Source organism: Mesorhizobium sp. WSM4844, assembly GCF_055811775.1.
On sequence record NZ_JBVVQB010000050.1, the window covers coordinates 1 to 49518 of the forward strand.

Genomic DNA, 49518 nt, shown 5'->3' on the forward strand with positions numbered 1-49518 from the left:
GGGTCTGCGCGGCGTCGCTTCGCTCCTTGCTTCGCCCCAGGATGACGAAGGCATGGGACCCTGCGGCTAATCTCAAATCTTGGAGATTGGCGGCTGTGGCCCGGCGGCGATCGCGGACGGCCAGATTGCGAACGGCGAGATTGCGAACGGCGGAGAAAGCTCGAGATGAAGCGCTGCAGTGGTCCGGCGCGCTTTTTCAGCGCGACTTGATGACGCTATCTGTATTGGCCAACAGCTTGCGCACCGCGTTGCGTGCCGCATCCGGCCGCTGCAGGCGGATGTTCCTTTCGATCGCCTCGTGCAGCTTCTGCGCGTGCTGCAGATCGTCCAGTTCCCGCGTCGTATAGGCGAACAGATGATCGAACGCCGATTCGATCAGCACGCCGAGCGGCACCAGGAGGTCGTTGCCGGAGGCGCGCAGGATCGCCAGATGAAAACGCGTATCGGCGCGCGTGCGCTCCTGCAGCGTCGCCGCCGCGCCCATCTCCCGGCAGGCCCGGCTGATCTCGGCCATCTGCTCGTCTGTGCGCCGCATCGCGGCAAAGGCGGTCGCTTCCGGCTCGATGATGTGGCGGAACTCCTGCACCGTCTTCAGGAACACCTCGCGGTCGGGCGAGGTCGCGTACCAGGCCAGCACGTCGCGGTCGAGCAGGTTCCAGCGCTCTTTCGGCTCGACCCAGCTGCCGATCTTTGGACGCGACGCCAAAAGGCTCTTGGCCATCAGCATTTTGATCGCTTCGCGCACCGCCGAGCGGCTGACGTCGAAAGTCTCGGACCATTTGGCCTCATTGGGCAGGATGGTTCCCGGCGGATAGTCGCCGCGCACGATCCTGAGACCGATTTCGTTGGCCAGCGACGCATGCACGCTCGCCCCAGGCATACGCGCCGTATCGGCACGGCGAACGACAGCCGGGTGCTCGGCCGACGCCGCCCTGGCCGGTGTTTTTGGCTTATTCGGCTTGCCGTCCCGCATGCGTTCACAAAGTCCGGATTCCGAAAGCTGTCAAGCACCGCAACAGCCTCGGGCGGCAAAGCCTGCTTCTGTGCACAGATCAGCCGGGATGCGTCGGCCTCGTCACGCCGTCCTGACGTATTTCCGCCAGCTGTGTTCCGGGCGGAAGCCGAGCATATCCCGCGCCTTGCGGTTCGAAAGCAGCGTCTCGTATTCGCCGAGCTCAACCTTGACCGGCACGCCGGGATAAAACCGCTTCAACAGTTCGGCCGTCGGCAGGTCGGACGAGGTGTCGTCATTGGCGGCGTTGAACACCTGATAGCCGAGCCCGTCCGTCTCGATGGCGCGCAGCGTGATCTGGCCGAGGTCGCGCGCGTCGATATAGCTCCAGGCGATCCGCTTGCGGAAACCTGGATCGGCGAACCATTTCGGGAACAGCGAATATTCATGCGGCTCGATGACGTTGCCGATGCGCAAGGCGTAGATGTCGATGCCGCTGCGCAGCGCGAAGGCGCGCGCCGTCTTCTCGTTGACGATCTTCGACAGCGCATAACTGTCCATTGGATCGACGTCATAGTCCTCGTCGAGCGGGAAATGTGTCGGGTCGCGCGGCTCGTTGGCGAAAACCAGCCCATAGGTCGTCTCGCTGGAGGCGATCACCACCTTGCGGATGCCGAGTTTCACCGCCGCCTCGATGACATTGTAGGTGCCGAGCGCGTTGATGCGGAACACCTCGTTGTCGGGCGTGATCATGATGCGCGGGATCGCCGCGAAGTGCACCACGGCGTCGACCGGCTGCGCGCGCAGCGACGGGTCGAATTCATGCAGGCCCATATAGCTCGATAGCGCATTGAACACCTGCCCGCTGTCGGTGATATCGGTGATCAAGGTGCGCACCTTGGGGTTGTCGAGCGGCTTGGTATCGATGTTGAGCACCTGGCAGCCCTGCTCGACCAGATACTGCACGACATGACGCCCGGCCTTGCCGCTGCCGCCGGTGAACATGATCCGCTTCGTCATTTTGCTCTCCACATTCTCCAGGATTCATGTGTATTGTCAGACAATATCGAACTCTGCAATCATCTGCCAACCGCTTGCGGCAAAAACCCGCTTCAACAATTCGCCTGCCGAAGTGCGGCGCTGCCATCGAGACCGCAACACAGGATTACACGACATGAACACCACCGCCGCGAGCGAAAAGATCGGCTTCATCGGCCTTGGCCTGATGGGACATGGGATCGCCAAGAACATCGTCGACAAGGGCTATTCCCTGACGTTTCTCGGCCGCAAGAACCGCGCGCCGGCGCAAGACCTGCTTGGCCGCGGTGCGAAGGAAGCCGCGACCTCGCGCGAGGTGGCAGCGGCATCCGATATCGTCTTTATCTGCGTCACCGGCTCGCGCGAGGTCGAGGCCATCATCCGCGGGCCGGGCGGCCTCAAGGAGGGCCTGAACAAGGGTTCGGTGATCGTCGATTGCTCGACCTCCGACCCGACCTCGACGGTGGCGCTTGCCGCCGAACTCAAGGCGATCGGCGTCGACTATGTCGATGCCCCGCTCAGCCGCACCCCGAAGGAGGCCTGGGAAGGCACGCTCGACGCCATGGTCGGTGCATCCGACGCGGTCTTTGCCCGGCTGAAGCCAGTGCTCGACACCTGGGCCGGACGTATCGTCCATATCGGTGACACCGGCGACGGCCACCGTATGAAGCTGCTCAATAATTTCATCTCGCTGGGCTATGCGGCGATCTATTCCGAGGCGCTGGCGCTGGCCGAAAAGGTCGGCATCTCGCCGCCGCGCTTCGACAGCGTCATCCGCAACGGCCGCATGGATTGCGGCTTCTACCAGACCTTCATGCGCTGGACCCTGGAAGGCGACCGCGACGCGCACAAATTCACCATCGCCAACGCCTTCAAGGACCTCACCTATCTCGAATCGATGGCCGGTGCCGCCGGCATCGCCAACCCGCTCGGCAATGCCACCAAGAACGCTTTCGCCGGCGCATTCGCCGCTGGGCCCGCCGATCAATATGTGCCGATGCTGGCGACACATATCGGCAAGGTCAACGGCGTCGATTTGACGCCGACGAAGGATGGGAAGAAACAGACGATCTGAGGCGATCGCCGTCCCTTCTCCCCTTGTGGGAGAAGGTGGCCTGGCGAAGCGAGGTCGGATGAGGGGTGTTCCAGGGAACGCCAACGCCTCATTTCTTCCAATACCCCTCAACCGTCTTGGCGCTACGCGCCAATCCACCTTCTCCCACAAGGAGAAGGAAAGGCGTATGAATCACCGCCGCGACCGGCCGATAACCTCGTCGGTATTGGCGAGCAGCCTGTGCACGGCACTTCTTGCAGCCGCCGGCCGCCGGAGGCGGATGTTCTTCTCGATCGCCTCATGCAGCGCCTGTGCCCGAGGCTGGTCGCTGGTTTCGCGCGTGACGAAAACGAAGAGATGATCGAGCGCCGATTCGATCAGCACGCCCAGCGGCACCAGCAGGTCGTTGCCCGAGGCGCGCAGGATAGCCAGGTGAAAACGCGTGTCGGCGCGGGTGCGCTCCGGCAGCGTCGCCGCCTCGCCCATCTCCCGGCAGGCCTGGCCGATCTCGGCCGTTGCGGACAGATTTGCCACTGATTGAAAGCACACATCGCGGCGACCACACTGGGCGTCGCTCGCGACTCAGCGCGATCAAAGCCATCACGATCGAGACGAGAGTCGCAACCGTACGCCCGATTTGGATTGTGCGTCAGAGCATTGGCAGGATGTTCTGGTTGAGGCGGAACAGATTGTCCGGATCGTATCTGTGCTTGATCTTGGCGAGCCGCGCGTAGACCTCGGCTCCGAAGGCGTCGCGCACGAGATCCGCACCTTCGCCATGGCCTGGGAAGTTCAGGTAGAGGCGGCCGGTCGAGTAGCGCTGCATGTCCTGCCAGAAGCTGCGAACCCAGCCGATGTTCGCATCGTCATCGTCAGTGCCTGGCCAGATGGCGTCAAGGCTGAGCATGAAGGGCATGGAGCGGTCGCCGAAGGCAGTCGCATCGGCTGCGACGCGCTGGACGAAACCGCCGAACTTCCAGATCGAGGCAAAGGTCATTTCGGAGGGCCGCTTCGCCATCCGCGCGGTGATCTCCCCGATGACCTCGTCATCGAGGCGCGAGAGGTAGGTGGATTTCCAGTAGCAGCGGTCGCGGCCTTTCGGGAACAGGCCGTCATAGAGCGACTGGATGGTGCGATACGGCATGCGGCCGCTGAAATCGACGAGCGATCCGCCAAAGCTGCGCAGCGGAGCCGCGACGCGCTCGCCCTCGTCCGCCGGTCCGTCATAGACATGCGCAAGCGCCAGGACGCGGCGGCCCCAGGCGTGTTCGGGAACGGAGGGATCCTCCGGAATGGTGGAGAACTCGGCCAGCCCGCTCAGGCGGTCGGGGGCGGTTTGCATGAAGTCGCGCCAAAGCGGAATGATCTCGTTGGCGCGCTCTTCCGGATAGGCAGGACCGCAGAACATCAGCTCCGGTTCGATCGGGTGCAGCTTGAACTCGAAGCTCGTCACCACGCCGAAATTGCCGCCGCCGCCGCGCAACGCCCAGAAGAGATCCGGGTTCTGCGTCGCATCGACATGGATGAGGCGTCCATCGGCGGTCACCAGATCGGCGGCCAGCAGATTGTCGATGCTGAGGCCGTGGCTGCCGCGCAGCCAGCCGATGCCTCCTGAGAGTGTCAGGCCGGCGACGCCGGTCGCCGAGATCAGGCCACCCGGGGTGGCGCGGCCAAGCGGGGTGGTGGCCGCATCGACATCGGCCCACGTAGCGCCGCCCTCTACGAAAGCACGATCAAGGCCGGCGACCCGCACGCCATTCATCAGCGACATGTCGATCATCAGGCCGCCGTCGCAGACGGCATAGCCTGCGACATTATGGCCGCCCGAGCGGATCGCGATCGCCAGCCGCTCTTCGCGCGCGAAATTCACCGATGCCGCGACATCGGCAGCATTCCGGCAGCGCGCGATGACGGCGGGACGGCGGTCGATCATGCCGTTCCAGACGACCCGCGTCGCATCGTAGGACGGGCTAGACGGCTCCAGCACGTCGCCACGCATCGCTGAACGGAAGCTTTCGATGCTCGATGGTGCAAGGGTGGCGGCGGTGGCCATGTGGCGGTCTCCTCGTTTCACGCACGCTAGCGCAGCACCGGCACGACCGCTAAAGTCAAAAGTGCTGGAAGGTGGTCATTTCTGTCATGGTTGAACAGACCGGCCCATTGAATGTGGCGATCCTTGCCGTTCCGGAGGCTACCGCCTCCACGATCTACGGCATGTTCGACCTGTTTTCCTCGCCCGGCAGGGATTTCCTGTTCATCACCAGCGGTGCGGCGGGCACGCCGCGCATGCGGCCCTATGTGGTTGCTGGGGACGGCAGCGCGTTTCGCGCCGCAAACGGCGTCTGGGTACGCCCGGACCACGCGCTTTCCGACTGCCCGCGACCCGACATCGTCTGCATCCCCGATTTCTTCGTCAATCCGGGCGAAAGCGTCGCCGGGCAGTATGATGCCGAGGCCGGCTGGCTGCGGCAGGCGCATGCGGACGGCGCCATGTTGGCCAGCGCCTGTTCCGGCGCGGTCCTGCTCGGCGAAGCCGGGTTGCTGGAAAATCGCGAGGCCACAATCCATTGGGGCTATGTCGAGACACTCACGAACAACTATCCCGGCGTGCAGGTGAAGCCGGGCCAGTCGCTGGTGCTGAGCGGCGAGGCCCAGCGCATCGTCATGGCCGGGGGCGGCTCGAGCTGGCAGGATCTCGCCCTCTATCTCATCGCGCGCTTCGTCGGCCTCAAGGAGGCGATGGAGGTCGCCAAGGTCTACATGCTGCAGTGGCACGACATGGGCCAGCAGCCCTTCGCCGCGCTGATGCGTTTCCGCCAGACCGACGACGCGGTGATCAACCGCTGCCAGAAATGGGCGGAGCTCAACTACCGGACGCCCTCGCCCGTCGCCGCCATGACCAAGCTGTCAGGCCTTTCCGAGCGCTCCTTTGTGCGCCGCTTCGCAAGGGCCACGGACATGAAGGCAATCGACTACATCCACGCGCTCAGGCTCGAAGCGGCCAAGGAACTACTCGAGATGGGCGACCTGCAGGTCGAGGCGGTGGCCAATGAAGTGGGCTATGAGGATGCGAGTTTTTTCGGGCGCCTGTTCCGGCGCAAGATCGGACTGACGCCCCAGCAATATCGCATTCGTTTCAGTGCTCTCCGGCGAGCGCTGAGCCGCGATTAAATGTACAGTCGCGGCGCGATGCCCATATTCCGCTCTGCGCCGCGATGTCGGCCATAGAGGCCAGCTTTGCCATTTCTCGTAAGCCGACATTGCCGGCATCCGCAACCCTTCACAGAAGCGGAAGTTGCGGCAGCACCGGGTAATGTCCGCAAGCAATCGCGTACTCGACATTCGCAATGACGAGGTCAGAGGTTCGGTTCTCCTCAGCTCCTCCAGCTAGCAAGCAGATAAAAAGCGCGGGTGCCGAACATGGAAAGAGTGGCTTGAGCCGCCGCCCACCAGGAGAGGCACAGCGCGGCAAATCAGCTTCTGTATTCGCTTTACTGGGCGCGGCAGGAAAGCAAGACAGCCGCTCACTAAGTTGATGGCGGCAACCTGCACCCATATCGGTCGTCGACGATGACGATGCAGACTACCTCTTTTTGAGGAGTTTCCCGAACGCCGTCTCACTGTCATCGTTCGAGCAGAAGGTGCGGGAATAAACAAGAACTTTGAGGCGACCCATGACGCAAGAGCGTGAACCTACGCTTGACGATCTCCTGAGCGAGCCGATCATCCTGACGGTCATGGCAATCTACGGTCATACTGCAGATGACATCCGACATCTAATGCACCAAGTGGGCGCTCGGAAAACGCCATCAATGCTTCAGAAGCCCTCTACGATGGCTCACGCGCCCCAGCGGATTTCCAGTCCCGCCTTGACGGCCACTTGATGGCGGATCGGTTGGTGACAGTGGCTTTTCCACGGGACGTCGTTGAGAACCGCGATCCGTGTCAGTCGGCGTTTAGGCGTGACATCTGCCGACAGCAGATCGCCCAGGAAACGCAGACAGGTCAGGTTTCTCTATCCCAGACCCAGTCCGCCGGCAGCCAGCGAAAGCCATCGCCCTCCTTCACGACATGGCCGATGGGGTCGGATTGTGCGAGGTTCAGACTTCGCTAGTCTCAAAGAGCATTAGCTCCACTCCGCCATCTGCAAAATTGCCAAGATCAGCCGCCGTGGCCCGACCCTCGGGGGACGCTAAGGCCGCTTGAATATCCGCAACGGAATCGAAGTAGAGCGTAGCAACAAGATGATAGCCTGAGGTCCCACCCGGCGAATGGACGCCGCCATCGCTGATTTCGTATTTCCTCAAGCCGGGAATGGCTTTGGCCAGAGGAATGTGGGTCGAAACATAGTAACGGTCGAAGGCGGCCACGTCTTTCGGAGTCTTGTAGAGTGCGACAAGTCTGGCCATGCTCCCCCTTTCAACCGACACTCACCGCCAGCTTTGCGCAAAAGGATACTCCTCAGCAAGAGTGCTGGCAAATGGGTTCGTTCCTCGCTCTGAGGAGGTCAACGAAGCATATGGGGTTTCAGGCCCGACGTGAGTCTTCCAAGTCGCCGCTCCCTGGCCGTTCAGAGCTGATTGCGTTTGACCTTACCGCCGCGACCGCCCGATAACCTCGTCGGTGTTGGCGAGCAGTCGGTGCACCGCGGTGCGGGCTGCCGCCGGCCGCCGGAGGCGGATGTTCTTCTCGATCGCCTCATGCAGCGCCTGCGCCCGAGGCTGGTCGCTGGTTTCGCGCGTGACGAAAACGAAGAGATGATCGAGCGCCGATTCGATCAGCACGCCGAGCGGCACCAGGAGGTCATTGCCCGAGGCGCGCAGGATGGCCAGGTGAAAACGCGTATCGGCGCGGGTGCGCTCCGGCAGCGTCGCCGCCTCGCCCATCTCCCGGCAGGCCTGGCTGATCTCGGCCATCTGCTCGTCGCTGCGCCGGATCGCCGCAAAGGCGCTGGCTTCCGGCTCGATGATGTGACGGAACTCCTGGACCGTGCGCAGGAACATTTCGCGATCTGGCGCCGTCGCATACCAGGCCAGCACGTCGCGATCGAGCAGGTTCCAGCGCTCTTTCGGCTCGACCCAGCTGCCGATCTTGGGGCGTGAGGCCAGCAGGCTCTTGGCCATCAGCATCTTGATCGCTTCGCGCACCGCCGAGCGGCTGACGTCGAAAGTCTCGGACCATTTGGCTTCGTTGGGCAGGATGGTTCCCGGCGGATAGTCGCCGCGCACGATCCTGAGGCCGATCTCGTTGGCCAGCGACGCATGCACGCTCGATCCGGGGATCAGCGCCGCGTCGGTCCGGCGGGCGCCGGCCGGACGGCCGACCGGCGCCTTGACCTTGGCCCGTGCCTTGACCTTGGCCCGTGCCTTGACCGTAGCCCGTGCCTTGACCGTGGTAAGTCGCTTTTTCGATCTGGCGTCCGACATCCATGTTCCCCGGCACCGGCTGAACTCAAGGCGCGGCAAAGCAGGAGCGGTTCGCCCCAGCCACGTCACCTCGTAGATTTTCGTGAACCGGCGTGACGGGGCGTCCGTCGAGCGGACGCCCCGAAAACTGCGAACCTACTTCTGGATGCAGGTATCGACCGTATCCTTGGTGCACTCGTCGAGACCGGTGAAGACCGGATCGGCGACAGGCTTGCCTTCGACCAGGTCGATCATCACCGAGGGCGCCTTGTAGCCCATCTCGAACGGCCGCTGGCCGACCAGCGCGGTCACCAGGCCCTCCTTGGCAATGGCCACTTCGTCGCCGATCGTATCGGCAGCGCCGATGACGAACTCGTTCTTGGCGATCTTTTCGGCCATCGGCTTGAACAGGTCGCGATAGGGCTGCGGCGCGCCGAACAGCGGCCAGCCGCCCATGATGCCGAAGGCATCGAGGTCGGGATTGGCGGCGAGGATATCGGTCATCGCCTGCACGCCCTTGGCGCCGTCGTCATTGGTGAACACCGGGCAGCCGGCGACCTCTGTCCAGCCGCCCTCGCCCTTGAGCGCCGGGAGATCCTTCTGGCCTGAAAGCGCGTCGCGCATGCCCTGGGCGCGGCGCAGGATGTTGTCAGCCGCCGGATTGCCTTCAATGGTGCAGATCTTGCCACCATCCGGCTTGCCCTTCTTGATGTACTCGCCGATCTTGTAGCCCATCAGGTAGTTGTCGGTGCCGAGATAGGTCTTGCGCAGCGCCGCATCTTCCTTGCTGAGGTCGGCGTCGAGCGTCATGATCGGGATCGACGGATTGGCGCTTTTGATCGTCTGGGCGATCAGCGGTGCGTTGGACGGCGAAATCGCCATCGCCACCGTGTCCGGCTTGCTCAGCATGTCCTGGACGATCTGGGCTTCGCCGGCTTCGTCCGAGGTCGATGCCGGGCCGGTGTAGAAGCACTCATACTCCGAGTCGGCGTTTTCCTTGTTCCATTTCTGGCAACCCTGGTTGATGGCCTCGAAGAACGGATTGTCGAGCCCCTTGACCACGATGACGAGCTGTTTCTTGGCCAAAGCCGGCCCGGCGCCCAGCGCCAGCATGGCGACGGCAGCGAGCAATAGTGACTTCCTCATTTCAGTCCTCCCTTGAAACAGACGGACACGGCGTGCCCGCCACACAGACCAGCCCGGATGCGCGATGACAGAGGTTCGTTTCGCGAGCGCTCGTGTCGTCAAGCCGGGCCGATAAGAATTTCCAGATGCGGTTGCAGACCAGCGCGATAGGGACGCTGCCGGATCCTCGACCGATAAACCTCCGCCTGCTCAGCCCCGGCGAACCGGGGCAGGAGATCGGCATAATCTCCTCCGACGCCTAGCTAATATCGGCTTGCGACGGACGTCAATTGCTATTTGTCCTACAAAACGGATTTTTCGAAAGAAGCCGCTGTTGACGGCAAGGGGGCATATGCGTAAATGGGCGAAAGCGCGGTTCCCGGGAGGAGCTGGGAAGAGCGAGGCCGCGGCAGGATCGCAGGCCGAAAGCACGGAGGAAGCAGACTGGTGCCGGTTCTCGAACTCGCCAACATCTCAAAACATTTCGGCGCCATCCAGGCCGTCAACGACGTTTCGCTGTCGATCGAGGCCGGACAGGTGGTCGGGCTGATGGGCGACAACGGCGCCGGCAAGTCGACGCTGGTCAAGATGATCGCCGGCAATTTCCGCCCGAGCCATGGCACGATGCAGATGGACGGCAAGGAGCTGATCCTGCACAAGCCGGTGGAGGCGCGCCAGCACGGCATCGAGATCGTCCATCAGGATCTGGCGTTGTGCAACAATCTGACGGCCGCCGCCAATGTCTATCTCGGCCGCGAGCTGCGCCGCGGCGTCGGGCCGTTTCGCATCCTCGACTACGCCGCGATGTACAAGCGCGCCGGCCAGATCTTTGCCGTGCTGAAATCCGAAACCCGCCCGCGCGATCTGGTCAAGCAGATGTCGGGCGGCCAGCGCCAGGCGGTGGCGATCGCCCGCACCATGCTTTCGCAGGCCAAGATCGTGCTGATGGACGAGCCGACGGCGGCGATCTCGGTCCGGCAGGTCGCCGAGGTGCTGAACCTGATCCGCCATCTGCGCGACCAGGGCATTGCCGTCGTGCTGATCAGCCACCGCATGCCCGACGTCTTTGACGTTGCCGACCGCGTCATCGTCATGCGACGCGGCCGCAAGGTCGCCGACAAGACGATCGCGTCGAGTTCGCCCGAGGAAGTCACCGGGCTCATCACCGGCGCCATCGAACAGGTTTGATGCCAGCCGGTTTCACCACGCAAGCAGATAAAGGTCGACGATGGCAGTAACTCTTGACCAGACGATCGCACAGAAACAGCACACTTTGCTGACCAGGGTGTTTGCCAGCCAGACCTTCTGGGTGGTGATCGCGGTCATCCTCGCCTGCCTGTTCCTGTCCGTCGCCACCGATTCCTTCGCAACGACGAAGAACCTCTACAACATCACCCGCAACATCACCTTCGTCGCCATCGTCGCGCTCGGAATGACCTTCGTCATCATCACCGGCGGCATCGACCTGTCGGTCGGCTCGGTGCTTTGCCTGTGTTCGATGGTGCTCGCCGTGACCATGCATGCCGGCTACGGCATCGAGGTCGGCATTGCCGCTGCGATCGCGACGGCGCTGATCATCGGCGCCTTCAACGGCATCCTGATCGCCTATCTCGGGTTTCCTCCCTTCGTGGTGACGCTCGGCATGCTGTCGATCGCGCGCAGCCTGGCCATGGTCGCCTCCAACAACACCGTCGTCTTCCAGTTCGGGCCCGACCACGACAAGCTTCTGGCGCTGGGCGGCGGCGCCTTTGTGTTCGGCATCGCCAATCCGGTGCTCTACATGATCGTGCTGGCGCTGATCACCGGCTTCGTCCTGCGCTGGACGAAATTCGGCCGGCACATCTTCGCCATCGGCGGCAACGAGCATGCGGCGACGCTGACCGGCGTGCCGGTGCGCCAGATCAAGGTCGCGGTCTACATGATCTCGGCGCTGGCAGCGGGCCTTGCCGGCATCATCCAGACCGGCTGGCTAGGCGCCGTCACCACCAATCTCGGCAACGGCATGGAGCTTCAGGTCATCGCCGCCACCGTCATAGGCGGCGCCAACCTGGCCGGCGGCATGGGCACGGCCTTTGGCGCCGTCGTCGGCGCAGCGCTGATCGAAGTGATCCGCAACAGCCTCGGCCTGCTCGGCATCAACGCCTTCTGGCAGGGGGTGTTCATCGGCGGTGCCATTCTGATGGCGGTCCTGTTCGACCGGCTCCGCAATTTCCGGCGCAACGAGTGAGACAGGGAGCTGTCATTTCACCTCTTCTCCGGCTGTGGTGTTATAGCTGCCCTGCCACTTGAGTGCCAGAATGGCGCTTTCGGGACCTTGCAAACGTTTCGTCACCCGACGAGGCTATGCTAATTCTTCGGGAATGAAGCCGCCTGTCTGGCGTTTCCACAGGCGGGCAAACAAGCCATCCTGTTCGACCAGTTCGTCCGGTTTGCCTTCTTCCACGATACTGCCCCGGTCGAGCACGACTATCCTGTCCATTCTGGCAATGGTCGAAAGGCGATGTGCGATGGCAATCACCGTCTTCCCCTCCATCACGAAATTGAGTTTTTCTTGGATGACCGCCTCGGATTCGCTGTCCAGGGCGGAGGTCGCTTCGTCAAGCACAAGGATCGGCGCGTCCTTCAGCAAGACGCGCGCGATGGCGATACGCTGGCGCTGACCGCCGGAGAGCTTAATGCCACGATCCCCAACGAAGGCGTCATAGCCCTTGCGGCCTTCGCCGTCGGCAAGATCGACAATGAATGCATCGGCTCTTGCCGTCTTCGCCGCCTGTTCGATCTCGTCCTGCGTCGCCTCCGGTCGGCCGTAGCGGATATTGTCGCCGACCGAACGGTGCAGCAGCGAAACGTCCTGGGCGATGACGCCGACCGACTGTCGCAGGCTCGTCTGTGTGACCGTACGGATATCCTGCACGTCGATCAGGATCGCGCCGTCCCTGATGTCGTAGAAGCGTAGCAGCAGACTCACCAGCGTAGTCTTGCCGGCCCCGGAGAGGCCGACCAGCCCCACCTTCTCGCCGGGCCGAACCGTTAGCGACAGATTATCGATGACATGCTTCCCGGACTTGTATGCGAAGCAGACGTCTTGGAAACGAATTTCGCCGCTATTGACCGTGAGGCTCGCCGCGTCAGGCCGATCTGTGATGGTGGGCGGCGTCGTCATCACGGGCATCGCGTCTTTGATCGTTCCGATTGCCTGAAAGATCTGCTGGCCCATCTGCAGGAACGTGAAGGTGTGACCAGACAGCCGTTGCAGAATATAGACCGCGCCGACGAACTCGCCGACTGTGAGAAAGGCGTGGACGAGGCCCGAAAAGCCAATCGAAAGCATCGCTAGCCAGAGTGCCATGTTAAGCGCCACGACAGTCAGTTCCGACGTGCGGTAGATGCGTTGCTCCCTGTGCTGCGTCTGTATGGTCTTCTGAATGATGCGACGGATTGCGCCAGCCTCGCTGTCTTCGGCCGCGAATTGCTTGATCATTTGCATATTGGTGTAGAGGTCGGTGATGGCGCCGGCCACCAAGCTGCGCTGCTTGGCGGTGCTGCGCGAGCGTTCGACGAATATCGGCGCCATCCTGATGGCGAGCGCCACATTAAGCGCAATCCAGACGACGACCGGCAGGGCGAGCTGCCAGGATAACGCGCTGAGCAGAACCACTGAGCCGACCATCTGCAACAAGAAGCGCGGAATGGACTGGAAGGCGGCGATGATCTGCTGCTGGACGGCCGATGCTACCTGTGACAGGCGCGATGCGACCTGTCCGGCAAAAAGGTCGTGGAAAAACGCCAGATCCTGCCGCTCGACCGCCTTGTGACCCTGCCACTGGATAGCGGCCGGCATGCCGACGCCGAGCGTATGCGAATTGAGTGTGTTTAGAAGGAACGAGGCGACTGGCATGGCCGGAAATATCAGGAGCCCGAGAAAAGTCATGAGTGGCCATTCGCTGTGCAAGAAGGCGGATGCGCCCTTCTGCGATACGCCATCGACGATGACCGAAAGCCCCAGACGATGGTCAGGTTGATAGCCTCGATTGTCATGGACGAAAGTGCGAGCGCGATCAGCACGCCACGGAACATCGAGATGAAGTGCAGAAGGACGGTTACGGGCCCCTTGGAGGGCAGCGGCCGGTAGGGAATATCGAGTGGCCGGATCAAATTTTCGAAGGGACCGTAGATAGCATCGGAAATCGACATGGCTCGCTCAGACGCTAAAGGAAAGAAGGAGGGCGAGGACTCAGTTAACCAGAATGCGACTGCGATTTCACGTCCGGTTTCCCCACTTCAATCATCGGCCAGTCGTCCAAATAGCCGCCGATCGAAGCGCCGCTTGCCTATGACCATTTTCTTTCGCTGTGTACCCTCGTGCCGATACCCCGCTTTTGTGAGCACGCGATCCGAGGCCGGGTTCCCCTCAACTGTCCAAGCCTCCAGCCGATAAAGCTTCATGGCCTCATGGCAGTGTATGGTGACAGCGATCAATGCTTCGGTGGCGTATCCTGTCCGCCAGAAGGACTTACCGAACTCGTAACCGATGATCGCCAGCGACGCCGGCTTGTCGATTGAATTCAGGCGGATACAGCCCAAGAGGACCCCTGTACCGCGATCACGAACCATCCAGCCGAATCCCTTGGACTGCTGGGAAACGCGAACCATCCAGTTCACGAACCCTCTTGTCCGCTTCTCGGTAGGCTTGCGTGGAAAATCGGAAAACCGCGATGTCTCCGGGGCTGAGAAGATCGGATAATAGGGCTCCCAATCTTCAGGTTGAACCCTTGATAGGCGCAGGCGAGAGGTTTCCAAGTCCAGTGTCATTCAAAGCTCCTCATCTCTTGTGCTGCTTTGCCCTGCTGGCCGCCACCTCCATGGCCGGACGGCGAGGGTGAGCCAGCGATTCCGGTCAGCGCGGCTGGCAAGTCATTGTATTCTCCATGGATACAACCGCTCCGGCAGGTAAATACGTTGGCAGGCGACAGAAGCGCAATTCGTTGTCGTTGCTATCGCTCAGTCTGAAAATCGGCCGGCAAGCCGCGTGGCGGGCGCCAGGCGCGCACATGCGCCTTGACGCAGGCCCGGACTGAGCCGCACTATCCCGATTGCAGGCGAAGGGAGGCCAGTCGCCTGCGGGAGGATATACCCATGACGGAAGCGATCAGGCTCTACTGGGGCCGGTTCGGACATGTTTCTGTCCTGAACGTCGCCAGCGACTTCGTCACCCATGCCCATGTCGAGGCGCATATCATCATCTGGCTGGAAGGCACGGCCGGCGAGATGACCATCGGCCGCGAGACGGTTCGGCTTGGGCCCGGCACCGCCGCCGGCATCAATTCCTTCCAGCCACACAGCCACGCCTTGTCCCGCGACGGCCGGTCCGGCCTGTTCCTCGCCTTCTACATCGATCCGGACTGGGCGCGCCGGCGCCGCGACCTGCCGTCGACCGCGCCGCTGTTTTCGGCACCGGCGATTACGCTGGAGCCGTGGCTGCACAAGGCGGCAGCCAATCTTCTCGATCATCTCAGCGACAATGAGAGCATCGACGACATCGCCAATTACGAGATCGAGCGCTTCATCGACAGCGTGCTCGACGCCGCCGACGCCTCGGCGCCACAAGTGGCGCGCGCCCGCGTCCACGGCGTGCAGGATTTCCGTGTCCGCAAGGCGATCCAGCTGATGAAGGCCAATGTCTGCGAACGCATCTGCTTCGACGAGGTGGCGCGCAGCGTCGGCCTGTCGCGGCCGCATTTCTTCGCGCTGTTCAAGGAGCAGACCAATCTGACGCCCAATGTCTACTGGAACACGCTGCGCATGGAGGAAGCGGTGCGGCAGTTGCAGTGGTCGCAGGAACCGCTGATCTCGGTCGCCTGCAATCTCGGCTTCACCACGCAGGGAAATTTCTCGCGTTTCTTCCGCGACCATGTCGGCGTTCCCCCGACACTCTATCGCGAGGCGGCGCGGGCCATTTCCTGAGCCATTTTCACACTGCCCGTTTTTTTCAGATTGCCGGTTTTTTTCAGACTTATTGATAGGCATTCAAGACGCATTGATAAGTGCTGCCGGGCTCGCCGCCCTACCCTCGCGACACAGCTATCTGCAAGGGAAGCATCATATGGCGAAAGTCACCGTCTCCAGCGTCATCGACGCACCGGTCGAAAAGGTCTGGGCGCGCATACGCGATTTCAACGGGCTGCCGAACTGGCACCCGCGCATGGTCGAAAGCCATATCGAGGACGGCAAGGACGCTGGCACGATCGGCTGCGTGCGCAACTTTCAGCTCGCCAGCGGCGCCCGCATCCGCGAGAAGCTGCTCGACTTCTCCGACGAAAATTTCCTCGTCAGCTACTCCATCCTGGAGACGCCGCAGCCGCTGACCAACCACCAGGCGACGCTGCAGCTGCGCCGGGTGACCGATGGCGACCGCACCTATGCCGAATGGACCGCCAGCTTCGACGCGGCTCCAGAGGAAGCCGACAAGCTGGCCGAGGGCATGGGCGCCAATGTCTTCCAGGGCGGCTTTAACGCCCTGAAGACCCATTTCGCCGGCCAGGATTGAGCTGAACGGGGCTCACAAAAAGGAGCGTTCCATGGCGCTTGCACTGCAGACTTTCTCGACGGTCAAGGACGCCAACGCGGCGCTGAAAGCCGCCGGCACCCGCTATCTCGGCGGCGGCACGCTGGTGGTGCGCGCCGCCAATGAAGGCGACGTTTCGGTCTCCGGCCTCATCAGGTCGACCGAACCGGCGCTGTCGGCCATCACCGTTTCCGGCAGGGAGGTCCGCATCGGCGCTTCGGTGACCATGGCGGCGATCGCCCGTCACCCGGATCTGTCTTCCCTTGCCCGCGCCGCGCGCGCCGTCGGCGGCCCGGCGATCCGCAACATGGCGACCATCGGCGGCAATCTCTTCGCCCCGGCGCCCTATGGCGATTTCACCGTCGCGCTGCTGGCACTGGGCGCAACCGTCGGCACCGATGACGGCGAGGTGCCGATCGAAACCTTCCTGGCAAAACGCGAAGACAATCACTCCATAGTCACGTCGGTCGGCTTCAGCTTGCCACTGGAAGGCGGCTTTCGCTTCCTGAAAGTATCGCGGGTCAAGCCGAAGGGCGTCTCGGTGCTAAGCATCGCCGCCGTGCTGGAACGAGCGCCGGACGGAACCGTGTCATCGGCGCACATCGCGCTTGGCTGCATGGCCGACCGGCCGATGCGCGCCAAGGCGGCGGAGAAGGCGCTGCTCGGCAGGAAACTCACGAGCGACGGCATCGCGCCGGCGCTGGCCGTCGCGAACGACGGCACCTCGCCGATTACCGATCCGATCGCCAGTGCCTGGTATCGCAACGAAGTCCTGCCGGTCCATCTCGGCCGGCTTTTGCTCGCCTGAAAGCCGATGGCGCGCATCTCCGCCTGGCTGCGGCGCAAGGAGTAAAAGATGGCAAAGATCCCGGTTCAGTTCATGCTCAACGGCGCGGAGAAGGCCGAATTCATCGACAGCGGCACGACGCTGCTCAATGCGCTGCGCTACAAGATCGGCGACACCTCGCCAAAGGGCGGCTGCCATCAGGGCACATGCGGCGCCTGCTCGGTCATCATCGACGGCGAGCTTCGGCTGTCCTGCCTGACACTCGCCGAAACCTGCAACGGTGCGGCGATCACCACGACATCGGGGCTTTCGCAAGGCGGCGTGCTGCATCCCTTGCAGCGCGCCTTCCTCGACGCCTTCGCCACGCAATGCGGCTTCTGCACGCCGGGCATGATCATGGCCGCCAAGGTTCTGCTCGACCACACGCCGGACCCCAGCCGCGACGAGGTGGTCGAGGCGCTGTCGGGCAATATCTGCCGCTGCACCGGCTACGAGCCGATCATCCAGGCGGTGCTGACCGCCGCGCGATCCAATTCGCAGAATGCAGCTTGAGGGGAGTCGAAAAAATGGAACTCCGCAAGAGCTATTTCGCCGACCAGCGCACGGACGATCTGCACGAGATCGGCCAGCCACGGCCACGCTCCGATTCGCCCGGTCACGTCACCGGCAAGACCGCCTATTTCGCCGACCGCAATTTTCCAGGCATGCTGCATCTGAAGATGGTGCGCAGCCCGCATCATCACGCCCGCATCCGCAGCATCGACACTTCAGAGGCGCAGAAGCACCCGGGCGTGGTGAAAATCCTGACCGCCAAGGACGTGCCGCACAATGTCTACACCATCCTGATCCTGATCCAGATCGGCCCGGAGGACGAGACGGTGCTGGCCGACGGCAAGGTGCGCTGGAAGGGCGAAGCCGTGGTGGCGGTGCTGGCCGAGACCGAGCGTGCCGCCCAGGAAGCGGCGGCCAAGGTCAAGGTCGACTACGAGGTGCTGCCGGCCGTCTTCGACATGGAAGAAGCGCTGAAGCCCGGCGCGCCTGTCGTCAACGAATATCACGGCCGGAATTATTACCTCTACGACAGCGGCGAATGCCGCAAGGTGCGCTTCGGCGATGTCGAGGCCGGTTTCGCCGGCGCCGATCACGTGCTCGAACAGACCTATCAATCGTCGCCGATCGAGCACGCGCCTACCGAGACGACCGGCTGCATCGTCGCGCCGGAGGGCGACGACCGCTTCACCTGCTACACCAATACGCAGGCGATGTTCTTCACCCTCGACAACGCCTCGATCATCCTGCAGATGCCCGGCAACAGACTGCATTTCGTCGGCGGCACCGTCGGCGGCGGCTTTGGCGGCAAGGTCGACGTCATCGTCGAGCCGATCGCCATCCTCGGCGCCAAGCTGACCGGGCGGCCGGTCTCCTTCATCTACAGCCGCGAGGAGGAGATGCAGATTTCCTCGCCGCGCGCCGCCGAAAAGGTCGTCATCAAGGACGGCGTCATGAAGGATGGCCGCATCGTCTCCAGAAAAGTCACCGGCTACACCGATGCCGGGGCCTATTCGCGCCATTCGCCCTATGGCGCGCAGAAGGGCGCCGGCCACTATCCCGGCCCTTACACCATCCCGAATGTCTGGATCGACACCTACTGCGTCTACACCAACCGCACTCCCTCCTCCGCCATGCGCGGCTTCGGCGTCACCATCGGCGATTTCGCGCTTGAGGTGCAGATGGACAAGCTCGCCCGGCTGATCGGCATGGACCCGCTAGAATTCCGCTTCATCAACGCCTACCGCGACGGCGACATGAAGGCGCACCGCCAGCCGACCGAGGGCGCGGCTCTGATCGAGTGCATGCAGGAAGCCTCGCGCGCCGCCAACTGGCCGGTGGCGGAAAAATTCATGGCGATGTCGTCCTACGCGAAGGGAGCTTGAAATGGCGATCAGGCGCGGGCGCGGCGTCGCCGCGATCAACTATCCGACAGGCATGAATCTCGGCGGCGACCCGACCCAGGCGCTGGTCCATTCGACGCCGACCGGCAATTTCATGGTAACGCTGTCGAGCGTCGATCTCGGCCAGGGCATGAAGCAGATCATGGCGCAGATCTGTGCCGAGACGATCGGCGTGCCGACCGACCGCGTTGTTGTCGACACCGCCGACACCGACACCGGCCCGCACTGCATGGGCACCTTCGCCTCGCGCGGCACACATCGCGCCGGCAACGCCGTCATCCAGGCGGCCAGGGAAGCCCGCCAGGTCATGCTGGAAGTGGCGGCCGAGGAACTGGAAGTGAACGCCTCGGACCTCGAGACCGACGGCCAGGGCAACATCCTGGTCAAGGGCGCGCCGCAAAGATCGATCTCGATCTTCGATGTCGCACTGTCGGCGCATTTCAAGCGCGGCCGCTCGATTTCCGGCCGCGGCATGTTCTTGATCCCGCGCTCCTATCCCGAGAAAGAAACCGGCGCGATGAAACCGTCGACCTGCTATGCGCACGCCTGCACCGTGGCCGAGGTCGAGGTCGACGACGAAACCGGCGAGGTCACCGTGCTGACGGTCAGGAATGTCTTCGAGATCGGCCGCGCGCTGAACCCGAAAATGGTCGAGCAGCAGCTCGTCGGCGGCTCGTGGATGGGCATCAGCCACGCGCTCTACGAGACGACGGAACCCTATTACCCCGACCGCGACCATGGCGGCACCGACTTCAACCAGTATCTGATGCCGGGACCAGGCGATCTTGCGCAAACCGAGATCATCGTGCTGGAGAGGCCCTCGGCCGACGGACCCTTTGGCGCCAAGGGGCCGGGCGAAATGTGCGCCAACCCGCAAATCCCGGCGGTCGCCAACGCGGTCTTCGACGCCGTCGGCGTGCGCATCGACACGCTGCCGATCACGCCGGAACGCATCCTGCGGGCGCTGAAGGCGCAAGCCTCGAACTGAGTGCTGGAAATGCCCAAAAGAAGCGCCCGGGCTAGAAGCGCCGACACTGTCGTGATCTCGCCGGAGGCGGTGGCATCGCGCCTCGCCGCCTCGCGCTATCTGGCCGATGAAAGCCTGGCCACCGCCATTTTCCTGGCGATCCGGCTGGGCAAGCCGCTGCTGCTCGAAGGCGCGCCGGGCGTCGGCAAGACCGAGGCGGCCAAGGCGATAGCCGAACTGCTCGGGCGCGACCTAGTGCGGCTGCAATGCTACGAAGGCATCGACGCAGCACACGCGCTCTACGAATGGAACTACCAGCGCCAGTTGCTCGCCATCCGCCACGCCGGCGAGCATGAGGTCGACATCTATGACGACCGTTTTTTGATCGCACGGCCGCTGCTGCAGGTGCTGAACGCGCCGGAAAAGCGCGTGCTGCTGGTCGACGAGATCGACCGTTCCGACCATGAATTCGAAGCGCTGCTGCTGGAGTTCCTGTCCGACTTCCAGATCAGCATTCCCGAGCGCGGCACCATCCACGCCAAAACGCAGCCGATCGTCGTGCTGACCTCGAACCGCACCCGCGAACTGGCGGAAGCGCTGCGGCGGCGCTGCGTCTACCACTGGATTACCTATCCCGACGCCGAGCGCGAGGCCGCCATCATCATGCTGCGCGCCGGCGACGTCGCCATAGCCACGGCGCGCGCCGTGGCTATGGCCGTGCGCGACATCCGCGCCCGCCCGCTGGCCAAGCCGCCGGGCATCGCCGAAGCGGTCGAATGGGCCAACGCCGCGACGATCCTCGAAAAGGGCGGCAGCCCGTGGCCGGAAGCGTTCCGCCGCGCCATCGGCGTGCTGATCAAGGACGAGGAGGACCTGTCCTACATCGCCCCCGAGCTTGGCCGGATCGTCGAGGAGGCATTGGCGTGAGCCCCGCGGCCCTACCCCGGGCGGCTGCACCCTTGCTCGGCTTTGGCCGGCTGCTGCGCCGCTACGGCTTTCCGGTGGCGCCCGAGCAGGTGTCAGGCTTCATGCAGGCGGTGACGCTGCTCGGGCCCCGCTCAATGGCCGACATCCATGAGGCGGCGCTTGCCACGCTGGCGCCGCCGCCCGACCGCCGCGACGAATTCGAGGCGCATTTCCAAAGCTATTTCTACGGCAACACGGCTGCCCTCGTCGAGGGCGAGGCCGACGAGGAAACCCGCATCAAGGATGATGGCGGCGCCAGCGACGAGGACAACGAGGTGGCGCGCCAGGAGGAAGGTGGTGCGCTATCGTCCGGCGCCGAACAGTTGAGCGCCCGTGTCTTCGAGCGCGACGGCGACGGGCTTGCCGCTTTCCGCCGCAAGCTCGCTACCGCCCTGCCCGCCCGCCGCTCCTTCCGCACTGTGCGCACGCACGCGCGCGGCAAGCTCGATCTGCGCCGCTCACTGCGCGAAATCGTCAGTGCCGACGGCGATATACCGTCGCCGCTGCTGCGCCGCCGGCAGACCGTGCCGCGCAAGCTTTTGCTGCTGATCGACGTGTCCGGCTCGATGAAGCTCTACACATCGGACTATCTCAAGCTGGCGCATGAAGCGGTGCAAGGCGCGGACCGGGCCGAAATTTTCACCTTCGGCACGCGGCTGACCCGCATCACCGCGGCGCTGCGCATTCGCGACCGCGACCAGGCGCTGGCGCGGGTGGCAGCACTGGTCGACGACTGGGACGGCGGCACCCGAATGGGACCGACGCTGCTCGCCTTCCTGTCGGTGCCGCGCTTTTCCGCATTCGCGCGCGGGGCGGCGGTCATCATCCTGTCGGATGCGCTGGAGCGCGGCGATCATGCCGAGCTGGAAATGGCGATGCGCCGGCTGAGCGCACGCGCCTTCCGGCTTTCGCTGGCGACGCCGCTGGCCGGCGACCCGCGCTTTCAGCCGGCCACGGCAGCACTTCGCGCCATCCTGCCGGTGCTCGACGATCTCGTCGACGGCTCATCGATCTCGGGTCTCAGCGATTTCATCCTGTCGCTCGCCCGCCCCGCTCCGGCGGCAGCAGCAATCTGGAAAAGGGTTTCATGATGCAGAAGGCGATAGACGCGCATTTCCACATCTGGCGCCGAGAGGACCAGCCCTGGCTGCGCGGGCCGATGGTGCCGCGCATTTTTGGGCCCTACGAGCCGATCCGCCGCGACTACCCGATCGAGGAATTCCTCGCCGACCAGCAAGGCTCTGGCGTCGAGAAGGCGGTCTACGTCCAGACCAACTGGGCCAAGGAGGATTTCGAGAAAGAAGTCGCCTTCCTGCAGACGACGGCTAACGAAACCGGTTGGCCGCATGCCATCGTCGGCTATGCCGACATGACGGTGGGCGATGTGCGCCATCAGGTCGACCATCTGATCAAATACCCCCTGCTGCGCGGCGTGCGCATGCAGCTCCACTGGCATGAAACGCCGGCCTTCCGCTTTGCCGCCTCCGCCGACCAGGTCGTCGACCCGAAGGTGCGGGCCAATGTGGCGCGGCTGAAGGACTATGGCCTGTCCTTCGACCTGCAGCTTTTCCCGGCCCAGATGAAGGACGGGCTGACGCTTGTCGGCGAAAATCCTGAAACCAATTTCATCCTCACCCATGCCGGCATGCTGACCGACATGTCGGAGCAAACCACGCAAGCCTGGAAGGCCGGCCTGCGCACGCTTTCAGCGGTGCCAAACCTCTACGCCAAGCTGTCCGGCCTCGGCACCTTCGTCCACCGCAACGACCCGGCGCTGATCGCCCACATCGTCGACAACGCAATCGACATCCTCGGCAGCGACCGTCTGATGTTCGGCTCCAACTTCCCGATCGAAAAGCTGTGGACCAGCCACGCCGAACTGATCAAGAAGCACCGGGAGGCGGTGGCCAAGCATGGTGCGGCGGCAGAGGCGGACATTTTTTGGAACACAGCGGAAAAGGTATATCGGCCGGTGTGACGCGCTGCCCCCCTTCCAAACACCCTTGTGGGAGAAGGTCACGCCCGATGGCCCGAAACCTCGGCGCCGGCGGCCCGCGGCAGCGCCAGGAAGCGGAACGAGGCCACGAGCCCGATGGCGCCGATCGCCAGGAAGGCGAGGCGGAAGTCGACCAGGTCGGGCGCCGCCCCGGCCCTGGCGATCTGCGACAGGTTGAGCAGCGCCGCGGCGACCGCCACGCCGAACAGCATCGCCACCTGCTGCAGCATGCTGGACAGCGTCGCCGCCGAGCTGCGCTGCGCCGAAGCGATATCGGAGAAGGCCAGCGTGTTGAGCGCGGTGAACTGCATCGACCGCGTCAGTCCGGCAATCAGCATCAGCGCCGCCACCAGCGCTTGCGGGGTCTGCGGCGATATCGCCGCGCAGGCCATGATCGATAGCGATGCGATCACCCCGTTGACGACCAGCACCGAACGGAAACCGAAGCGCTTCAGCGTCGGCGTCGTCACCGTCTTCATGCCGAGATTGCCGAGGAAATAAGCCAGGATCAGCATGCCGGCATCGACGGGTCTCAGGCCGAATCCGACCTGGAACAGCAGCGGCAGCAGGAACGGCGTGGCGTTGATGGAGACCCGGAAAATGGTGCCGGCCGACAGCGTCGATATGGCGAAAGTCTGCACCTTGAATGCAGCAAGGTCGAGCAGCGGATTTTTGGCGCGCGCCAGGTGCCGCACGGCCAGCCAGCCGATCAGGACGCCCGCGCCAAGCAGCGCCACGGTCGGCAATGCGCCGTCTTGCGGATGGGCGATGCGCTCGAGGCCGTAGAGCATCGAGGCGAGCCCGACCGAGGTCACAAGGAAGCCCGGCCAGTCGAGCGGCCTGGTTTCGGAAGCGCGGTCGCCGGGAATGAAGCGGGCGACCAGCGCCAGGCCGGCCGCGCCGAGCGGAATGTTGATGAAGAAATTCCAGTGCCAGGACAGATAGGTGGTGATGAAGCCGCCAAGCACCGGCCCGATCACCGGCGCAAACAGCGCCGGCCATGTGATCAGCGCGGTGGCGTTGAGAAGCTCGGACTTCGAGGCGTTGCGCAGCACCAGGATGCGGCCGACCGGTGTCATCAGCGCACTGCACAGGCCCTGCACGGCACGCGCGGCGACGAACTGGGTCAGGTTCTGCGAGATGCCGCAGGCGATCGAGGCCAGCGTGAACAGGGCGATCGCCACGAGGAAGATGTTGCGCGCGCCGAAGCGGTCGGCGAGCCAGCCGGACAGCGGCACGAACACCGCCATGGTCAGCATGTAGACGGTGATGCCGATGCTCATCGCCACTGCCGGCACGCCGAAGGATTCTCCCATCTGCGGCAGCGATGTCGAGATGATCGTCGAATCCAGAAGCTGCATGAAGAAGGCGACGGCGACGATCAATGCCACGCGCCGCGCCTGCCGCGCCGCCGTCGCGGTTTCGGGCAAGGCTTTGTTTTCGGGAATGGCGGTCATGCGCAAAACTGTACGAAAGTTTTTCCCGCGCCACTGGGAACCAGGCGATTGTCCGGCAAATCGATGACGCACCGGTTTGAACAGCATTTGGGCGACGACGTCCAGACATGGCCCAACAAACTTTCGTGTCGTATCGCGACCTATTATGCGGAGAAGCTATATCGGCCGGTGTGACGCGCTGACCTCCCCTTCTCCCCTTGTGGGAGAAGGTGGCCTCGCGAAGCGAGGTCGGATGAGGGGTGCTGGAAGGATCGCTACCACGAAACCGTAAGCACTTCAAATTCCTCAATTTTTTCTCGCCGCGTTTCTTCCAGCACCCCTCATCCGTCTCGGCGCTACGCGCCGATCCACCACCTGGGGCGAGTCACGGGCCTCGCCCGCCCTTCGGGCCCCACAAGGGGAGAAGGTCACAGCAGGTCCTGGCCGGAGCATCTCATCCGGCGTCGATCTTCTCCATGAACTGACCGAGCTGATCCGGGTCCATATGCACCACATGCTTGTCTTCGGGATAAGCCAGGCTGTTGACGTCGGCGACATATTCGGAAAAAGCAGCGATGCGTTCCGCCTGCAGGCGGTCATATTCGGCGGCGAAATTGCGATAGACCTTGGAATGGCGCGGCATGTGGCCACGGTTCTGGCCAAGGATGTCGTCGGCGAACAGATATTGCGCGTCGCAGCCGGTGCCGGCCCCCATCGACAGCATGATCAGCGAGGTTCGCTCCGAAATCGCCTTGGCCACCTCGACCGGCACCACTTCGATCTCGGCGCCGATCGCGCCTGCCGCTTCGTATTGCTTGACTGCCTCGAAAATCTGCATGGCGCTGTCGGCGGTCTTGCCGACAGCCTTGAAGCCGCCGGTCCACGTGGCGCGCGACGGGATCAGGCCGACATGGCCGATCACCGGGATATTGTCATCAGCCAGCCGTTTGACAGTGGCAAAGCCGGCGCTGCAATAAACCGCGTCGGCGCTCGCCTTGTAGAGCCGGAACGCCCAGCGGATGAAATCGTCGGCTGTGCCGATCTCGTAGAAATTGTCGCCCGGCATGGTGAACAGGCTGGGTGCGGCATCGCGATATTGCGGATCGAGCAACAGTTCCGGCGGCACCGAGACAATGTCGACCCCGGCTCGTTCAGCGGCCTCGGCCTCGTCCATCGTCAGCACCCGCAGCATGGTCAATTGCCGCTTGCCCTTCATGGCGCGCAGGTCTGCCACCGTCGGTCTTTTCCGGCTCATCGAGTTGGTCCCCTTTGTTACGTGAATGGAAGGCCGGTCAGGCGATCTGGATCATCACCTTGCCAGCTTCGACCTTCACCGGATAGGTCTGCAGATTGACGCAGACCGGCGCGCCCTTGGCCTGGCCGGTCTTGTAATTGAAGCGGCCATTGTGCTTGGGGCATTCGATGATGTCGTCCATGACAAGCCCATCGGCCAGATGCGCCTTTTCATGTGTGCAAAAGCCGTCGGTAGCGAAGAATTCGTCATCCGGCGAACGGTAGATCGCGAAGCTGCGGCCGTCATGATCGAAGCGGATGACATCCTCTTCGTCGACATCGTCCACAGTGCACGCCTCGACCCAATCGGCCATCTCTATTTTCTCCCGAAATTTCGCCTTGCTGTGCTGCACAGTGCTATTCAGCTGCTGCCGACATGTTCACGTCGTGGAACTCGCCACGATAGGGCCGTGCCGTCGGCGGCAGTTCGCGCTTGAGGAAATAGTCCTCATATTTGAGCTGCCTGAGCAGGACCGGCCAAACCTCGCGATAGGCATGCCACATCGACGGGTTCGGCTCCGGCAGATCGTGCTTGATCAATTCGTGCAGCCTGGGCAGCGCGTGATAGGGCACCATCGGGAACATGTGATGCTCGACGTGGTAGTTCATGTTCCAGTAGATGAACCGGCTGATCGGGTTCATGTAGACGGTCCTGGAATTGAGCCGGTGATCGATGACATCGTCGGCCAAGCCGATGTGCTGCAGCAGGCCGGTCAGCACCATGTGCCAGGTTCCATAGAGGCGCGGCCCGCCGATCAGCACCAGCGGTATCCATGACTGCATGAAAACCGCGAGCGCGATTGTGGCGATGTAGATGGCGACATGCCAGCGCGCGGCGATGACGGCCTTGTGCTGTTCCATCTCGGGCACGTAGCTTTTCTCGTCCGGCGTCAGCTTGCCGAACGCCTGGCGTGCCAGTGCCGGAAGCGAATAGCGAAAGTCGAGGATACCGGTGAAGGCGAGTGCGGTGCGCAGCAGGTCCGGCGGGCGCATCACGGCGATCTCGGCGTCGCGCCCGACAATGATCGTGTCGGTGTGATGGCGGGCATGGCTCCAGCGCCAGGTCACCGGGTTGCGCATCAGCATGAAGCTGGCAATCTGGTAGACGACATCATTCATCCAGCGTGTGCGGAAAGCCGTGCCGTGGCCGCATTCGTGCCAGCGCGAGTCGCTGGCCGAGGCATAGAGCACGCCATATACGAAGAAGAACGGCACGCACCACCAGGTGCCCCAGAAGTAAACGCCGCCGGCGGCGGAGACCAGGATGGCGCCCAGCCAGATGGCCGTGTCGCGGATTGCCGGACTGTCGGAACGTCGCATCAGTTCCTTCATCGTCTTGCGCGGCACATCGGTATGGTACCACTCAGCCGAGGCTAGCCCGGTTTCGATCGCAATCCGCGTGCTTTCGCCGACCAGGCTGTAATCGCGCTTCACCTTGCCAGCCATTGTGACCTCCAATTTCCGAACCGCCGCGAGCCCTCTCCACTCCGGCCAAGGCCAGCCTTCCAACTGATGTTTCGCACCGCCTTCGCCATTGTCACGACCTGCCTCCGAGAACAGGAAAATGACCCGATGGCCGCGGATAATCCTCCCGCGGCTGCCTGGCAATCGCTGCGATCCGGCTCTCGGCGGCGGCGATCTCGCCGGCGCCGTCGAGAACCCGGAACACCGCTTCGTACGAACGGCTTTCGCCGTGCTCCAGCCAGATCATCTCGCCGCGCTCGCGCGCTGCCAGATTGCCCAGCACATGATGCGTCGACGGCTCGATGCCGAGCGCATAATGCCCAGCCTGGAAATTCTGCCACTCATAGGCGCAAGGCAACTGGTGCTTGCGCGTGACGACTTCGAGACCGAGGCCGAGACGGTCGTTGACCACCGCCACCGGCACGTCGCCGTTGGCGTCGGCGCCGAGTTCGTGCTGCCAGACCTGTTCCGTGAAGCCCAGTTGCGGTGCCGGCGCCGTGCGGTAGCCGACCTTCTGCGCTTCATAGCGCTCGCCGGCATGGCCCGCCCAGACGACGTCGCGGATCGGCGCCAGGTAGCGGGAGCCCTCGTCGAGCACCGGATGGCTGACATTGATGTGATAAAAGTACATATGCGGCGTGCGGCTAAAACCGTGATTGACGACGCGGTCCGAAAGCCGGATCTCGTTGCCGCCGACATCGGCCTCGATCCGCCGCAGCAGATGCAGATCCTCGCCGAACACCGTCGACTGCTGGACGATACCTTCGGCCCACAGCACGCAGCGGTCGCCGTCCCATGTCTCGCCATAGCCGGTCAATCGCGCCGGGATGGTGCTGACGCGGCCATGCAGCGAATGGCGCACCGTCTTCTTCGGCGGATAATTGTAGCTGTCGGCGGGGACCTCGTTCATGAACAATATATGGTCGAGGCCGCAGGTCAGCAGCAGGCCGGAAAACGACCGCGCCCAGGCCAGCCCCTCCTCGCCTTCATATTCGTGCAGGCCGGGATGGCGAAAGCCGCTCGGCGAATGCCAGCCGATCGCCTGGCCCCTAAAATCGCAATCGGCGATGTCGAGCGCCCGGTCGACCAGCGCGGTGAAGCGCAGGCCGGAGCCGGTGCGGAATTCGAGCATGCGGATGCCGCGCTCCACCCCGTCGCCGAGCGTCATCAGCCGCACGCCGGCGAATTGCGACAGCATGCCGGACCGCTCCGAGACCTGCCGGCGCGAAAGCGTCTTGCCGTAAAGCTCTACCATCTGACGGCCAGTTCCTTCACTTCGCCCTCGTCTCCTTGAGCAGGGCCGACATGTCGGCGCCGGTGATGATGCTCTCCACCGTCAGCAGATCGGTATCGGCGACCGTCTGCTCGGCGACGATCTCGCCACGGCGCATGACGATGATGCGGTCGGCGACCTGGAAGACATGATGGATATTGTGGGTGATCAAAAGCACCGAATGGCCGGCGGCGCGCATCTCCTTGACGAAGCGCAGCACACCGTGCGTTTCCTCGACGCCGAGATTGTTGGTCGGCTCGTCAAGGATGATGACCTTGGCGGCGAACTGCATGGCCCGCGAAATGGCGATCGACTGGCGCTCACCGCCCGACAGCGTGCTGACCAGCGCATCGGCGTCGAGTTTTTTCGAGATGCCGACGCGCTTCAGCAGCGCCGACGCGGCATCGCGCAATTTGGCGAGGTCGAGCGGCGCGAACACGCCCAGCCATTTCAGATTGACCGGCTCGCGACCGAGAAAGAGGTTGCGCGCGATGCTCAGGTCCGGCGCCAGCGACGTGTCCTGGTGAATGGTCTCGATGCCGAGATCCATGGCGTCGCGCGTCGAGCGGATCGAGACTTTTAGGCCGCGCACATAGATCTCGCCGCGGTCGACGGGGAAGACGCCGGAGATCGCCTTGATCAACGTGGATTTGCCGGCGCCGTTGTCGCCGAGCAAGGCCACCACCTCGCCCTCGTTGAGGGTGAAGGAGGCGCTCTTCAGCGCGCGGACGCTGCCGAAGGATTTTTGCAGATTGTGCAGCCGAAGCACTTCCATGGTCAGCTCCTGGCGGCGTTCTTCTGCAGCAAAGCGTGCAGGATGAGCATGGCAAGGATGATGACGCCGACGAAGATATTGTAGGCGAGGCCGGGCACGCCGATCAGCACGATGCCGTTGCGGATGCTGCGCAGCATCAGCGCGCCGACGATGGTGCCCAGGATGGTGCCGCGCCCGCCGGTCAGCGCCGTGCCTCCGACCACCACCATGGCGATCACTTCGAGCTCGTATCCGGTGCCGGCTACCGGCGAGGCGGCCGAGATGCGGAACGCACTGATCATGCCGGCCAGACCCGCCAGCACTGAGGTCAGGATGAACAGCCAGACCTTGACCGCATCGGCCGGCACGCCGCGCGCAACCGCAGCGTTGCGGTTCGAACCGATGGCGCTGATCCAGTTGCCGAGCTTGGCGTAGTGCAGCACGTAGATCGCCAGCAGCGACAGGCCGATGAACCACCACAGCGAGGTATAGAAACGGAACGTTCCGATATTGAAGCTGCCGGCCAGCAGTGTCACGAAAAAGCCAGGCTGGTCCCAGGATTTCAGCGGAAAGCCTTGCGTGATGTAGAGCGCCGCCCCTCGCACGACGAGCAGCATCGACAGCGTCACCAGGAACGAGGAGATACCGATCTTGGTGACGATCAGCCCGTTGATGGCGCCGATCGCCACGCACAGCAATAGCCCGGCAAGCAGCGCGATGCCGATATCAAACCCGCCGTTCTGCACCAGCAGCATGACGACGACCGGCGCCAGGCCGAACACGGCGCCGACCGAAAGGTCGAACTCGCCCGCCGTCAGAAGCAGCGTCATGCCGAGCGCGATGATGCCGAGTTCGGGCAGGAACGCCATCATGTTGGAGATGTTGAGCGGCGACAGGAAGTTCGCATCGGCGATCGCGAACACCGCCAGCAGGACAATCAGGATGATGAGCGAAGAGAATTGCGGCGAGCGGATCAGGCTCGACCTGCGTTTGGAGCGCGGCATTTCCTGTTCTGCGGCGATAGTCATGACTGCCTGGACCATATCTCAGCTTGACGCCCGCCGCCTGCGCGGCGGGCGTCAGTTTCAATCACTTGTCGTAGAGTTTCAGGATCGGTTCGACGCTCGATGCGTCGTAGAGGCTGAAAGTGTGGATATCGTAGCCGATCGGTTCGCCCGCGGCGGCAAGCCCGAGCAGCGCCACCGGCATGAAGCCCTGCGCCGACGGAAACTGCCAGGCAGCCGCGTTGACGAAGCCGGTCTTGACGGCTTCGGCGGTTTCCCTGGAATTGCCCCAGCCGACGACCGGGATCTTGCCAGCCGGCACGCCGGCGCCGTCGAACACCCGCTTGACGCTGGCCGCCACGGAATCGCCGAGCGCGATGATTGCCGGCGGATTGTTGGCGACCATGTAGTCGGTCATCTTGGCGATGATGCCGGCCGGATCGGTGCCGCAATCGACCACGTCGTACTTGATGCCGAGCGGATCGAAGACGCTGGCGATGCCTTCGGTCTCGAGCTGCTGATAGCTGGCGCCCGGCACCTCGACCGGCAGGAACACCTTGTCGCCCTGCTTCACCATCTTGTGGTCGACCAGATATTTCGCCCAGATGACGCCGGCTTCCCTGAGGTCGGCGCCGACATAGGCCTGCCGGCCGGTTGCCGGATCGTCGGTGTTGAAGAACACGATCGGGATGCCAGCCGCCTTGGCTGCCTTGACCTCCTCGGTCCACAGGCCGGGTTGCGCCGAGGTGGTGGCGATGCCGTCCGGCTTGGCGGCAAGTGCGGAGTTGAAGGCCTCCTTCTGCGCCGCCATGTCGCCACCGCTGAACGAGATCTTGCAGGTCACCTTGAGCTGGTCGCAGGCCTTGGTCGCGCCGGCATTCCAGTCGATCCAGAAGGCGTCCGACGGGCCGCCATGCGACAGCAGGTAGAACGTCTTCTGAGCATCCTGCGCCAGCGCCGGTGCAGCCAGTGCAACACCGGCGAACACGGTCGCCGCAGCCGCGATTTTCGATACGAATCTCAACATTCTCTTCCTCCTTTTTTGTGGCCGTCACAGTCCGTTGGCGCGGAATTTCTCGTCGAGGAATTTCTTGGCGCGCGGCACGTCGTCCTCCGAAAGGTGCTCGATGATGACCGGGATGTTCGGGTGCTTTTCGGACAGCCGCTTGAGATAGAGGTCGTAGTTCAGCGAACCGAGGCCGGGCGCAGGCAGCTCGATCTCGCCGACACCGCGAAAAGTGTGGCTTTCCAGCGCGTCCTCGTCGCCGATATCGGCGTGCTTCTCCGACTTGTCGCCGCCCGAGCGCTTGACGTCCTTGGCGTGGGCTATTTTGATCTTGTCGGTCAGGGTGTCGAATACCTGGTTCAGGATCTGGTCCATCCTGTCGATGTTATGGGTCTCGAAATAGTTGGTCGGATCCATCAACAGGCCGAGGCCGGGATGGTCGACCTGCGCGAACATCTTCACCGTCTCCTCGACCGAGCCGACGACATTGTTGACATAGGTTTCGAGCAGGAAGACCGCGCCGTGGTCGTAGGCGGTCTGGGCAAGGTCGGCGATAACCTTGCGGCATTCCTCAAAACCTTCCTCGGTCTTGTTCTTGGGATGGTGCACCCAGTCGGATTCGGTGTTGTAGGTGCCGGTCTCCGAGATCACGTAAGGGGTGCCGAATTCGCGCGCATTGCGGATGATCTCCTTGAGATAGCCGACGCGCCTCTCGCGCTCGCGCATGTCCGGATGAATGATGTTGGTGTAGCCCGACACGCAGCACACCGGCAGGTTATGGTCGCGAAACGTGTCGCGAACTGTCCTGGCCTTTTCCTTGGTGATCTGCCCGACCGACAGGTCGATATCCCTGAAATGCAGGTCGAGCTGCACCGTGTTGAAATCGAGCGCACGGATTTTTTGCGCGGTTTCCTTGAGGCCGTACGGGAAATAGCCCGTGAAGATACCTGCCTGCATCATGATGTGAAATCCTCCCTGTAAGCGATTCAGTTGGTTGGGTTTATCGAGATTTCGGACAGCTTGACCGTGCGGCCCTCGTCGATCGAGCGATAGCCGGCTTCGATCAGCGCCATGGTCTTGACGTTGTCGGCGACGGAAAGTGCCGGCCGCTCACCCGTCTTTACCGCATGCTGGAGTTGCTCCATCACGCCGATGAAGGCGTGCGGGAACCACATCGTGCTCCAGCTAGGGGTGACCCATTCACCGCCGGTGGTCTCGGTCGAGGCATAGGTCAGCGTCGAGGCCGAACCCGTCGGCCAGCCTATCGTGCCCTTGGCGACGCCCTTGGTGCCGTCGACGCGCCAGTTGATGTGCTGGTCGTCCTTGTAGCCGTCCTGGCGCGGGCCGGACCAGACATCCTCCAGCGACACGGCGAGCACGCCTGACGGAAACCGCAGCGTCGAAACTGTGATGCCGTCGGAATGGTCGAAGCGCGTGCGCGGATCCTTGCGCGTCAGCGTGGTGATCTCGTCGGGATCGCCGAACAGGAAGCGCAGCACATCGAGATGGTGGACGCTCATATTGGCGAGCGTCAGCCGGTCGTAGTCCTCGAGAAACGTCTGCCAGTGCGGGATCGCATGCATGTCGATCTGGGCGAAGACGATGTCGCCGAGCGCGCCGCTGTCGATGATCTGCTTCAGCACGCGCATCGACTGGTCGTAGCGCATGTTCTGGTTGACCGAGAGGATCTTGCCGGCCCTGGCTGCCTCGTCGCGCAACTCGATCGCATCCTTGAGCGACAGCGCCAGCGGCTTCTGCGCCAGGACCGCCTTGATATGCTGCTGCTTCAGCGCATGGCGGATCAGCGCCGGCTGCTGGTCCGGCGGAAACGCAAGGTCGATGATCTCGACGTTTTTGTTCTCGATCAATTTTTCCGGCGTGTCGTGGACGGTCGGGATATCCCAGCGCCTGGCGACTTTCTCGGCGCTGGCCTTGGTCCGCGAGGCGATCGCCACCACCGGAAAACCAGCTTCCTTGTAGGCGGCAAGGTGACATTCGGCCATGATCATGCCGGCGCCAACGCAGCCGATCCTGTAGTCCCTGGTGCGGACTTCAACGTCCGGCTCGAAGTCCTTGCCCGCTATTCCTTCGCCAGCCATCTGATCCTCCCGAAGCTCGTTTCTTAGAACCGCTGTCATCGTGCCAGCGCTTCCCCGCTTTGCCCGAAATAATGCACCCTGCCCGGCTCGCAGGATATCGCCACCATCGCGTCCGGCCTGATATCGGGCTGGCCGCGCAGCAGCGCCCGCAGGCGCGCCTGCCCGGCAGCGAGTGTCACAACGGTATAGCCGCCGAGCGGCTCGACCTCGAACACTCGTGCCGGGCGGCCCGCGCGCCCAACCGACATTCCATCATCCGATATTTCCCCATCCTGCCAGGGCCGGACCTTGATGTCTTCCGGCCTGAGCCCAATCTCGACGGCATCGGCCGGCGCGGCCTTGTCCGCGATGCGGATCGTGCCTTCGGCCGCCTCCATGCCTTCCGCGCCGCGCACCGACTTCAAGATGTTCATCATCGGCGAACCGAGCAGCCGCGCGACATAGGTGCTGGCCGGCCGATCATAGATCTCGGCCGGCGCGCCGGTCTGCCTGATCCTGCCGTTTTCCAGAATGGCGATGCGGTCGGCGACAGACATCGCCTCTTCCTGGTCGTGCGTGACATAAATCAGCGTCTTGCCAAGCTCGCGCTGGATGCGCTTCAGCTCGACGCGAGTCTCCTCGCGCAGCCTGGCGTCGAGCGCCGAGATCGGATCGTCCATCAGATAAGCATTGGGGTCGCGCACCAGCGCCCGGGCAATCGCCACGCGCTGCCGCTCGCCGCCCGAAAGCTGCGCCGGCGGCTTGTGCAGGATGTGGCCGATATGCAGCTTGGCCGCGACGTCATCGACACGTTTTACGATATCGGCCTCGGCGACCCGGCGTTCGACCAGGGGAAAGCGGACATTGTCGCGCGCGCTCATATGCGGAAACAGCGCAAGGTTCTGGAACACCATGGCGACATTGCGCTCGGCTGGCGACACCGTATTGACCGGCCGGCCGCCGATCAGGACCTCGCCACTATCGGGGGTTTCCAGTCCGAGCACCAGGCGCAGTATCGTCGATTTGCCGGATAGCGGCGGGCCGAAGAAGCAGTAGAACTCATTGTCGTTGACAGTGAACGAGGCGTCGTCGACGGCGAGGGTGTCGCCATAGCGTTTCGTCACATTGCGGAAGACGACATCGGCCATGGTCTCAGCCCGCTCCACCGGTTGCGGACAGACTACCGGCGTTGGCGCTGCCCCTCATCCGCCTGCCGGGACCTTCTCCCCGTATAGTGACGGGGAGAAGGGTGAAGCTCCAACGCCGGCGCCCCCCTCTCCCCGTCTCTATACGGGGAGAGGGTAAGGGTGAGGGGCAGCACCGACCTGGGAATACCTGCACGAACATCTCAGCCTCCCGCCCTTATCGCGCAACCAGTACCAGCATCGAACACGCGCACCGACGCCTGGGCCGGCGCGACAACCGCTGTCTGCCCGATCGCCAGCCCGACATCATTGTCGAACATCGCCTTCACCGCGCTCTCGCCCTGGCCGAGATGGACAATGGTGCGCGCGCCGATGCGCTCGACGAACGTTACCGGCATCGACAGGCCGCGGTCTGAGAGAATCACCTGCTCCGGCCGAAAGCCGTAGAGCACATCTCCGCGCGCGGCCCTCACTGCCGCGGCGAGATTGTCCGGCAGCGGCGGCGTGACACCGAGCGGGCCGAGGTCGATGACCAGGCCCCGGTCGCTTTCCGCCGGCCTGCCCCTCAGCAGGTTCATGCCCGGCGCGCCGATGAAGCGGGCAACAAAGACGTTGGCCGGATCGTTGTAGACCTCGAGCGGCGTGCCGATCTGCTGCAGCACGCCATGGTCCATCACCGCGATGCGATCGGCCATGGTCATCGCTTCGAGCTGGTCGTGGGTGACATAGACCATGGTCTGCCGGAACTGCCGCTGCAGCTGCTTCAGCTCGGTCCGCATCACCGCCCGGAAGGCGGCATCGACATTGGACAGCGGCTCGTCGAGCAGGAAGATCGCCGGCTCCATGATCGCCGAGCGGCCGATCGCCACCCGCTGCAATATGTTGACCGACAGCCTGTCGGCCTTGCGGTCGAGCAGCGCAGTCAGCTGCAGCATCTCGGCAATGGCGCCGACGCGACGGTCGATCTCGGCCTTTGGCGCGCCGCGCATTTTGGGGCCGTAGGCGAGGTTCTGCCGCACGCTCATGTGGGTGAAGATCGCGTAGTTCTGGAAGACGAAGCCGACGCCGCGGCGTCCCATCGGCACGCCTTCCATGTCGCGCTCGCCGAACAGGATCTTGCCGCTGGTCGGCTCTTCCATGCCGGCGATCATGTTCATCGTCGTCGACTTGCCGCAGCCCGACGGCCCGAGCAGCGCCATGAACTCGCCGTCGGCGATGGCAAGATCCATCGTCTTCAGCGCGGTGAAGTCGCCGAACTTCTTGACCAGGTTCTGCAGGTGGATGGCGCTCATGCCGTCACCTCGCGTGCCCGAGCCATGCGCTTCATGGCAAACACCGCGGCTATGGACAGCACGATCAATATGGCCAGCGCGATCGCCGCGACATAGCCCCAGATCAGGTCCTGGGTGGTGAGCTTGTAGATATAGACGGAGATGGTTTCGGTGGCGACGCCGGGGCCGCCGCCGGTCATGATGTAGAGCGTGTCGAATATCTTGAAGTTCTCGATCACCCGGATCGCCAGCGCGATGATGATGATCGTCTTCATCTTCGGCAGCACGATGGTGACGAAGCGTTGCCAGGGATTGGCGCCGAGCAGCGTCGCCGCCTTGATCTGGTCTTCGGGCACGCCGACCAGGCCGGCAAGCAGGATGAGGAACATCAGCGGCGTCCACTGCCAGATATCGGCGACCATGACGGCGACGAGCGCCAGCGTCGGGTCCGACAGCCAGGCGATGGTGACGGGAAAGCCTGATAACGCCGACAGGATGTCGTTGACCGGGCCGCCCGACTGGAACAGCATGAAGAACATGTAGCCGGCCACCGCCGGCACCACCATCATCGGCATCAGCAGGATCGAATAAAAGATCCGCTTGCCTGGAAACTCGTCGGCAAACAGCGTGGCGAGCGCCAGGCCGAGCAGGAATTCCGCCGGCACGCAGACGATCATCACGATGACGGTGCGCCTGAGCGCGCTCCAGAAGCGAGCGTCGGCGGCAAGGTCGGTGTAGTTGGCAAAATTGTTCCACAGCGACCAGGCGCTCCACCAGCCGAGGCCTGACAGCGGCGACCAGTCGGTCAGGCTGATATAGAGCTGCATCAAGAGCGGGAAGACCGCGATGAACAGCACCAGTATCTGCGCCGGCAAGGTCAGCCGGAAACCGAGCTTTGCCCCTTCATCACGCAAAGCCGGGTTTGCGTGGGCCGCGTGGCTGTTGTCCTCCGGGATGGGGGCCTGCTCCGAAATTGCGGCAGTCGCGGCGCTCATTGCTTGAGCGCCCCGAAGGTCAGCCCGCGCACCAGATGGCGCTGGATGGCGATACCCATGATCACAGGCGGCACCGCGGCGATCAGGCCGAGAGCTGCCTTGGCGCCATAGAGCTGCCCGGTCATCGAGGAGGACAGCGAGGCCATGTAGACGGGGACCGTCACCCATTCGCGCGTCGTCAGGAGCAGCGCGATCAGATAGTCCGACCAGTTGAGGATGAAGACGAACAGCGCGGCACTGGCCAGCGGCGCGCGCATCATCGGCAGCGTGATGCGGGTGAAGACGCGCAGCCGCGAGCAGCCCTCGACCAGCGCCGCTTCCTCGATCTCGCGCGGCATGTCGTCGAAGAAGGTCTTCATCAGCCAGAACGCAAAGGGCAGCGTGACGATGCCGTAGATCAGCGACAGCCCCCACCAGCTGTCGGTGAAGTTGAGGAAGGCCCACATGATCATCACCGGGGTCATCACCGCCATCGGCGGAAACAGGCGGAGCTGGATCAGCGCCAGCGGCAGGTTCTGGCCAGAGCCGAAGCGCGACAGCCCGTAGGCCGCCGCGGTGCCCGCCGACATGGCGATCGCCGTTCCGAAGGTGGCCGACAGCAGCGACGACAGGATCGGCTTCAGGGCGGTGCGATCGAGCGCGACGATCAGGTTGTTGGTCGATTCACCGAAGACGAAGCGGAAATTGCTGAGCGTCGGATCCTTCGGCCACCAGGTCAGTTCGGCGCCGGTCGCCGACCATTCGGCGATCGGCTTGAAGGCCATCGACACCATCCACAGGATCGGCACCAGCGTCACCGCGATGGCGGCAAGGATCGCTGCATAGCGGAATATTTCGAAGGGAACGGAACGCTTCATCTTGCCGCTTTGCTGGTAACCATCGTTTGCGGAGGCGAAGCGCAAACTCCTCGCCTCCATTCGGATCCTGGGAAGGAGGATCAGCTGACCGGATCGAGAACGGTGGGCCAGGCCTCCTTGTTGGTCTTGATGGCTTCGAGAAGCCTCTCCTCGCCGGTGCGGCGGGCGATCTTCTTCCATTCGACCTCGGTGTCGGCCATCGCCTGCTCGGCGGTCTTGGCCTTGGTCAGCGCGGCGACGAGGTTCTCGTCCAGCGCGTTGTGGAAGGCGGTGGCGCCGGGATAATTGATGGTCGGGACGGTACGGGCGACCGTCTCGCGCACCACATCCATGTGGTAGGCGTGATAGGTCTGGCGGACCAGCGGGTCGGAGAAATCCGACAGCCGGAACGGATCGAAATAGCCGCCCGGATTGGCGGTCATCCAGGCATAGATGCGGCTCGAACCGAGCCACTGCAGGAACAGGTAGCAGGCCTCCGGATTCTTGGCCTGCGACGAGACCGAGGCCGACAGATTGAGCCACAGCACCGAGCGGCTGATCAGCTTGCCGTCGATCTCGCGGCCGGGCGGCAGCATCGAGCCGATCTTGCCGGTGACGGCTGAATCCTTGTTGCCGGCATTGTCCAAAAATTTCGGCAGGTTGGAGAAGGCGCAGGTCATCGCGGCGCCGCCCTTGGCAAAATTTCCGTACTGCTCCGGCCAGCCCCAAGAGATCGCATCCGGCGAATGGTGGGCCAGCGAGGCGATGTACTCGTTGGTAGCAGCAATGCCTTGCTCGGAATTGATCAGCGGCTTGCCGGTATCGTCGAACAGGAACTGATTTGGCGAAGCCATTGAAACATAACGCTGATACCAGTTGGTGTAGCCCCAGCCCTGGTTGCGCAGATCGGTCGAACCGAACAGGCCCTTGTCCGGGCGATGGAAGAAGGCGGCGATCTCGTCATGCTGCTTCCAGGTCTTCGGCGGCGCCAGTTCATAGCCATGCTTGTCGGAGAAGGCTTTCTTCTCGGCCGCGTCGCCGAACAGATCGGTGCGATAGACCCAAGTCTGGAAATCGCCGTCCAGCGACACGCCGTAGGTCGAGCCGCGATACTGGTTGAGCAGCGAGACGCCCTTGGCGCCATCGACATAGCCGCGCTCGGGGTCGTCCCATTCCGGCTTGTACTGGGCGACGAAGTCGTCGAGCTTCAGGATGCCGCCGGTTTCGGCGAGATCGCCGAGACGGTTCCATTCCACCGCGTAGATGTCATAGGCCCCACCCTTGGTGGAAATGTCCTGCATCGTCTTGGTGAATTCCTGGCCGTTCGGCACGCCGACGATCTCGATCGGAATGCCGGTTTCTTTCTCCCACAGATCCTTGATCGAGGGCGCGCCGGCGGGAAATTGCTGCGTCAGTTGGCCGATCGAGCCGTCGGACAGGCCAAGCACGATCTTGGCCGGCGCCTTGCCGGCCCCCTTCATCGCCTTGGCCGCCTCGATGGCGCGGCCTTCCGGCGTGTCGGGCCCATATTGATAGCGCTCCGAGCCGTCGAAGCCGGTCGGGCCGCCGATCATGCCCGGCGCCAGCGCATCGGCCGCGTAGGCGCGGCTGGGGCGGATGAATTTCGGTGCGATACCTGCGGCGGCAACAAGCACGGCCGCCTTTCCACCGGACGCCAGCAGACGGCGCCGCGACATGCGGATCATATCAGACATTGGAAGTCCTCCCTCGAGGGCCTTGTTCCTCCACAGCCCTCATGATGGATATTGACGGCAGTATGGGAAGGCTGTCAACATCATAAATAATCAAAACACATCATAACATCGCAATTGAGGGGAGAGGATGCAGTCCAGCGAGGTCAGCCAACGGCACCTAGTGCTTGAATTTGAGGGACCGAGCGCCGCGCCGATCCTTTTCGGCCCGGCTCGACGATTTGGTGTAGCGCGCCGGCTTGCGCATCGGCTCAGGCCGGATACATCATTTCCCATCAGAATCGCGGATGGCATGAAGCCGTCGTCCGGCATTCGAACCATTGAGCGCGCGATTTTGATGCGCGTAGCGCGCAAACAGTGAGGTGATCGACTGTGCGGTCCACCCTGACAGACATAGCCCGGGAAGCCGGCGTTTCAGCCGCGACGGTCGATCGTGTGCTCAACAACCGCGCCGGGGTCAGGGCGCGCACCCGCGAGGTCGTGCTGGAAACGGCGCAGCGGCTGGGCTACATCGCTGAGAATTCGAACAGCCCGACCACGCGCCACGCGCTGTCCGGTGATGTGATACGGCTCGACTTCGCCCTGCCCGCCGGCACCAATTCCTTCATCAAGATGCTGCACCGGCACATCGAGGCGCAGGCGCAATCGCGGCCAGACCTCGATGTTCGCGTCGCCACGATCGAAGGCTTCAATCCCGACCGGCTTGCCCGCCTGCTGCAGGAATTGCGCGGCCAGACGCAGGGCGTCGGCGTCATCGCGCTCGATCACCCGACGGTCCGCGAGGCGATCCGTTCGCTGTCGGCCAGCGGCGTCAAGGTCGTCACCATAGCGTCCGACATCCTGCACGTGCCGAGGGTCGCCTATATCGGCATCGACAACCGCGCCGCCGGCCGGCTCGCCGGCTATCTGCTCAACCGCTTCATGGGCGCCGGTCGTCCGGGCAAGGTCGCGCTGTTCGCCGGCTCGCTCTCCTATCGCGGCCATGAGGAACGCGAGATGGGGTTCCGCCACATATTGACGGAAGAATCGCCCAATCTGCAGATCGTCGAGATGCGCGAGATGCTCGACGACCGGGAAAAGGCCTATGCGGAGGCCTCCGCCCTGCTGGACCGGCATCCGGACCTGGCCGCGATCTACAATGTCGGCGCCGGCAACACCGGCATCGCCCGCGCGCTCAAGGAGCGAGTGCGGGCGTTGTCGACCGTGTTTCTCGGCCATGAAGTGACCGAAGGCACCAAGGAGCTTTTGCTCGACGGCACGCTCGATGCAGTGATCGACCAGAACCCGCGCGTCGAGGCCCGCGAAGCACTCAACACCTTGACCCATGCGATCAGGGGATTGCCTTACGAACTCCACCAGCCGAGGCTGCAAGTGATCTTCAGGGAGAGCATCCCGGAGATCTGAACGGAAGCTCAGGGATATCAGGCCTGCGGCGCTGCGGCGAGCAGGGTAACCTTGAGCTGGATGCCGTACGGACTGATGGCCGGCTAGATCCGGCTCACGATCGCCCGGCCACCCTCGCCGAGGCCGATCGCGATCCGGTCGCCGGAGACAATGCCCGATATGTCGCAGACGACCAGCGGCATGCTGATGTCGTAGAGGAACTCGGCGACGATGGCGCCGACGGCCAGGATCGGATCGGGCCGCTGCAGGATGATGCCGGCCGGCGCCGTGCCCCGGCGGATCGCCTCGGCCAGAACCGACGATGAGGACGACGACCCCCGCCCGGATGCCATCACCAGGATCTTGCGGGCGACGTTGCCGCCCGGGTGCGAACGGTCGATGATGTCGCCCGTTTCGGCATCGACGCCGCCCCAGAAGCTGAGCGCATGCGACAGCACCAGCGCCGATCCCTGCGCCTCGCCGGCAAGCTGGAACGTGCCAACTCTGTTCAGGGCCCGACTTTTCAGCGCTCGACCGTCCTGTTCGCTCATCGCGCGCCTCGCACGACGCGGCCGGCAGCGGCCGAGCGAACGCAGTCTGCCAGGTCGCCGAAGGCCACCGACACGCCGATATTGCCGGGCGCATAATGCGCCCATTTGCCGGAATTGGTCATCACCACGCCGTCGAGACGCTCGATCACCGAGGTGACATAGGTGCAGGTATCGGTAACCGGAATGAGGTTGAACGCCTCCATGCCGTCCAGTTCGCCCTCGTCCTGCAATCTCTTGAAAGTGGCGCGCCCGGTGTTGACATAGATCGGAACCCCCCTGTCCGGCGCCACCTCGCGCAGCATCGCCAGCAGGCGCATCCACTCGTCATGGGAAAAATGCGGCGTGCCGAGCGATACGGCCGCAAGCGGCGCGCCGTCGGGGACGCTCGACAGTTTTGCCAGCGCCTGGTCGATGTCGGCGCGACAGATCCGGATCGTCGCTTCCGGCGCCACGCCGCGAAATGCCTCGTCGAGCGTCCTTGCTTCCGGCGTGATGCCGACCGCATGAAACAGCGCCACCGCACCCGTCGTTGCCGCCGCCGCGCCAAGCGCCTTCAACTGATCCTCGTCGCGCGGCTGCGGCAGGCCCGATATCACAGGAATACGGTCGCCGCTCCTTTGACCGACAATAAGCCCGACGCCAACGAACAGGGCATCGGAAGGTTCGAAAGAACCGGTCAGCTTGAACAGGATCTGGCCGCGCCGGTTTTCGCTGAGATGCAGCCCCCAGGCCGGCGCGCGCCCGGTCATCGCGCAGCACAAATCGATGAAATCGCCATAGCGATTGGTGCGCGCGCCGATCACCGAATTGGCAAAGACGATGGCGTTGGACTCGCCCCAGGCGATCTGCTCGCCAAAGCCCGGCCGGAACCGCGTCTGATAGGGCGCGCAGGTGAAGGTCGCCTGGCAGCCGAGTTTTAGATGCGCCTTCATCAGCCGCCGCGCCGGCACTTCTTGCGCCGTCGGCATCTTCACCAGCCCGGGATGGATGAGGTCGAAGGAACCGACATTGAGTGTCGTCGGCACCCGAACGCGGCCGCCGCCCTCGACCAGCCTTTCGACGAAATCGAGGCTGGCCTGGCCGTGATAAAGGCAGCCGTCGATATGCGCCCCGGCAATGTCCAACAATTTGCGCGCACCGACGGCGTTGGAAAAGGCGACCAGTATCTTCACGGCTGCGGCCACGGCCCGGCCGTGCTCGCCGTCGAGCATCGACTGGTCGCCCGCACTGAGTTCAAGCGTCATCGGGTGTTCCGCTTTCCCGCACTATGCCCGACCATGCTCTCACTGATTGCGGTCCGCCTGGCAAGATCAGTTTGCAGCGATCAGCACCGTGCTCTCCGGCGACCAGCGCAGCACCACTTCTTGCCCCTCCGCCAACCTTTCAACGCCGGTGTTCTGCACGATGACCTTGAGCGTTTGCCCGTCGCGATCGACGAAATAGGTGCTGTTGTTGCCGGCGAAGATGCGCTTGGATACCTGGCCGCGGAGCATATTGGCGTTCGGATCGGACGTCCCTGAATCGGTAGCAATGCGGATGCGTTCGGGCCGCACCGCGCAGCTGGCCTTGGCACCGGCGGCAAGCGTCGCGCCTGCGCCGGCGGCAATCATCGTGCCGTCCGGCAGCCGGATGCCGGCGCCGGTGCTGTCGCCGCGAAAAATGTTGGCGTCGCCGAGGAAGGTGGCGGCGAACTCGCTCTTTGGCCTGTCGTAGATCTCCTCTGGCGGCCCCTCCTGCACAAGCCTGCCGTCACGCAGGATGCCGATGCGGTCGCTCATCGTCAGCGCTTCTTCCTGGTCGTGGGTGACGAAGATGGTGGTGATGCCGATCTCGCGCTGGATGCGCTTCAGCTCGATCTGCATGTCGACGCGCAGCGCCTTGTCGAGCGCGCCCAGCGGCTCGTCGAGCAGAAGCACGCGCGGCTTGGTGACGATGGCGCGGGCCAGCGCGACGCGCTGGCGCTGGCCGCCCGACAGCTGGTGCGGGCGGCGGCCGCCAAGCTTGCCGAGTTGCACCAGGTCGAGCGCGCGCTGCACCTCGCTGGCTATTGTTGGCTTGGCTTGCCCGCGCACCGACAGGCCGAAGGCGACATTGTCGGCGACGCTCATATTGGGAAACAGCGCATAGTTCTGGAACACCATGCCGATGCGCCGCTTCTCGACCGGCACCCGCTCGACGCTCTCGCCGCCGATGGCGATGCGGCCGGAGTCGGGGAAATCGAAGCCGGCGATCTGGCGCAGGAGCGTGGTCTTGCCGCTGCCCGACGGCCCGAGCAGCGCGTAGAAACCGCCGTCGGCGAAATCGATCGAGACATCGTCCAGCGCCTTGTGCGCGCCAAAACTGCGCGACAAATTCGCTACCTGCACGCCGGCCATTATTTCTCTCCGCCGAATTTGAAGAATTTTGCCGTGAGCAGCATCAGCGCCATCGAGACGACGATGATGATCGTCGAGACGGCATTGATCTCCGGCGTGAAACCCTTCCGGATCGCGGCGTAGATCTCGACCGGCAAGGTCGTCTGGCCCGGCGTCGACAGGAAGTAGGAGACCACGAACTGGTCGAACGACACGGCGAAGGCGAACAGCCCGCCGGCGATGACGCCCGGCATGATCCAGGGCAGCGTCACCCGCGAAGTCACCTGCCACTGGTTGGCGCCGAGCGATCGCGCCGCCTCTTCCAGCTCCGGCGCAAAGGTCTGCAGCCGGGCCGAGACGACGACGATGACATAGGGCAGCGCCAGCGCCACATGGCCGAGCAGGATCGCGAACAGTCCCCGCCCGATGCCGACGCCGAAGAAGAAGATCAGCATCGCCGTGCCGGTGATCAGCCACGGAATGGCGATCGGTGGAAACAGCAGCGCTTGCAGGACTTTCTTGCCGCGAAATTCATGGCGATAGAGCGCCAGCGATGCCGCCGAGCCGAGCACCGTGGAGATGATGGTGGAGATGATGGCGATCTCTATGCTGTTCCAGGTGGCGGAGATCAGCTGGTCGTTCTGCCACAACGAAGCGTACCACTCCGTCGTCCATTCGAACGGCAACTGGTAGAAGGGCGAGACGTTGAACGACATCAGCGCCATGATGATAACAGGCAGGTAGAGGAAGGCGAGCAGCAGCCAGATGTAGAGGCGCCCACACCATTCCAGGATACGCGTCGTCGCCATCACGCGGCCCTCTTCAACACCGGCGACGCCAATGCCAGGATGACCAGCACGACGGCCAGCAGGATGAAGGACAGCGCCGCACCCAGCGGCCAGTTGAACACGGCGACGAACTGGTCCTCGATGATCGTGCCGTAGAAAGTACCGGTGCGGCCACCGAGGATACGCGGTTCCATGAAGGAGCCGACGACGGGAACGAAGATCAGCGCCGCACCGGCGACCAGCCCCGGCATCGACAGCGGAATGATCACCCGTTTCAGCATTTGCAGCCGCGAGGCGCCGAGCGAGCGCCCTGCCTCGATCAGCGAATCGTCGATGGCCTGCAGCGTCAGGTAACAGGTCAGCACCATGTAGGGCACGTAGGAGTGGACCAGGCCGATGATGACGGCCGGATAGGAATACATCAGGTCGATGTTGATCTTGAACGGCAGCACGGCGTTGAGCGCGGTATCGAGAATGCCGCCTTCGCGCAGCACCATCGCCCAGGAGAAGATGCGCACCAGGCCATTCGACCAGAACGGCAGGATGACGAGCAGGAAGATCGCCTCGCGGCTGCGTCCCCTAAACACCTTGGCCAGCACATAGGCCGCGGGATAGCCGATGACGACGCACCACAGCGTCACCTCGAGCCCGAGCCGGAGCGAGGCCAGCAGCAGCGTCCGGTAGAGGCCTTGCGAGAAGAAGGTGGCATAATTGTCCAGCGTGAACGACCACGCCTTTCCCGACAACGGCAGTTCGGTCATGAAGGAGAAGAACACCATGGCCGACAGCGGCAAGAAGATCGCCACCGTCAGCCAGAGATAGGCGGGGACAAGCAGCGGCAAAGCCGATCGCAATCCGCTCCTCGAACCGGTCGCGACCTGTCCTGCCATATGTTCCTCCCGAAAAGCTTGCCGTTACTTCACCCCGCCCGTTACTTCACATTGACCTTCAGCTCCTGCCACAGCGCCAGATAAGCCTCGCGCTGCGCGTCGCTGATCGGCGCCTGGAACTGGATGCGCTTGGCGACATCGGGGTCTCCCATCACCTTGCGGTTGAAGGCGTCTTCGGGAAGGGCGGCGACCGCCTTGGCGTTGGCTGACACCGGCGCGCCGACCTTGGTGACCCATTCGACGTAGAATTTCGGATCGATCATGGTGTTGATGAAGGCCTCGGCGCCGGCGACATTCTTGGCGCCGACCGGGATGGAGAAGGCGTCGAGCCAGGCGACGGCGCCTTCCCCGGGGATGACCAGCGACACCGGCAGCTTGAAATGCGTCTTGGCGCGGTCGGCCGAGCCGCTCCAATAGGTGCCGATGTCGATCTGATTGGAGGCGACCATCTGGTTCCAGTCGTTTTCCGAACTCCAGAACGTCTTGATCTGCGGCATCAGCGAGGTCAGCTTCGCCTTGACCGCTTCCATATCTTTGATGTCGTTGATGTTCTGGCCGGTGGCGATGGCGCCGAACTGGACCGCTTCGACGGCATCGTCGCGGATGGTGACGCGGCCCTTATGCGCCTCGTTCCACATCTCGGCGATGCTGGTCGGCGGCGTCTCGAAGGCTTTCTCGTTGATGGCGAGCGCGGTCAAGCCCCACACCCATGGCACGCCATAGACCTTGCCGTCGCGGGCGAGCATCGGCGAGCCTGCCTTGTCCGCGCTGATGTCGGCATAGTTGGGGATTTTCGAGACGTCGATCGGCTGGATCAGCTTTTCCGCCATCGCCTGGTCGTTGAAGGCGGCGTTGATCATGACAACGTCGTAGAGGCCGGGATTGGTCCTCAGCTTGGTCAGCATTTCCTGTTCGGAATTGAAAAAATCGTTGACGACCTTGTTGCCGGTCGCCTTCTCGAAGGCGGCGATGGCCCAGGGCTCGTCGGCGCCGTAGCCCTTCCAGTTGAGCACATGCACCTCGTCGGCGCTGGCGACCAGTGCGGAAGCGAAGACGGCGGTTGCCGTCAGAAAAGCAGTCAGTTTGGGCATGCGCATGTTCGTTCCTCTCATTGTTTGCCCGGTTGGCGGGCTTGTTGCGTCATTTAGGCTGTCATAAATGGGCCTTTTGCTTCCGGCCGTGCACGGATCGATCGTCATGGCTGAGGAATGTCTGGATCTCCTCGTCGGTCGGCGCCGACGATCCGCCATGGCGGGTGACCGAGAGCGCCGCCGCCGCATTGGCGTAACTTGCCGCTTCGAAGGGCGGCACGCCGCGCGACAGCGCGCTGACGAAGGCGCCGATATGGGTGTCGCCGGCGCCGTTGGTATTGACGGCGGCGACCTTGAAACCGGGCACGGGCTGCGCGGTGCCGTCAGCCAGTCGCACGAAGCAGCCTTCCGCCCCGGCGCGGATGATGACCGCCTCGGCGGTCGGGCAGTGATTGGAAAGAAGCCGGGCGGCAACGGCCTCGACATCGCCGCGGCCGGCGATCTCGGCCGCTTCCGTTGTGTTGCAGCTCAGCCAGATCGTGCGCGCCAGCACCCGGTCGAGAATGGCGCGCGGAATGTCCGAGACGACCGGCGTCGGATCGAAGACAAGGGCGATCTCCGCCGGCAGCGCCTCGATCCAGTCGGCCAGCGCGTCGCGGCTGCCGGGATAGCTCAGCGTGTAGCCGGAGGCGAACGCCCAATCATCAGGCGCAACCCGGACAGGCGCCATCATGCCGAGGCTGAGCACACTCTCGGCGCCAGGCCATGACACGAAGGTGCGCTCAGCGTCACCGCTGATCATGGCGACGCAATTGCCGCTGTCCATATCAGGCGATGGCGGGGTCAGCGTTGCGATGCCCTCGGCGGCAAAAGCGGCGCGCAGGAAGTCGCCATTCGGTCCACTGCCGAGCTGGCCGCCGAAGACGACCTTCATGCCGGTGCGGCTGGCCGCGACCATCATGTTGAAGCCGCCGCCGGCGACCTGGGCATAACTCGATGCGGTCTTTTCGGTGCCGGGCTCAGGCAGGGCGTCGATGCGGTAGACATGGTCGACCACCGCGCTGCCGACATGGACAAGACGCCGGCTCATGTCAGGCTGAGCTCCGCTCATGTCAGGCTGAGCTCCGCTCATGCCAGGCTGAGCTCCGCTCATGCCGCCACGTCCTTACCTGAACCGCGTTTCGCCATCCGCACCGCGACCAGGTCGGCGGCGAGCGCGCGCACCTGCGCCATGTCGAGCCCTTTGAGCCGGGGGATGTATTCCCTTGGCAATCGGCGAAAGCCGGCGCAGGCGCCTGCCATGCCGGCGGCGATGGCGCCGATCGTGTCGGTGTCGCCGCCGAGATTGGCGCTGATGACGGCCGCCTGCCAGGGATCGCCGCCGGCGATTTCCAGCACTGCGAAGGCCGCCGGAACCGATTCCTGGCTGGCGACGCCGGTGCCGACCAGGTCGACGATCAGCCGGATGCCGTCGGTGACAGCCTTGCGGCGAACCAGGCCCCTCGCCCAGTCGATGCGCGCGGCGATATCGCCGCCGGTGGTCCAGTGACCGCGTTCTGCGCCCTGCCTTGCCGCCACCACCGCGCGATCCGAGGCGGCGCGCCAATCGCCGCCGGCAACGCCACTGCTGACAGCGGCGGCAACGGCAGCCGCCGCGGCAATGGCGATCGAGGTGTTGTGCGTCGCCCGGCAGGTTTCCGCAACCTTGGCGACCAGCGCGTCGAGCGGCTCCGGCGGCATCATGATGCCGACCGGCGCGATGCGCATCGCCGCGCCATTGGTGTCGCCGCTGCGCCCGGCCTCCTCGGCCGGCACACCATCATTGATGGCGTCGATGGCGCGCTTGGTCGACGGTCCGAGCAGATCGTAGCTGCCGCGCGCCTTGACCTCGCGCTCCCAGTCGAGCAGCGCCTTGACCCAGCGCGTGTGGTCGAAGCCGTCGCCTGAAGCAACCAGGATGCGGCCGAGCAGCAGCGCCTGTTCGGTGTCGTCGGTGACAGTGCCGGCGGCCAGGCCCTTCGACACCGGATGGTCGGCGGCGGGCGCGACGAAACCCTCGACAGGACCGTAGAGCTCGGCGATGCGGGCTGGCGACAAAAGCTGCGTCGGCATGCCGAGCGCATCGCCCAGCGCCCCGCCGACAAGCGCACCCATCGCCCGGTCGATCGCCGCGGCCATCTCCATGCTCAGAACTCCAGGTGAAGCGCGAAATGCGCCGGATTGAGCAGGCTGGTGACATATTCGATGGCGCGGCCGTCGGCGGCGCGCGTCAGGCGCCGCGTGCGCAGGAACGGCGCGCCCGGCGCGCAGTCGAGAATGGCCGCGTCCTCGGCGCTCAGCATCTCGATATCGACCCACTCCTCGCCGTGATCGGGGACAAGCCCCGCGCCGCGCAACGTCTGGTGCAGCGAGCCCTCGCGCAGGCCACGCAGCGGCACGTCCTCCAGTTCGGGCGACAGCGGCAGGCGGCTGCGCTCGATCGAGATGGCATGGCCGTCATCGGCGTTTGAGCGCACCCGGTCGACGGCGATGAAGAACGGGCTTTCGACGCCGAGCCTGGCAGCGAGCTCGCCATCCTGCATGACTTCGAGCCTGAGCGTGCGCGTCTCGGCATTGGCGCCGGCATTGGCCAGTGCCCGCGACCAGCCGACGGCGTCATCGACCGGCATGCCGTCGAAGGTGACGAACGAGCCGATGCCGACCTTGGTGGTGATCAGTCCGCGACTCGACAATTCCTCGAGACCCTTGCGGATGGTGTTGCGGCTGACGGAGAAGCGCTGGACAAGCTCGTTCTCGCTCTGCAGGCGGTCGCCGAAGCCGAGCACGCCGGAGCGGATCTCGTGCTCGAGGACGGTGGCGATCCGTTCGGGCTTGCCGGTTCCGGGAGACGACAGGGTCGTGCGACGCGCCATGGAATACCTGTTCAGTAAACCTGTATAATCCTGTTCAATAACGTGATAGGGCAAGTCATGTCAACGGCTCGCGGCCGGCACGTTTTGCGTTCCCGCATCCCGGGCAAGATTGCCCTGCTGATCACGACGGCCCCTCCCGATCACGACGGCCCTGCTGGTCACGACGGTTCCTCGCAGGCTGGAATTTTATGGGAACCTTCACCACCCCCGAGCGGTTTTTTCTGTAGTCGCGATGCGGCGACGACCGAAAAATGGAGACAAATGGAGGCAAACCATGCTTACGAAGTTACTCGCGGCGTCCGTGCTCGCCGCCGGCCTGGCCACCTCTGCGATGGCCCAGAGCACAGCCGACCCAGCCGACACAGAGGCTGGCATGGCTCCTGGCAGCGGCAGAAGCGTCGTCATCGACCCGGCCCCGACCGATCCGAACCTGGCCGAGCCGGATGCTGTCGATACCGGGATTACCGGTAGCATTATTGCGAGCCCCGACGGCACGAATTCGAATGCCGATCGGAACTGCCCGCCAAGCCCGCAG

The 49518-nt window shown here is 63.7% G+C and carries 46 protein-coding genes and 2 pseudogenes; 15 read left to right on the forward strand and 33 right to left on the reverse strand.

Features of this window, described 5'->3' with window-relative positions; translation table 11 throughout:
* Positions 1 to 196 precede the first annotated feature (196 nt).
* Together AC0L2A_RS28115 and AC0L2A_RS28120 are read right to left on the reverse strand one after the other, a co-directional pair.
* A complete protein-coding gene (locus AC0L2A_RS28115) occupies positions 197 to 973 on the reverse strand; it encodes a FadR/GntR family transcriptional regulator (protein ID WP_473611550.1) in 777 nt (258 codons plus the stop codon).
* A gap of 102 nt (positions 974 to 1075) precedes the next feature.
* Positions 1076 to 1972: an NAD-dependent epimerase/dehydratase family protein gene (locus tag AC0L2A_RS28120; RefSeq protein WP_473611552.1), complete on the reverse strand. Its 897-nt coding sequence runs from the start codon at positions 1970 to 1972 to the stop codon at positions 1076 to 1078.
* A 154-nt stretch (positions 1973 to 2126) separates the two neighbouring features.
* On the opposite strand from AC0L2A_RS28120, the gene AC0L2A_RS28125 reads away from it, so the two are divergent.
* Positions 2127 to 3065 carry an NAD(P)-dependent oxidoreductase gene (locus AC0L2A_RS28125; RefSeq protein ID WP_473611553.1) on the forward strand — a complete coding sequence of 313 codons (939 nt, stop codon included), beginning with the start codon at positions 2127 to 2129 and terminating at the stop codon, positions 3063 to 3065.
* Positions 3066 to 3236: 171 nt separating this feature from the next.
* Here the strand turns inward: AC0L2A_RS28125 and AC0L2A_RS28130 are convergent.
* Positions 3237 to 3557, reverse strand: a pseudogene (locus tag AC0L2A_RS28130) (FadR/GntR family transcriptional regulator); the annotation flags it as partial.
* A gap of 136 nt (positions 3558 to 3693) precedes the next feature.
* A complete protein-coding gene (locus AC0L2A_RS28135) occupies positions 3694 to 5097 on the reverse strand; it encodes an FAD-binding oxidoreductase (protein ID WP_473611554.1) in 1404 nt (467 codons plus the stop codon).
* Between the two features lie 86 nt (positions 5098 to 5183).
* Here AC0L2A_RS28135 and AC0L2A_RS28140 point away from each other — a divergent pair, with 86 nt between their 5' ends.
* The gene (locus tag AC0L2A_RS28140) at positions 5184 to 6215 is read left to right on the forward strand and encodes a GlxA family transcriptional regulator (protein ID WP_473611556.1); all 1032 of its coding nucleotides are present in this window, start codon (positions 5184 to 5186) and stop codon (positions 6213 to 6215) included.
* A gap of 929 nt (positions 6216 to 7144) precedes the next feature.
* Here AC0L2A_RS28140 and AC0L2A_RS28145 read toward each other — a convergent pair.
* The 3 genes from AC0L2A_RS28145 to AC0L2A_RS28155 form a co-directional block, all read right to left on the reverse strand.
* Positions 7145 to 7453 carry an EthD family reductase gene (locus AC0L2A_RS28145; RefSeq protein WP_473509248.1) on the reverse strand — a complete coding sequence of 103 codons (309 nt, stop codon included), beginning with the start codon at positions 7451 to 7453 and terminating at the stop codon, positions 7145 to 7147.
* A 183-nt stretch (positions 7454 to 7636) separates the two neighbouring features.
* Positions 7637 to 8470 carry a FadR/GntR family transcriptional regulator gene (locus tag AC0L2A_RS28150; protein WP_287223529.1) on the reverse strand — a complete coding sequence of 278 codons (834 nt, stop codon included), beginning with the start codon at positions 8468 to 8470 and terminating at the stop codon, positions 7637 to 7639.
* 135 nt (positions 8471 to 8605) lie between these two features.
* Positions 8606 to 9595 carry a sugar-binding protein gene (locus AC0L2A_RS28155; RefSeq protein ID WP_473611557.1) on the reverse strand — a complete coding sequence of 330 codons (990 nt, stop codon included), beginning with the start codon at positions 9593 to 9595 and terminating at the stop codon, positions 8606 to 8608.
* A 426-nt stretch (positions 9596 to 10021) separates the two neighbouring features.
* Between AC0L2A_RS28155 and AC0L2A_RS28160 the strand changes: the two genes are divergently transcribed.
* Positions 10022 to 10762 (forward strand): ATP-binding cassette domain-containing protein, encoded by a 741-nt coding sequence (locus AC0L2A_RS28160; RefSeq protein ID WP_027154335.1) that lies wholly within the window; start codon positions 10022 to 10024, stop codon positions 10760 to 10762.
* 40 nt (positions 10763 to 10802) lie between these two features.
* On the forward strand, positions 10803 to 11801 hold the full coding sequence (locus tag AC0L2A_RS28165) for an ABC transporter permease (protein WP_128175099.1): 999 nt from the start codon (positions 10803 to 10805) through the stop codon (positions 11799 to 11801).
* Positions 11802 to 11915: 114 nt separating this feature from the next.
* Here AC0L2A_RS28165 and AC0L2A_RS28170 read toward each other — a convergent pair.
* Positions 11916 to 13768 (reverse strand): annotated as a pseudogene (locus tag AC0L2A_RS28170) (ABC transporter ATP-binding protein).
* Between the two features lie 87 nt (positions 13769 to 13855).
* A complete protein-coding gene (locus tag AC0L2A_RS28175) occupies positions 13856 to 14386 on the reverse strand; it encodes a GNAT family N-acetyltransferase (RefSeq protein ID WP_473611558.1) in 531 nt (176 codons plus the stop codon).
* Between the two features lie 324 nt (positions 14387 to 14710).
* Here AC0L2A_RS28175 and AC0L2A_RS28180 point away from each other — a divergent pair, with 324 nt between their 5' ends.
* The 9 genes from AC0L2A_RS28180 (at position 14711) to AC0L2A_RS28220 (ending at position 22789) form a co-directional block, all read left to right on the forward strand.
* A complete protein-coding gene (locus AC0L2A_RS28180) occupies positions 14711 to 15538 on the forward strand; it encodes an AraC family transcriptional regulator (protein ID WP_473611560.1) in 828 nt (275 codons plus the stop codon).
* A 139-nt stretch (positions 15539 to 15677) separates the two neighbouring features.
* Entirely contained in the window at positions 15678 to 16121 is a 444-nt protein-coding gene (locus tag AC0L2A_RS28185) for an SRPBCC family protein (RefSeq protein ID WP_473611561.1), read from the forward strand.
* Between the two features lie 31 nt (positions 16122 to 16152).
* A complete protein-coding gene (locus AC0L2A_RS28190; RefSeq protein ID WP_473611562.1) occupies positions 16153 to 16947 on the forward strand; it encodes an FAD binding domain-containing protein in 795 nt (264 codons plus the stop codon).
* A gap of 48 nt (positions 16948 to 16995) precedes the next feature.
* Positions 16996 to 17478, forward strand: coding sequence for a (2Fe-2S)-binding protein (locus AC0L2A_RS28195; RefSeq protein WP_473611564.1), 483 nt, complete (start codon positions 16996 to 16998; stop codon positions 17476 to 17478).
* A gap of 14 nt (positions 17479 to 17492) precedes the next feature.
* Complete coding sequence (locus AC0L2A_RS28200; RefSeq protein ID WP_473611565.1) at positions 17493 to 18860, forward strand: xanthine dehydrogenase family protein molybdopterin-binding subunit; 1368 nt, start codon at positions 17493 to 17495, stop codon at positions 18858 to 18860.
* 1 nt (position 18861) lies between these two features.
* Positions 18862 to 19866, forward strand: coding sequence for a xanthine dehydrogenase family protein molybdopterin-binding subunit (locus tag AC0L2A_RS28205; RefSeq protein WP_473611566.1), 1005 nt, complete (start codon positions 18862 to 18864; stop codon positions 19864 to 19866).
* Between the two features lie 9 nt (positions 19867 to 19875).
* Positions 19876 to 20772 (forward strand): AAA family ATPase, encoded by an 897-nt coding sequence (locus tag AC0L2A_RS28210; RefSeq protein WP_473611568.1) that lies wholly within the window; start codon positions 19876 to 19878, stop codon positions 20770 to 20772.
* A 53-nt stretch (positions 20773 to 20825) separates the two neighbouring features.
* Positions 20826 to 21902 (forward strand): vWA domain-containing protein, encoded by a 1077-nt coding sequence (locus AC0L2A_RS28215; RefSeq protein WP_473611594.1) that lies wholly within the window; start codon positions 20826 to 20828, stop codon positions 21900 to 21902.
* Positions 21902 to 22789 (forward strand): amidohydrolase family protein, encoded by an 888-nt coding sequence (locus AC0L2A_RS28220; RefSeq protein WP_473611595.1) that lies wholly within the window; start codon positions 21902 to 21904, stop codon positions 22787 to 22789. The genes AC0L2A_RS28215 and AC0L2A_RS28220 overlap by 1 nt, the downstream gene beginning before the upstream one ends.
* A gap of 38 nt (positions 22790 to 22827) precedes the next feature.
* Here AC0L2A_RS28220 and AC0L2A_RS28225 read toward each other — a convergent pair whose 3' ends face one another.
* The 15 genes from AC0L2A_RS28225 to AC0L2A_RS28295 form a co-directional block, all read right to left on the reverse strand.
* Positions 22828 to 24264 carry a DHA2 family efflux MFS transporter permease subunit gene (locus AC0L2A_RS28225; RefSeq protein WP_473611569.1) on the reverse strand — a complete coding sequence of 479 codons (1437 nt, stop codon included), beginning with the start codon at positions 24262 to 24264 and terminating at the stop codon, positions 22828 to 22830.
* 433 nt (positions 24265 to 24697) lie between these two features.
* The gene (locus tag AC0L2A_RS28230) at positions 24698 to 25498 is read right to left on the reverse strand and encodes a 3-methyl-2-oxobutanoate hydroxymethyltransferase (protein ID WP_473611571.1); all 801 of its coding nucleotides are present in this window, start codon (positions 25496 to 25498) and stop codon (positions 24698 to 24700) included.
* A 37-nt stretch (positions 25499 to 25535) separates the two neighbouring features.
* On the reverse strand, positions 25536 to 25850 hold the full coding sequence (locus AC0L2A_RS28235) for a MocE family 2Fe-2S type ferredoxin (protein WP_128247706.1): 315 nt from the start codon (positions 25848 to 25850) through the stop codon (positions 25536 to 25538).
* A 43-nt stretch (positions 25851 to 25893) separates the two neighbouring features.
* Positions 25894 to 26982, reverse strand: a complete 1089-nt coding sequence (locus tag AC0L2A_RS28240; RefSeq protein WP_473611572.1) for a fatty acid desaturase family protein — start codon at positions 26980 to 26982, stop codon at positions 25894 to 25896.
* A gap of 91 nt (positions 26983 to 27073) precedes the next feature.
* Positions 27074 to 28255 carry an aldose 1-epimerase family protein gene (locus tag AC0L2A_RS28245; protein WP_473516487.1) on the reverse strand — a complete coding sequence of 394 codons (1182 nt, stop codon included), beginning with the start codon at positions 28253 to 28255 and terminating at the stop codon, positions 27074 to 27076.
* A gap of 16 nt (positions 28256 to 28271) precedes the next feature.
* A complete protein-coding gene (locus tag AC0L2A_RS28250) occupies positions 28272 to 29054 on the reverse strand; it encodes an ATP-binding cassette domain-containing protein (RefSeq protein WP_473611597.1) in 783 nt (260 codons plus the stop codon).
* Positions 29051 to 30055 carry an ABC transporter permease gene (locus AC0L2A_RS28255; RefSeq protein WP_473611574.1) on the reverse strand — a complete coding sequence of 335 codons (1005 nt, stop codon included), beginning with the start codon at positions 30053 to 30055 and terminating at the stop codon, positions 29051 to 29053. Before AC0L2A_RS28255 ends, AC0L2A_RS28250 begins: the two co-directional genes overlap by 4 nt.
* Positions 30056 to 30116: 61 nt before the next feature.
* Complete coding sequence (locus AC0L2A_RS28260) at positions 30117 to 31058, reverse strand: sugar ABC transporter substrate-binding protein (RefSeq protein WP_473611575.1); 942 nt, start codon at positions 31056 to 31058, stop codon at positions 30117 to 30119.
* Between the two features lie 24 nt (positions 31059 to 31082).
* Positions 31083 to 31997 carry a sugar phosphate isomerase/epimerase family protein gene (locus tag AC0L2A_RS28265; protein ID WP_473516486.1) on the reverse strand — a complete coding sequence of 305 codons (915 nt, stop codon included), beginning with the start codon at positions 31995 to 31997 and terminating at the stop codon, positions 31083 to 31085.
* Positions 31998 to 32023: 26 nt separating this feature from the next.
* On the reverse strand, positions 32024 to 33136 hold the full coding sequence (locus tag AC0L2A_RS28270; protein WP_473611576.1) for a Gfo/Idh/MocA family protein: 1113 nt from the start codon (positions 33134 to 33136) through the stop codon (positions 32024 to 32026).
* 35 nt (positions 33137 to 33171) lie between these two features.
* Entirely contained in the window at positions 33172 to 34263 is a 1092-nt protein-coding gene (locus AC0L2A_RS28275; RefSeq protein ID WP_473611578.1) for an ABC transporter ATP-binding protein, read from the reverse strand.
* Positions 34264 to 34463: 200 nt separating this feature from the next.
* Complete coding sequence (locus tag AC0L2A_RS28280; protein ID WP_473611579.1) at positions 34464 to 35552, reverse strand: ABC transporter ATP-binding protein; 1089 nt, start codon at positions 35550 to 35552, stop codon at positions 34464 to 34466.
* Positions 35549 to 36526, reverse strand: a complete 978-nt coding sequence (locus AC0L2A_RS28285) for a carbohydrate ABC transporter permease (protein ID WP_473611580.1) — start codon at positions 36524 to 36526, stop codon at positions 35549 to 35551. Before AC0L2A_RS28285 ends, AC0L2A_RS28280 begins: the two co-directional genes overlap by 4 nt.
* A complete protein-coding gene (locus tag AC0L2A_RS28290; RefSeq protein ID WP_287052730.1) occupies positions 36523 to 37383 on the reverse strand; it encodes a carbohydrate ABC transporter permease in 861 nt (286 codons plus the stop codon). The genes AC0L2A_RS28285 and AC0L2A_RS28290 overlap by 4 nt, the downstream gene beginning before the upstream one ends.
* A gap of 80 nt (positions 37384 to 37463) precedes the next feature.
* The gene (locus AC0L2A_RS28295; protein WP_473611582.1) at positions 37464 to 39077 is read right to left on the reverse strand and encodes an extracellular solute-binding protein; all 1614 of its coding nucleotides are present in this window, start codon (positions 39075 to 39077) and stop codon (positions 37464 to 37466) included.
* A 369-nt stretch (positions 39078 to 39446) separates the two neighbouring features.
* On the opposite strand from AC0L2A_RS28295, the gene AC0L2A_RS28300 reads away from it, so the two are divergent.
* Entirely contained in the window at positions 39447 to 40478 is a 1032-nt protein-coding gene (locus tag AC0L2A_RS28300; RefSeq protein WP_023798621.1) for a LacI family DNA-binding transcriptional regulator, read from the forward strand.
* An 83-nt stretch (positions 40479 to 40561) separates the two neighbouring features.
* On the opposite strand, the gene AC0L2A_RS28305 is transcribed toward AC0L2A_RS28300, so the two are convergent.
* The 9 genes from AC0L2A_RS28305 to AC0L2A_RS28345 form a co-directional block, all read right to left on the reverse strand.
* A complete protein-coding gene (locus AC0L2A_RS28305) occupies positions 40562 to 41008 on the reverse strand; it encodes an aconitase X swivel domain-containing protein (protein WP_473611583.1) in 447 nt (148 codons plus the stop codon).
* Positions 41005 to 42252, reverse strand: a complete 1248-nt coding sequence (locus tag AC0L2A_RS28310; protein WP_473611584.1) for an aconitase X — start codon at positions 42250 to 42252, stop codon at positions 41005 to 41007. Before AC0L2A_RS28310 ends, AC0L2A_RS28305 begins: the two co-directional genes overlap by 4 nt.
* A 66-nt stretch (positions 42253 to 42318) precedes the next feature.
* The gene (locus AC0L2A_RS28315) at positions 42319 to 43383 is read right to left on the reverse strand and encodes an ABC transporter ATP-binding protein (protein WP_473611586.1); all 1065 of its coding nucleotides are present in this window, start codon (positions 43381 to 43383) and stop codon (positions 42319 to 42321) included.
* Entirely contained in the window at positions 43383 to 44171 is a 789-nt protein-coding gene (locus AC0L2A_RS28320) for an ABC transporter permease (RefSeq protein ID WP_473611587.1), read from the reverse strand. Before AC0L2A_RS28320 ends, AC0L2A_RS28315 begins: the two co-directional genes overlap by 1 nt.
* Positions 44171 to 45040 (reverse strand): ABC transporter permease, encoded by an 870-nt coding sequence (locus AC0L2A_RS28325; protein ID WP_287321015.1) that lies wholly within the window; start codon positions 45038 to 45040, stop codon positions 44171 to 44173. Before AC0L2A_RS28325 ends, AC0L2A_RS28320 begins: the two co-directional genes overlap by 1 nt.
* Before the next feature lie 41 nt (positions 45041 to 45081).
* Positions 45082 to 46137 (reverse strand): ABC transporter substrate-binding protein, encoded by a 1056-nt coding sequence (locus AC0L2A_RS28330; RefSeq protein ID WP_473611589.1) that lies wholly within the window; start codon positions 46135 to 46137, stop codon positions 45082 to 45084.
* Between the two features lie 55 nt (positions 46138 to 46192).
* A complete protein-coding gene (locus AC0L2A_RS28335; RefSeq protein WP_473611590.1) occupies positions 46193 to 47161 on the reverse strand; it encodes a PfkB family carbohydrate kinase in 969 nt (322 codons plus the stop codon).
* A gap of 59 nt (positions 47162 to 47220) precedes the next feature.
* Positions 47221 to 48255: an ADP-ribosylglycohydrolase family protein gene (locus AC0L2A_RS28340; RefSeq protein ID WP_473611591.1), complete on the reverse strand. Its 1035-nt coding sequence runs from the start codon at positions 48253 to 48255 to the stop codon at positions 47221 to 47223.
* 2 nt (positions 48256 to 48257) lie between these two features.
* On the reverse strand, positions 48258 to 48983 hold the full coding sequence (locus AC0L2A_RS28345) for a GntR family transcriptional regulator (protein ID WP_236376823.1): 726 nt from the start codon (positions 48981 to 48983) through the stop codon (positions 48258 to 48260).
* A gap of 274 nt (positions 48984 to 49257) precedes the next feature.
* Here AC0L2A_RS28345 and AC0L2A_RS28350 point away from each other — a divergent pair.
* Positions 49258 to 49518 (forward strand): hypothetical protein (locus AC0L2A_RS28350; protein WP_473611593.1); only part of this gene is annotated, 261 nt, incomplete at its 3' end.

What these genes read in the sequence shown, in the direction of transcription:
- AC0L2A_RS28115 (WP_473611550.1), bottom strand. Translation starts at nt 973, where the DNA reads ATGCGGGACGGCAAGCCGAATAAGCCAAAAACACCGGCCAGGGCGGCG.
- AC0L2A_RS28120 (WP_473611552.1), bottom strand. Translation starts at nt 1,972, where the DNA reads ATGACGAAGCGGATCATGTTCACCGGCGGCAGCGGCAAGGCCGGGCGT.
- AC0L2A_RS28125 (WP_473611553.1), top strand. Translation starts at nt 2,127, where the DNA reads ATGAACACCACCGCCGCGAGCGAAAAGATCGGCTTCATCGGCCTTGGC.
- AC0L2A_RS28135 (WP_473611554.1), bottom strand. Translation starts at nt 5,097, where the DNA reads ATGGCCACCGCCGCCACCCTTGCACCATCGAGCATCGAAAGCTTCCGT.
- AC0L2A_RS28140 (WP_473611556.1), top strand. Translation starts at nt 5,184, where the DNA reads ATGGTTGAACAGACCGGCCCATTGAATGTGGCGATCCTTGCCGTTCCG.
- AC0L2A_RS28145 (WP_473509248.1), bottom strand. Translation starts at nt 7,453, where the DNA reads ATGGCCAGACTTGTCGCACTCTACAAGACTCCGAAAGACGTGGCCGCC.
- AC0L2A_RS28150 (WP_287223529.1), bottom strand. Translation starts at nt 8,470, where the DNA reads ATGTCGGACGCCAGATCGAAAAAGCGACTTACCACGGTCAAGGCACGG.
- AC0L2A_RS28155 (WP_473611557.1), bottom strand. Translation starts at nt 9,595, where the DNA reads ATGAGGAAGTCACTATTGCTCGCTGCCGTCGCCATGCTGGCGCTGGGC.
- AC0L2A_RS28165 (WP_128175099.1), top strand. Translation starts at nt 10,803, where the DNA reads ATGGCAGTAACTCTTGACCAGACGATCGCACAGAAACAGCACACTTTG.
- AC0L2A_RS28175 (WP_473611558.1), bottom strand. Translation starts at nt 14,386, where the DNA reads ATGACACTGGACTTGGAAACCTCTCGCCTGCGCCTATCAAGGGTTCAA.
- AC0L2A_RS28180 (WP_473611560.1), top strand. Translation starts at nt 14,711, where the DNA reads ATGACGGAAGCGATCAGGCTCTACTGGGGCCGGTTCGGACATGTTTCT.
- AC0L2A_RS28185 (WP_473611561.1), top strand. Translation starts at nt 15,678, where the DNA reads ATGGCGAAAGTCACCGTCTCCAGCGTCATCGACGCACCGGTCGAAAAG.
- AC0L2A_RS28190 (WP_473611562.1), top strand. Translation starts at nt 16,153, where the DNA reads ATGGCGCTTGCACTGCAGACTTTCTCGACGGTCAAGGACGCCAACGCG.
- AC0L2A_RS28195 (WP_473611564.1), top strand. Translation starts at nt 16,996, where the DNA reads ATGGCAAAGATCCCGGTTCAGTTCATGCTCAACGGCGCGGAGAAGGCC.
- AC0L2A_RS28200 (WP_473611565.1), top strand. Translation starts at nt 17,493, where the DNA reads ATGGAACTCCGCAAGAGCTATTTCGCCGACCAGCGCACGGACGATCTG.
- AC0L2A_RS28205 (WP_473611566.1), top strand. Translation starts at nt 18,862, where the DNA reads ATGGCGATCAGGCGCGGGCGCGGCGTCGCCGCGATCAACTATCCGACA.
- AC0L2A_RS28210 (WP_473611568.1), top strand. Translation starts at nt 19,876, where the DNA reads ATGCCCAAAAGAAGCGCCCGGGCTAGAAGCGCCGACACTGTCGTGATC.
- AC0L2A_RS28220 (WP_473611595.1), top strand. Translation starts at nt 21,902, where the DNA reads ATGCAGAAGGCGATAGACGCGCATTTCCACATCTGGCGCCGAGAGGAC.
- AC0L2A_RS28225 (WP_473611569.1), bottom strand. Translation starts at nt 24,264, where the DNA reads ATGACCGCCATTCCCGAAAACAAAGCCTTGCCCGAAACCGCGACGGCG.
- AC0L2A_RS28230 (WP_473611571.1), bottom strand. Translation starts at nt 25,498, where the DNA reads ATGAGCCGGAAAAGACCGACGGTGGCAGACCTGCGCGCCATGAAGGGC.
- AC0L2A_RS28235 (WP_128247706.1), bottom strand. Translation starts at nt 25,850, where the DNA reads ATGGCCGATTGGGTCGAGGCGTGCACTGTGGACGATGTCGACGAAGAG.
- AC0L2A_RS28240 (WP_473611572.1), bottom strand. Translation starts at nt 26,982, where the DNA reads ATGGCTGGCAAGGTGAAGCGCGATTACAGCCTGGTCGGCGAAAGCACG.
- AC0L2A_RS28245 (WP_473516487.1), bottom strand. Translation starts at nt 28,255, where the DNA reads ATGGTAGAGCTTTACGGCAAGACGCTTTCGCGCCGGCAGGTCTCGGAG.
- AC0L2A_RS28255 (WP_473611574.1), bottom strand. Translation starts at nt 30,055, where the DNA reads ATGACTATCGCCGCAGAACAGGAAATGCCGCGCTCCAAACGCAGGTCG.
- AC0L2A_RS28260 (WP_473611575.1), bottom strand. Translation starts at nt 31,058, where the DNA reads ATGTTGAGATTCGTATCGAAAATCGCGGCTGCGGCGACCGTGTTCGCC.
- AC0L2A_RS28265 (WP_473516486.1), bottom strand. Translation starts at nt 31,997, where the DNA reads ATGATGCAGGCAGGTATCTTCACGGGCTATTTCCCGTACGGCCTCAAG.
- AC0L2A_RS28270 (WP_473611576.1), bottom strand. Translation starts at nt 33,136, where the DNA reads ATGGCTGGCGAAGGAATAGCGGGCAAGGACTTCGAGCCGGACGTTGAA.
- AC0L2A_RS28275 (WP_473611578.1), bottom strand. Translation starts at nt 34,263, where the DNA reads ATGGCCGATGTCGTCTTCCGCAATGTGACGAAACGCTATGGCGACACC.
- AC0L2A_RS28280 (WP_473611579.1), bottom strand. Translation starts at nt 35,552, where the DNA reads ATGAGCGCCATCCACCTGCAGAACCTGGTCAAGAAGTTCGGCGACTTC.
- AC0L2A_RS28285 (WP_473611580.1), bottom strand. Translation starts at nt 36,526, where the DNA reads ATGAGCGCCGCGACTGCCGCAATTTCGGAGCAGGCCCCCATCCCGGAG.
- AC0L2A_RS28290 (WP_287052730.1), bottom strand. Translation starts at nt 37,383, where the DNA reads ATGAAGCGTTCCGTTCCCTTCGAAATATTCCGCTATGCAGCGATCCTT.
- AC0L2A_RS28295 (WP_473611582.1), bottom strand. Translation starts at nt 39,077, where the DNA reads ATGTCTGATATGATCCGCATGTCGCGGCGCCGTCTGCTGGCGTCCGGT.
- AC0L2A_RS28305 (WP_473611583.1), bottom strand. Translation starts at nt 41,008, where the DNA reads ATGAGCGAACAGGACGGTCGAGCGCTGAAAAGTCGGGCCCTGAACAGA.
- AC0L2A_RS28310 (WP_473611584.1), bottom strand. Translation starts at nt 42,252, where the DNA reads ATGACGCTTGAACTCAGTGCGGGCGACCAGTCGATGCTCGACGGCGAG.
- AC0L2A_RS28315 (WP_473611586.1), bottom strand. Translation starts at nt 43,383, where the DNA reads ATGGCCGGCGTGCAGGTAGCGAATTTGTCGCGCAGTTTTGGCGCGCAC.
- AC0L2A_RS28320 (WP_473611587.1), bottom strand. Translation starts at nt 44,171, where the DNA reads ATGGCGACGACGCGTATCCTGGAATGGTGTGGGCGCCTCTACATCTGG.
- AC0L2A_RS28325 (WP_287321015.1), bottom strand. Translation starts at nt 45,040, where the DNA reads ATGGCAGGACAGGTCGCGACCGGTTCGAGGAGCGGATTGCGATCGGCT.
- AC0L2A_RS28330 (WP_473611589.1), bottom strand. Translation starts at nt 46,137, where the DNA reads ATGCGCATGCCCAAACTGACTGCTTTTCTGACGGCAACCGCCGTCTTC.
- AC0L2A_RS28335 (WP_473611590.1), bottom strand. Translation starts at nt 47,161, where the DNA reads ATGAGCCGGCGTCTTGTCCATGTCGGCAGCGCGGTGGTCGACCATGTC.
- AC0L2A_RS28340 (WP_473611591.1), bottom strand. Translation starts at nt 48,255, where the DNA reads ATGGAGATGGCCGCGGCGATCGACCGGGCGATGGGTGCGCTTGTCGGC.
- AC0L2A_RS28345 (WP_236376823.1), bottom strand. Translation starts at nt 48,983, where the DNA reads ATGGCGCGTCGCACGACCCTGTCGTCTCCCGGAACCGGCAAGCCCGAA.